The sequence below is a fragment of the Sporosarcina sp. P19 genome, assembly GCF_002743165.1.
Taxonomy (GTDB): Bacteria; Bacillota; Bacilli; order Bacillales_A; family Planococcaceae; genus Sporosarcina; species Sporosarcina ureae.
Window position 1 is genome coordinate 1 of sequence record NZ_PDYR01000012.1, and the last position, 57,671, is coordinate 57,671.

A 57,671-nucleotide genomic window follows, 5' to 3' on the forward strand; every position below is an offset into this window, starting at 1 on the left:
TACTTACAGATAACGTAAAGTCATATATTTTTTAGGGGATGCATACTACAGATACATCCGAAAAATAATTTTTAGTCTTATTCAAAACTCGATAAACCTTGTCACTATCGTATTTCCAAGAGGGAGTCGCCCCTCCTACGCGCCACTCCCTGAAATGCGAGTGGGTGATACTATTTGTTGTGCATTGAAGTTAGTGTTGTAATACTCTTTTGAACTTCTGTACTTGAATCTAAATAAGTTTAGATAATACTTCACACTCTACATACAGTAAGTGATCTAAGTACCCGTACTATAAAAGTAGGATGGAAGCGGAGGCTGGCGGCGAAGTGCAAAGATGTGCTCCTAACGCTTCGCTATTACTCGCAAAAGCCGTTCTTCGTTACGGCTCTTCCCGCGGGCCCATGGAAAGCGTCCGCCAGCCGGAGCTTCCATCCGATTGTACGCACTAGATAACTCCCACTCCCAACCCTTTTTAATTCAAATCTGCTCGGAAATAGGGCATGATAGAGATAGAGAGTCTGATTATTACTTTGAGAGGTGGATGTAAAGATGGAATATCGTATTGAGCATGACACGTTCGGAGAAATACAAGTACCAGCAGATAAGTTATGGGGCGCGCAGACGCAGCGCAGTAAGCACAACTTTAAAATCGGCGGGGAACGCATTCCGCTTGGTGTAATCCAAGCCTTTGCCCATTTGAAAAAATCAGCAGCGATCGCAAGTCATTCATTCGGCAATCTATCCGAAGTTAAAATGAAAGCTATTAAAGTAGCAGCAGAAGAGGTAATCGAAGGTAAATGGGACGAGCACTTCCCGTTAGTCGTTTGGCAAACAGGGAGCGGTACGCAGTCAAACATGAACATGAACGAAGTACTCGCTAACCGTGGTAACCAGTTGCTTGAGGAGTGGGGCGAGGAAGAACGTCTGCATCCGAATGATGATGTCAATAAATCACAAAGCTCCAACGATACATTCCCAACAGCTCTACACGTGGCGGGTGTTATTGCGGTAGAGCGCGAAGTATTGCCGGCAATTGATAAACTAGCAGCAACACTTCAAAAAAAATCCGAAGACTTCGCGGATATCATCAAAATTGGACGTACGCACTTGCAGGACGCGACGCCATTGACGTTAGGCCAAGAAATCAGCGGTTGGCACAAAATGCTAGAGAAAACACACAGCATGCTGGAAACTAGTGTCCAGACAATGAAAGAACTTGCAATCGGCGGTACAGCAGTTGGTACAGGACTTAACGCACCAGCTGGATTCGGCGAAAAAGTGGCGGAAGAGATTTCAAAATCTGTCGGCATTGAGTTTACATCTGCACAAAATAAATTCCACGCATTGACGAGTTATGATGAAGTCGTCTATACACACGGCGCACTGAAAGCATTGGCTGCGGACTTGATGAAAGTAGCAAATGACGTACGTTGGTTGGCAAGTGGTCCACGTTCAGGTATCGGCGAAATTACGATTCCAGAAAACGAACCGGGCAGCTCGATCATGCCAGGTAAAGTGAACCCGACACAGAGTGAAGCATTAACGATGGTTGTGGCACAAGTAATGGGTAACGACGCAACAATCGGATTTTCTGCAAGCCAAGGGAACTTTGAATTGAACGTCTTCAAACCAGTTATTATTTACAACTTCCTACAATCAGCGAAATTACTTGCTGACGGTATGATCAGCTTCAACGACAACTGTGCGGTAGGAATTGAACCGAACCGTGAAGAAATCGACAATAAAGTGAAGAATTCATTGATGCTAGTAACGGCTTTGAATCCGCATATCGGCTATGAAAATGCGGCGAAAATCGCGAAGAAGGCTCATACAGAAGGTACAACGCTGAAAGAAGCGGCACTTTCTACTGGTTTATTGACAGAAGCGCAATTTGACGAATATGTAGATCCAAGCAAGATGACGGGCAACTCATAATTGTCATGAATTTGTACGCTTGTTTTTCCCGCAAACCATGTATACTAAAGGCATAACCTCTATACGAAGGAGTCAGGAATATACATGAAAAAGAAGTTACTTGCAGGACTGGCTGCGTTGACAGTAGCGCTTGCGGCATGCGGAAACGGCGCTACAGAAAAACCTGCTGAAGTAGATCCACAAGATGTAAGGGCAGAAGCGGGACATGATCACGCAGAGCATTTGCCGAATGGCGACTTGCAGGAAGTAACCGCTTCAGCGGACATCTTGCCTTCATTCCTAGATGATAAGCCGGAAGATATGCGCATGGTTTATCAAGTGGCGGGCAACGCAACGGACATTTTAGAATACATGCCTTGCTATTGCGGTTGCGGAGATAGTGCCGGACACAAGAGCAATATGAATTGCTTCTTAGATGAAGTACGCGAAGACGGCTCCGTTGTCTGGGACGATCACGGCACACGTTGCCTAGTTTGCCTGGAGATCGCAGTGAAATCCGTACAAATGAAGCAAGACGGCATGTCCATGAAAGAAATTCGTGATGCAATTGACAGGGAATACGGTAACGGAGATTATGCGAAACCTACGGATACTCCAATGCCGGTTTGATTGGATAATTGATTAGGCTGCAGATTCACTCTTTTAATGAGGGTGGATCTGCAGTTTTTTTGTGTTTCGCTCAATGCGGATGCGTTTTCGCTCTTAGTTTGTGGTTGAGCGCTCTAAGTGGTTGTCCATCAGCTCCGCTCAATGCGGCTGTGTTTGCGCTCATAGTTTTGGGTTGAGCGCTCTATGTGGGTGTGTATCCGCTCAATGCTGACGTGTTTCCGCTCATAGTTTAGGGTCAAGCGCTCTAAGTATGTGCGTACGCGCTCAATACTGACGCGTATCCGCTCATACTTCAATGGTTAAACGCTCTAAGTGGTTGCCCCTCCGCTCTGCTCAATGCCGATGCGTTTGGGCTCAAAGCTGACGTGTTTCCGCTCATATTTCAAGGTTAAACGCTCTATGTAGTTGCGTATCCGCTCAATACCAACGCAACTCCGCTCATACTCCAAGTCTAACCGCTCAATGCCAACACACATCCGCTCATACTTCAAGCACAACCGCTCAATACCAGCAATCCATCCCCCAAAAAAACACACGACATCCATTCATTTTATTGGCAAGATAAATGGATGTGGTATAATTTAGTTAAATTAGGCAGGAGGGGATTCTGATGATTCATTTTGTACAATTTGAAGAGCAGTATATACCGAAGATGGCCTCGTTATTAGCGGCGAGACATGCAGATGAACGACAGCGTTTTCCGTTTTTGCAGGAGCGTTTTGAGGACATTGAACAAGCAGAGGATCGCTTGCGTGAAGAATTGGAAAAACCGTATACAGGGGGGCTCGTGACGTTGCGTGACGAAGATGTCATTGGCTATTTATTATATGAATATCGTCAAGATGCTACTCGCGGACGTACGGTGTATGTTGGGTATCCCTCATTTGTCATTCATGAAGACGAGCATCCAAGATTGGCGCGGTTGATGTACACGGAAGCTGGCGCGGAATGGGTTCGCAATGGCTACTTCGAACATGTCGTGGATATTCCGGTTGGTAATGATGAATTAATTCTTGAAATGCTGGAGCAGTCGTTTCATTTCGAACAGCGCTTTGCGGCGTTGTCACTTGAACACTATCGTGCACAGCCGGGAGAAAATAGTCTCGTGAAGATGAAGGAACTAGTAGGGGCAGAGCAAGAAATATTGCACAAGATGGCGCCTTGGAACAGTTTGCATCAAGCAAAAGCTCCAGCGTGGAAACCGATTACACAAGAAGCGTTGGATGCAGAGCGCGATGTATTTGCGGCGTATGAAGGCAAGGAAGGTACGCGCAGTTGGGTTGCTGAGCAAGATGGCGTACCTGTAGCCTTTCATCTATTTACACCGGCGGACGCGCGTCATGCGATGACGACGCCGGATGAGTCGGCAGTGCTTGTACAGGCGACGACGAATATTGAGATGCGTGGACAAGGTATTGGCAAGTCGATTGCGAACCACAGTTTCACGCAAATGAAAAATGCAGGCTATAAATATGTCATGACGGATTGGTTGACAGCGAATCATTTGGCGTCATATTTCTGGCCGAAGCTCGGATTCCGTTCGTATATGATTCGCATGGCGCGTACAGTGGATGCACGCATCTCATGGGCGGACGGACAATGACGGGCGTGAAGTTCGTCACATCGTGGAGTGGCGGCAAAGACTCTGCGCTCGCAGCGTATCGCGCAATCCGAGAAGGAAATACGCCGGCGATGCTATGGACGATGTTTGATAAAGATGAGCCGCATTCCAAGTCACATGCATTACCACTGGAGATCATTCAAGCGCAAGCGAAGCAAATAGATGTTCCGTTGATGATTCGAAAAGCAGATTGGGCTGGCTATGAAGTCCAATTCATGGATGCTATGCGCGTTGCGAAAGCACATGGTATTCACAAAGCAGTATTTGGTGACATCGATTTAGAAGATCATTTGTTATGGGTACAGTCGATGTGCGGCAAAGTCGGTATGGAAACCTATCATCCACTTTGGGAAGAACCGCGACGTAAGCTACTTGAAGAATTCATTGCGGAAGATTTTGAAGCGTATGTAATCGTGGTCAATACTAAGATGATGCCTGCAGAATTTCTCGGCAGACGTTTCACGATTGAATTGATGGATGAACTCGAAGCACTCGGCATTGATAGTTGCGGAGAGTCAGGAGAGTTTCATACGGTCGTCGTCGATGGACCGATTTTCAAGGAACGTATTCCTGTGAAAATGAGTGAAACTATTGAAAAAGATGGCTATGTATTTTTGAAGTGCGAGATAGAACAGGAGACTTCCACAGATTGAGAAATTGTCTGTGGAAGTTTCTTGTTTACTGAATAATAGTAGAACAAGGGAGTGCGTGTATGATGAACACTAAGAAAATAATTACAGAAGCAGATCTTCAAAAGTCTTTTGACATACGAAAAGCGGTATTCGTCCAAGAACAACAGGTACCGGAAGAGGACGAGTTTGATGAATTTGATGTACTGAATGAATTATGTGAACATATTTTAGTGGAACATGAAGGACTAGCGATCGCATCAGGTAGATTGAGAGTAGTAAATGGGGTTGGGAAGTTGGAACGCATTTGTGTGTTAGCCTCTCATCGAGGTTTAGGTGTTGGAAAGGTAATTGTTGAAGGTTTAGAAGATGTCGCGAAGGAGAAGGAAATCGCTTCGTTGAAATTGCATGGACAGACACATGCAGAAGAGTTTTATCGTAAACTTGGTTACAAAAATACGTCTGATATCTTTATGGAAGATGGTATACCGCATATTGTGATGGAGAAAAAGTTGGCTATGTAGTTTGAAATAAGACCAGTTCAGTAAAGAAATGCCCCTAAAGTGAGAAGGTTAAATCTCACTTTAGGGGCATGGTTTATTCTTTGTTCATCCACTTTGTAAGAAAGTCTGAATCCTCCAAAGCTTACTTACGTAATTGGATTTCGATAGTAATTTTAAATTCATTGCCTACTGTACTGTGTGCTGTGTCAACGTTCCATATGGCTTTTGTCATATAAATCTCATCCAGCAATGGTTGTTATTTTACATGTAGTAACTTCACTTCGGCTAAAACAAAACGTGCGTATTGTTTTTTATTACATAGATCGTGCTTAATTCAACCAATTTTTCGCTTGCATTGCGACTTCCTGTGTCAGGCTGTGTCCGTTCACCCAAGCTGTTGTTACATTTGCGCCTCTTTCTTTAAAGAGATTAATGACTCGCTTGCTTTCCGATTCTGGCACAATCGGATCACCTTCTCCTAGTGATAGGAATACTTCTACATCGCTGAAATCTTGTTTTTCTTCTACATCTGCAGGATACAGTGGTGCGAATAAAGCGGCTTTTTTGAACGTTTTGGGTTGTTTGAGCATCATTTGAATCGCAATGTTCGAACCGTTTGAGAATCCGACCAACACCGTATCTTCCATTTTGAATTCATACTCTTTTGCTTTTTCTTCAATGAACGCATACAGTTCATTGCCACGGAACTCAAGATCTTCCCAGTCGTACTGACCTTCCCCGTGACGTTTGAAGAATCTATTCATGCCGTTTTCCTGCACATTACCTCTAATACCTAACACGTTGTATTCCGGATTGAGTAGCTCGGCAAGAGACACTAAGTCTGTTTCTGTACCTCCCGTGCCGTGGAGCAATACGAATACGGGTGCACCTTTTTTATTTTCATGGTAAATATATTTCATTACATGACATCTCCTTTGATTATTTAACAGGGCGTTCTACCGTAAATAGCTTACCTATTTCAGCGTAATCACTACCGGCGAGTCTACTTACAGCGTTTAATTTCAACGGGTCAATATAGCCGTTATGATAAATGGTTTCGTCTATGTGATAGTGTTTTACTTTCAACAATAAAACATCCGTAGTGGCGATGTTTTCTTCATTGTAAATGACCAGTGAATCGTATAATTCTGTTTCAAATCTTATTTTGGTTTCATTTACTCCAGGAACTTGGATAGCTTTTGAGTCTACTGTTGTAAAACTCGATATATCCAGCTCGCTTTCGTCCGGTCCTAGCGGTGCGGAAGTTGCATTTGCCGCTTCTACGTTATCCGTATCGACAACCTGGACTACGGCTTCTTTGTTTTCGTAAATATTTCTAGCTGTGTCTTTCGATTTCCCCTCTACGCGCTGTACGGCGATCGATAGCATAGGAGGGTCATACGTGACGATATTGAAATAGCTGAATGGTGCAATATTGACAATACCCGAATCAGACTTCGTAGAAACCAATGCGATAGGTCTAGGAATAACGGAACCGATCAGGAATTTCTTCTTTTCCTTTGCTGTTAGTTCCTCTGGAGAGAAATGAAGCATGTTATTCATCTACTATACCTCCAATTTTGGCAGCAGGTTTTCGTATTCCTGTCTGTTATGTTCGTATTGTTCGGGTAATTTCAGCATGGAACCAAGTGATTCCATGTCTTCATCGACATCAAATCCTGGACCGTCTGTCGCGAACTCGAATACGACACGTCCTCTTTCTTTAATGTATATCGAGTTGAAGTAATTTCTGTCTTTCACTTCGGTGACTTTGAATTCTTCATCTGCCAGTGCAGACTGCCATTGTTTCAATGCATCCTTATGTGGCACGGACCACGCGATGTGGTGGACCGTTCCAATACCGAATCTACCAGCAGGCTGCGGGGGAGTGGCCGTAATGATATGTTGCTTTTCCTTGCCTACTGTTTCAAAGTGTTGATTTTGATCATCTATATCTAGTTCATCTAATCCCATCAGGCCAGTAAGTAAATCTTTTGTGCCTTCAGGGTTTCCAGACAATAAAACAGCTCCGTGGAAGTCGACTATGTCGTATTGATCCGAAGCTATTTCGCCTTCGACTATTGCGAGCTCGAGTCCGTGAACATCGTTGAACTCGAGTGTATCTTTACCGAAAAGCTGAGTCATTTCAGTGTGGATGTTTTGAGCAGTTATATGCTCTTTCCAATATTCCATGCTTCCTTTTGGTACTCTGAAAGCAATTCGTCCGACCTGACCGCTGCCTTTTCTGCCGCGATTATCATTTGTCCAAGGGAAGAATGTAATGACTGTACCAGGCGTCACATGTTGATCGCCGAAGTACAAGTGATAGACACCTGGATCTTCAAAATTGACCGTTTGCTTAATCAGACGAAGTCCCAAAACATCTCTGTAGAACTTCAGATTTTCATTAGGATCTCCTACAATAGCTGTAATATGGTGGATCTTTTTAATTGCTTCCATTTACAAAACTCCTTTCAAACGTTTATGACCGTGTAGTATCGAACGGGCGGATTTGTGATTCAATGTATTCGCGTTTCGGCTCAAGGAATGGTGGGAGTGATAGGTTTTCACCTAATGTTTCGTATGGTTCATCCGTCATGAAACCTGGACCGTCTGTTGATAGCTCGATCAGAATATGCCCGACACGTGTGTATAGTGCTTCAAAGTAGAATCGGTCTACATGACCAGAATGCTGCATGCCCATTTTGTCGTATTGAGCTTCCCAGTTCTTGATCGCTTCATGATCTTTCACTCGGAACGACACATGGTGAACTTGTCCATATCCTTGACGACTTTGTGTGGTATCATCATTTCGTAAAATGACTTGTCCTCCGTTGCCACCTTCGCCTACATCAAACAGTGTCACGTTTTCTTCTTCGAGAATTGGTTTCATACCGTACACATCTGTAAGCATCTTCTTGAAATCTTCGAAATAGCTCACTGTAATTTCAATCGGCCCTAAACCGTAAATCGCGTGCTCTTCAGGTACGGGTCCGTTTTTCCAAGGTGTACCGGGTGCTACACCTTCATTATTCTCATCAGAGAACAGTTGATACTTCTGTCCGTCCGCTTCTTGGAAAGGGAGTACCTTTTTGCCGAAAAGCTCTTGAATGCCGTCGTTTTCTACATCAAACTCCTTGAAGCGATCTAGATAATATTCAAGTGCTGCATCGGTAGGTACGCGCAGTCCTGTTCTGGAAATCGAGTTCGTTCCCGGCGTTCCTTTTGGGTTGTTCGGGAAGTCGAAGAATGTTATGTCAGTCCCTGGTGACCCGATATCATCCGCGAAAAATGTGTGATACGTATGGATATCATCCTGGTTCACCGTTTTCTTAACTAATCTCATTCCAAGTATGTTTGTGAAAAACTCATAGTTTCTCATGGCGTTATCTGTCATTGCGGTAACGTGGTGAATTCCTAATAATTCGTTTGTCATGTAATAAAACCCCTTTGTTATTTATAATTAATTGATATGTTACTAATTCGAGATATTAGATAAAAAACTAGAGTAAACATTACATATTTTGTGCATGTAAACCTAATTTTTTTAACTGTGCAATTAGTTGTTCTTTTTCTTGTATATCTAGTCCACTAAAAATTTCTTTTATTGCTTTCTTGTGTGGGGGAAAAATCTCATTCATCAGTTCCGTCCCATCTGTTGTAATAGACGCATATGTTACACGTCGATCTTTTGGACAAGGTTTTCGTTTTATTAAGTTTTTCTTTTCTAGTTTATCTACAACGTATGTGATGCTACTACTCGCAATCAATATTTGCTCGCCGATTTTTTGTATCGGTTGATCACCTTTACTATAAATTAACTCTAAAACAGCAAACTCTGTTGGGTTTAATCCTGAACGTTTGATATCTTCTTCCGCGCGTAATTTAATGGATTGCAATGCTCGAGTCAAAACAATGAATGCTTTTAGAGACAAATCTTCTTCATAAATTTCTTTAGTTTGACTGTCCATGACGTTCTCCTTTTATCTCGAATTCAAGGTAATCGTATAATATTCACAATCTGATGTCAACCCATACGTTTGTAAAAGACCTGCAATATTTAAAAAGTTTGCATCGTATCCAGTAGAAAAGGCAAGATGAAAGGGGAGGCTAACAGTACGTAAAAAAATAGCCTCCCTACACTAGCATCTAGTAATAGACTTTCATACATTGCGATTTTAAAGTGCAGCATCATTCTGGAAGTTCATGACAAAGTGAGAGGCGTCATTGTACACTCCGAAAATATATCCCTGGTCTTTGAAAAAGTTCAAAATGTCGGGTAGCGCTTCTAAAGTTTGTGATTTTTCATGCATCAATACGATTTCTTTATCTGAAGTAGTGTCTTGTTTGATATTTTGTATTATTTGAGAAGGGTTACCGGGAAGTTCCCAATCATGCGAATCGATCGTCCAATCCCAAATTTTAATATTGGCATCAGCTAGTTGTTTCCGTATGTGCTCGCCGTTCAATCCAGGTGCTGAGCCATAAGGAGGGCGAACTAAACGAGGAGTGGTTCCTGTTATTTCATGAATAAGATCCAGTGATTCAAGCATCTCGGGTAGAAATTGTTGATTAGAGTAAAGTGCTTGATAATTGTGCGTCATACTATGGCCGCCAATATAATGACCTTCTTGCGCTGCACGTTTTACACTTTCTTGGAGATGTTCTTTCTTTAAATTACTCCCTTGCATGAAAAACGTAGCTTTCACGTCATGTGCATCTAAGACATCTAAAAACTGCTCAGTCCATTTACTCGGACCATCATCGAATGTTATATACACTACTTTTTCTGGTTCTTTCTCTTCTACAGGCTGTTCGGAGTTTTCTTCCATAGGTATTTCCGTTTGCCCTTCAGAAGATATTTCTGTTTGTTCATCAGTAGGTGTTTCTGTTCCATCGGATTCAATTGTAGGAAATACTTCAGGTTCAGGACTAGATTCTTCAGGTGGTGTAAACGTTTCTTGCTGATCGTTTGATGCCGGCGTTTCGGTTATTTCTGGTTTGGTTACAAGTTGATCCGATGGACTAGGTACTTCCCGGAAAGAATAAGACGTTCCAACGAAAAGAACAGTACCCGATAGAACAAGAAGAATAAGGAGAAGTAGAAAATATCTTTTCTTCAGCTTTCTTCTTTTCTTCCCGACTTGTTGATGTAGCGTATTCATAAAAATTACATCTCCTATCATTTTGTGTTGAATAGACCGCTTATCATCTTATGTATGTATAAAATCGCCTGTATTCATAGGAAGAACAGCAGACGAAAACCATCATCTGCTGCTGTAAAATAACTTACTGAATATACGTATCCCCAACTAGGGCGTCTTGTAAAATGTCTGAAGGAATCTCAAATGTGACGACTCCCATATAACCTGGTGCTACTTCATACTGATCAAAAGAAATGACGAGTGTATGATCCGCCGTAATATAGAAATCTTGATTGGCTTGAATTGAACTGAACTCGACGTCCTCTCCTTCGACAGCTAAATACGCAGTGTTTTCATCCTCTTCCATTTGTCGTTTCATCTCTTGTTTAATATAGGTAGTAATGATCCCGATATAGGAATCATTTTTAAAGAGACTCGGTAAGGTAAGAAGAACATTATGTTGTTTATCAATCGTATCGTATTGCATCTCAGTGGAAGAAGATCCAGCCGTAGTGGTTTCGTAACGCGCAATAGATAAAATTTGTTCTGTGTCGGTTTTTACTTCATAACCCGAATCCATACCTAAATGACCGCTACCGGCCTCTTCCAGTCTGGCGATCTCTTCCTCAAATTTCGTAAAGAGCGCTTTGTTTTCTTCGATATATTTTTCATTCAGAGCAGTTTGTAATCCTTCGTTTTCCAAGCCATCGATTGCCGGTGTTTTCATATTTGCCTGATATGTTTCCTTTTCCATTGTTAAGGTTTCTATCGTGAAAACTTGCACGATGGAACCGAGAACGGGGATGTTCACTAGTGAATTAGCGAAAGTCGGACTAGCATTAATGCTACCTACAAATAAGGCAGCCGCAGCAGCGACTCCAATTGACCAGTTTCTCAGAGGCGAGCGTTTCTTTTTCGTGTTTTTTGCACGCTGGATTGAGTCCTTCACTAAATTGTCCAATTCGGGAGGAATTTCAATATCGTCATATTCTTTCTTTAGCTTGTTCAACCGTTTCATTCCAAATCCCCCTTTTCAATTTCTATACGCAGTTTCTTTAAAATCCGGTAAAGTCTGGTTTTCACTGTATTACTGTTTTCATCTAAGATGGCTGCTACTTCGTCAATCTTCAAGTCTTCAAAGAAGCGTAAAATAATTAACGACTTTTCATCCGGAGAAAGAGTATCTAGCGCATCTAGTAAATCTATATCAGTTGGTTCATCTTCAGTTTGTGGTAAATAGCCATCTAGAACTTCATCATCCATCACCATCATCCGCTGATGTTTGCGAATAAAATCAATGGATGTATTCACGAGTATCCGATAAAACCATGTCTTTAAATACTTGATTTCTTCCAAGCGATGAATGGATTTTAACGCTTTGAAAATCGAGTCTTGCACAATATCCAGCGCGTTTTCTTTGTTTTTTACATAGCTATAGGCGAGCCGATAATGAGCATTTTGGTTTTCAATTAAAAATTGCTCCACCTGCTCCATTTTTTTATTTTTTGTCATGACAAAAGGTTCACCTTCTTCAATTTTAAACATGTCGCGATCACGTCTTACTCTTTTGACGGACAGCTTCTGCAAAAAGTTTGGATTTTATTAAGAAAAGGAAAATAAGATGACAAGGATCAAATGTAGGGAGAAGCGTATCTATTTGCTTGGGATGCTATAAGCCTTAGAATAAGGTAGTTGCTTACGTTATATGGAGAGCAAGAATTATTTTTCTTGCATTGCAACTGCTATACTCATGACTATAACAATGGATAAAGGAGTAATGTATTTTATGAAGAAATTTATGAATGCGAATATATATGGGGACCCCAATTCCCATGAGTTTTTAGTGGAGAACGGTCAGTTTACAGCGATAGGTAATGATCTCGGCGACGCAGATGAAGTAATTGATCTGCAAGGACGTTTAGTATTGCCACCTTACGTAGATCCTCATTTACACTTGGATTATATCTTTTCGGGGCTAGGCGAAGGAAATGCGAATGTCTCCGGGACGTTATTTGAAGGTATTCAGCGGTGGAGTGATAATAAGAAATCATTGACTGAAGAAATGGTGCGTGAACGTGCGATAAAAGGAATTCAAAAAGAAGTGAGTAAAGGGGTTCAATTCATTCGTACACATGTAGACATTACCGACCCAAATTTAACGGGAATGAAAGCGTTAGTAACACTGCGTGAAGAATTGAAAGATCTCGTTACATTACAACTCGTAGCCTTTCCTCAAGAAGGATTCTTTAGATATGAAGGGGCAGAGCGTCTAATGGAAGAAGCACTTGAAATGGGTGCGGACGTAGTAGGGGGCATTCCTCACTTTGAAATTTCCTATGAGCATGGTGTGGAATCATTGCGACGTATTGTCGACATGGCCATCAAGCACAATGTGATGATTGATATTCACTGTGATGAAAACGATGATCCAAATAGTCGATTCTTAGAAGTGTTAAACGCACTCGTTATGGAAAAAGACTATGGTAAATATACAACGGCCAGTCATACATGTAGCTTCGGTTCAGTCGATAATAGCTATGCCAATAAAATGTTAGGTTTATTTAAAGAATCACAAATCAACTTTATTTCTTGTCCAACTGAAAACGCCCATTTACAAGGACGTGGCGACAGTTATCCTAAACGTCGAGGCTTAACCCGAGTAAAGGAGTTAGTCAATAACGGTAATAATGTGGCGTTTGCTCAAGATTCCATAGCGGATTACTGGTATCCTTTAGGCAATGGAAATATGATGAACATTTTAGACAATGGGATTCACTTAGCGCATTACACGCATATTGACGAGATCAATAAGGCGTTAGACTTGATCACGTACTACGGTGCCAACATTATGAGAGTAAATGATGCGTATGGTATTGAAGTGGGGAAACCCGCGAACTTTATCTTGTTGGATGCACAAGATCCTTATGAAGCCATTCGTGAGCGAGCAGAAGTGTTGATGTCCGTAAGAAACGGTGGCTATCTCTTTAAGCGTGAACCGCGGAAAAATGAAGTAGAAGTGGATTTCTTAAAGCAATCGTAAATGTTCTTGATCATACTTGAAAATCCTCTTCAACATGTGTTGGGGAGGATTTTTTATAGTTTATACTAGTGATTTGAAATTCTGATACTGAAAACTTATGTGTAAACTGAATTAAGCGATGATGGGGAGTGGTTGGAACCCGTTGATCTGCACTCGCCGGGTGTTTCACCTGTCAAAGCAAAGATGTGCTCCTTCTCGCTACGCTTCACTCGCAAAAGCCGTTCTTCGTTACGGCTCTCGCTGATCTTCCGGGAGTCGCCGGCTTCCACTCCAATCAACTAAGCGACTACGAATAAGCTTCTTCCACAATCGCCCACGTTAACGGGATAGTGGTCGCAACCCGTTGATCTGCGCTGCAGCCGGACGCGTTCCGGAGGGCGTGCGGTGAACCACACCCCTTCGCTTCGCTCGCCGGGTGTTTCACCTGTCCCGCTGATCCTCCCGGCTTCCGCTCCGATCAACTAGCCAACTACAGAGAAGCCTCTTCCATAAACGCACCCGATAGTTGATTAAGAATTATAGTATAGTTGACACAAAACGCGAGATGAAAAAGCAGAAATACAACTCAAAAATTATGCGGTTTATCAACCTTGATGGATGCGACTTCTCCACAATCTTTACAGAAAGTATAGATAAGTGCAGAGCCAGCGAAGAATGATTTATCAATTGGTCTTAATTTAACAACGTTATCCATTATCCCTTTAGTAAAAGAATCACTACCGCAGAATTTGCAAATAAATTTTTGTTCGTCCATTATTATCACCTCAAAAAGTAGTACTTATTATTGCACACGCACACTTACCGGAATATCCCTATAAGTAAGAAAAAATATTTTACAACACGAACACACTAGGCTTATTCAACTGAATGGTTTCGTAATTTAGCGGAAATGTCAAAAAAATCTTTTTATAACTTTGATCTCCTCCATGCAGGTATAAAAAACAATATATTTACGATAGTTAAAATTACAATACCAAAAAGTAATATAACAAATGTATTTATATTTTGTTCAAAAGGCAAAATTACATAAAACAAAAAGGAAAAGGCAAATAATAAATCAAACCATATAATTTTTTTTGATCCAGATTTTCTGTTGAAATAATCCCTTGATCCTATGAATGCTAGAACCAATCCGATTAAAAACAAAGCACCCCACCAAATATACGGATACCAATCAGGCATTGAACCGAATTCAGACTTGTCAATCCCCTTATAACCTATAAAACCGACCAGCATTAAAATTCGACCAAAAACAGCTGCCATTTGCATTTTTATATCCTTTTGACCTTGTTTAATCTGATTTTCTACATCTTTTCGTTCCCCTACATATTGCTCAGGAGAAACTAATTCTTTAATATCACTATCAAATATTTCTGCCAATTTTATTAGATTATCTGTTGACGGTTCTGATTGATTTGTTTCCCATTTTGATACTGCCTGCCGACTCACTCCTAACTTTTCAGCTACATATTCTTGCGATATCTTAAGAGATTTTCTTTTAATACTAATATTAGAACCTAACGACATAATGCAACACTCCTTTTCCAATATGATCACTGTAATCGTATTGCTTTTATAGGTTGCACACCACCAACCATACAGCAACTATTGGTTGCAACTGCTTGATTTAACACATTTATTCAATAAAATTGGCCCATTTGTGGAATACTGACAAGACAAAGATCATCAATTAAAATCCAGACCACGCGAATAAACTGTTGGCTAATTACTATATTGGTAGTGTACTTAATATATTTATGTTTTACTATAAAAAACAAAGCACTTTTACAGACTTGTTGCAGTCTGTAAAAGTGCTTTTAGATAAGCATCCATACTTTCAGTAGCACGGTAGGCGAGTGCTTTGACTATCGATATAGTTTTACCAGCGTATTCACATATAACACGAAACAATTACCAATTGCTGCTTAAATGTAGAGTAGTGCATCATGCGTTTCATTAATTAGCAAATCAGTTTTTGAATTGCGAATAAAACACTACCAAATATATTCAGTAGTGTTGATCCACTTTAAAAATATCTACTATACAAGTCGTGTCGTAGTTTCCCACTCAAGTGCGCATAAATTTGTGTAGTTTCACTTATTAGTCAGTATGTCCGCTTGGAAGAATTTTATTTATTGTGGGATAGATAGAGTGTGAATGTCTGAATGGGTTACCGTCCTGATCGTAAATAGTCATCATCCACAGGTGGTTTTCCTTCCGCGTCAACGAGGACTGTCATGCCAAGACCATAGCCTTTAGCTTGTGACATATAGAGAACGCCTGTCTGATTGTCTCGTATCACTTGGAACTGTTGCAGTTTTCCCTGTTTCTCGATAATTTCAAAACGTTTCGTATTCAAACTAGAACCCTCCTTTATATAAGTATTACTATACAGTCTATTGTTTGACTATTAAAAAAGTAATCGGTTTTCTCGTAAGTAGTGCATTTCTCCAGAAGGAAATTAATTCAAAAAACTTTGAAACTATTTCTGTAATTCTACGTCTGTACGGCATACTACTAGATTATAGAGAGGATGAAGTCGAATGAAGAATAAAATCATAGCGGTACTCGGTGCGATTTTGCTAGTATGCGGTTTTCCTTTATCAAGCGTAGCGGCAGACAAAGCGGGATTTCCGGACGTTCCAGATTCGAAGCATTTCGCGGAAGCGGTGAATGACTTGGCGTCACGCAATATAATTGGAGGCTATCCAGACGGAACATTCCGTCCGAGCGAATCGATTACGAGAGGGCAGGCGGCTGCTATTATCGTGAAGTTGACGAAACTTGAGACGACGAACGTAAAAGATCCGAAATTCAAAGACGTTTCGACTGCAAATGGTTACTATAAAGCGATTGCGGCATTAGCACAAAAAGGTGTCATCAACGGCTATGGTGACGGACGATTCGGACCGAACGATTCTATTACACGAGCGCAAATGGCATCGATCATCATCAAAGCGTTCGAATTGCCGCTATATCGTGATCCGGATTATGGATTTAAAGATGTTGTGCATAAAAACGGCCACAGAGATGGAATTTATAGTCTATATCAACTCGGGCTGACAACAGGTACGTCTCCCACAACATTTAGTCCGAATGCTTCCATTACAAGAGGTCAAGCAGCAAAACTACTGAAAGCAGCGGAAGATGTGAAGCCGGGGATTCTAACGATGCATGCGAAAGATTTTAAATGGAAGAGATTCAACGATGTCAGCAAAACGAACTCGGATGTATTCGATGTCGTGGCAGACAGTGAAATACCGAGTCAAGTCAATTTGAAGACGAAGATTCATATTGTGCCGAAGAAAGAAGGGACGGCGACACTGACATTTTCAGGAGCACCTTCATCCGATACAGATGATAAAAATTATAGAAAATACTATGTACATGTCAAAAAAGTGAAGGGTGCATGGGATATTTCATTGGAAGAGACAACCGATATCTATTCGACACCAGCAGAACTGTGGATGCATTATGAAAGAAGAGAAAACAACGAAGCGTTCATAGATGCAGAGTCTATTTCTCTTTCTACAGAGGAAGGGGAACTGGTGAATGAACGTGTGAAATTTGAACGTTGCGAAAATGACTCGCTTCAATATTGCCATGTGATTTATTTTGATCAGCCAGGAAAATTCATTGCGACGGTTAAGTATATGGACGGCAAGGAAATGCGCTATTACGTTACGTCTACTGAGCACAAAGATCAATTTTATTATTACACGCATATAACTCCGATCAAGCCGAATGAAGTGTTACAGATTTGGGATGGCGCTCTTCTTGGCAAGCATGTGCTGCCTAAGGGAAGTGAGGAAATTGCGACTGTGACGCGAGATCCGGGGACGAATGTGTTCCGTATTACGCCAAAGAAAACAGGAGAATTCTTTGTGGACTTCCCGGATAGTAAGGTAGCACCGGGTAGTCATAGGATTTACTACGGTATTACGGTCCGAGTGAGTAAATTGGGGCCTTATCTGCATGTGTATGCGGCTGTTAGTGAAGAAGATGATATGGTGTTTGATTAATTGGATAGTTAGTAGGAAAGCAGGCATGCGTCGCGTGTCTGCTTTTTTGGTGTAAATAAATAAAATGTCTCCAGCATGATCGTCATATGCTACACTACAGTCAACAACAAGCTCTAACTCAAACTACGGGAGGGCATGCAGATGAATGTAATTGAGATGAATCAAGTGACGAAGACTTTTGGTAAGCATCAGGCGTTAGATGGACTGGATTTGACAGTGAAGAACGGCGAAGTGTTTGGCTTCATCGGGCCAAATGGGGCAGGGAAGTCGACGGCGATTCGGGTTTTGCTCGGCATGCTTCGTGCTACGAACGGAACGGCAACGATTTTCGGCAAGGATGTATGGCGAGACGCGGTGGACATTCATCGACGTATTGCGTATGTGCCGGGAGACGTGAATTTGTGGCCGCAGCTAACGGGCGGCGAAGTGATTGATTTATTCGCGAGTCTGCAAGGGAATGTCCATGAACAAAGGCGTGAAGAGTTACTTGCACGCTATCAGCTAGATCCGACGAAGAAGTGCCGAACGTATTCGAAAGGAAATCGACAAAAAGTCGCTTTAGTGGCGGCATTTGCCTCCGATGCGGAATTATTTCTGTTAGATGAACCGACGTCTGGACTCGATCCTTTAATGGAAAAAGTGTTTCAGCAATGTGTGGCGGAAGTGAAGGCGCAAGGGAAGACAGTGTTGCTGTCGAGCCATATTTTATCGGAAGTAGAGAAGCTATGCGATCGCGTGGGCATCATCCGGCAAGGACGTCTGATCGAGTGCGGTACGTTGAATGAACTACGGCATTTGACGCGGATGCAGCTGACAGTGGAGACAAGAACTCCGATTGAGTCGCTCGCTTCGTGGCAAGGTGTGCATGATGTAGTACCGACAGAAACCGGCTGGACGTTTCATGCGGATGCAGAGGAAATGGAAGCGATTATGCACAAGCTAAGCGTGCACGGTATACGGAAGATCGAAAGTGCTCCGCCTACGCTTGAGGATCTATTCATGCGGCATTATGAAGAAACCGCGGAAGGTAGGGATGTGTGATGAAGGGGGCCCCATTTGCAGGTGTTCTTCGTCTATCCCAATTCATGATCCGGCAAGATCGCATGCGTTATATGTGGTGGCTCGTCGGAATCACGGTCATGACGCTTGTTGTACCGCCTGCTTTTAATGAATTATATCCGACTGAGCAGGATCGTAATCTAATGGCGGAAACGATGAAAAATCCCGCGATGGAGGCAATGGTAGGTCCTGGGGATCTGGCGAATTACACGCTTGGCGCCATGGTTTCCCATCAGATGCTGTTGATGACCGCTATCGCAGTCGCCATTATGAATATATTATTGATGGTGCGCCATACGCGGGCAGAGGAAGAGGAGGGGCAGGCGGAATTACTGCGTTCGTTGCCGATTGCCCGGCATTCACAACTGACGGCTTCGATACTTACGCTGTTCGGTGTCAACTTGTTACTGGCGTTGCTAATCGGCGTGGGTCTGTATAGTCTTTCATTCGATAGCATGGGGTTGTCTGGATCAGTTATTTACGGTGCGTCGCTTGGTGTGGTCGGCTTATTTTTTGCAGGGGTGACAGCAGTTTGCTCGCAACTCTCGGAAAGTTCGCGGGGGGCAGTCGGTCTGTCGTTTACGGTGATGATCGGCTGTTATGTATTACGGTCAGTTACCGAGTGGATTCCACCGTTTGGCTGGCTGACGCAAGTTCAGCCGTATAGCGACAATAACTGGTTGCCGGTAGTGGGATTAGTCATCACAAGTCTTGTATGGTTTGCGTTAGCTATCATTCTGCAGGGCAAACGCGATATGGGTTCAGGCTTTCTTCCGTCCAGAAGCGGTCGTGCACATGCTTCCATTCTGTTGCGTCATCCGATTGGACTCGCGTGGCGACTACAAAGAACCGCGTTCATTTCATGGTCGGTCGGCATGCTAGTACTCGGGTTGTCTTACGGTTCCGTTCTCGGAGATTTGGATTCGTTTTTTCAAGACAATGACATGCTCGCTGCGATGATTGTGGCGGATGAAAACAGTTCATTAACTACTCAATTCCTGCCGATGCTAATGGCGGTACTTGCTTTTATCAGTACGATTCCCGCATTGCTTTCCATTCATAAAGTAGTAGGCGAAGAGCGGAAATCACGCGTAGATCATTTGCTAGGTCGCGCGGTTTCAAGAAGAAAGTTACTAGTTTCTTATTTGGTGTTGGCGTTGTGCACTGGATTTCTGATGCTGAGCTTGTCGGCACTTGGTTTATGGTTAGCCGGCACCACATCGATGGAAGATCCCTTCACGTTCTTCACCGTATGGCAAGCTAGTATCGTTCATTTTCCAGCGGTGGTCGTGATGATTGCGATTAGCACGTGTTTGATTGGGATCGCACAAAAGGCGACGGGCTTCATTTGGCTCTATTTATTCTACGGATTCCTTACGCTGTATTTAGGCGGCTTGTTCCAGTTTCCTGAATGGATGGAAAAGCTTTCGCCATTCGGCTTTGTTTCCAAGTTGCCAATTGAGGACATGAACTGGCTGCATGCGGGTGGATTGGTGGCAGTGGCTGTGGTTTTGCTTCTCTTCGGTATCCATCGATTTACTAATCGAGATATAGAAGGATAGGGATTTATCTACTAATCATGAAATTTACTTCCAATTTTGACTAATTCAGCACAAATCGATAAAAGTACTAGTATTATTGAAAGGAATATCGGGAAAAGATTTCCTGAAATAACTATTAGTTCTATTATGAGTGAAGTTTGGTTGGATTTTCAGGAGGTTGTCATGAGTATAAATCAAGAAACAAAAATAGTTAACGCAGACCCTTCTGCAATAGGACTATTCGGTTTAGCGATGGTAACACTCGTCGCGTCGTCACAAAAACTGGGCATCACTACAGAAGTTTCATTTGTTATCCCTTGGGCAATACTTCTCGGTGGTTTCGCTCAATTATTTGCTTGCGTGATTGATACGAAACGCAATAACACATTCGGTGCTACCGCATTCGGCGCATACGGACTTTTCTGGCTTGCGGTTGCTGCTTCTTGGATGATGCAGCGGGGGATCTTCGGGGAAACACTGGCGGCAGGAGTGGATCCGCATCAATTAGGTTTCGCATTCGTCGGCTATCTGATTCTCACTCTATTTTTGACAATCGGTGCGATGGAAACACATAAGGTCTTGTTCTCTATATTTTTCTTCATCAACTTTCTGTTTATCGGCTTGGCGCTTGATAGCTTCGGCTTATTCGGTGCATTCCCTCAGCAATTGGCGGCCTACTCAGAAATGATTATTTCATTGCTGTCGTTCTACGGAGCAGGGGCGGCGGTTCTGAACGAACATTTCGGCAGGGAATTCATACCGGTCGGAAAGCCATTTGGCATCTTCAAGAAGTCGGATGAAGCGAAGGCAACACCTGTACGTCCTGTGAAAACAGGTAAAAACTTTAAAGTGAAAAACACGTTTAGTTAAATTAAAACCAACCAGACACGAGTAAATCAGTACATGATCCACACAAAAAGCATCTACGTTTACGCAGATGCTTTTTGTGTGGATTTTCTATATCAAACCGTTTCTTTACTTGTCTTACATTCAACTAGTAAACCACCGTCGTCCTTAAGGTAGTTAATCATACCTTCTGCAGCGCGGTAAGCAAATGCTCCAATTGTTTTAGTTAGATTTTTGATGCTTTTCCTTAATTAAATAAAAGTGTCTATGTTTTCAGGTAATTTATTGGTAATATGATAGTAGAAAGATTTTAAATCTACTAACTAACGGAGGAGTGGGAGAGTATGAAGAATACGTTACGAGTTCTAGTATGGACAGCATTCGCGTTGGCTCTATCGCTTGTTTTTGCAAATTTCAATGAAGCTTCAGCAAAAGAGTTCAAGGATGTATCGAAAAAGCATCCGAACTACACCGCAATTCAAGAAATGCAGAAAGCGGGTTATATCAATGGTTATCCTGACGGAACATTCCGTCCAGGTGAACCGGTCAGTCGTCAGCACGTAGCGTCTTTACTCGATCAAGTGTTGAAGTTTCCGCAGCCGCCTACCGATAAATTGGTCTTTGCTGACGTGCCGAAGAACCATATGTATTATAAACCGATCATGAAGTTATACAACAAGGGGATCATCAGTGGAGGACTGGATAAGAAATTTAATCCGAATGCATCCATTACAAGAATCCAGATGGCGAAGATGCTGGATTTGGCCTTTGACTTCCATATGAAGGAACCAGCACAGTTTGAAGATCTCAGCTTCTTGCATTGGGGATACGCACACGCTAGTGCGTTGTATTCTAATGGTGTAACGAAAGGAGATCGCGGAAAGTTTCTTCCGAATCAGTCCGTTACACGTGCGCATTATGCAGAGTTTTTGTATCGTGCGATGAAAGTCGGTAAAACTCCTTCTGGCAGTCTGGTCAGCAAAGAAAAAGCGGTCGATTTGACTATGCGTTTACCTATTGTGATTGAAGGAATTCGTATTCAAGGAAAAATAGATAATCAATCATACAGTCAACTTCGCTCAAAGCAGTTGCCCTACGCTACACAAGCGTTTGTGGATGGGTTGCTGAAAGAAGATTATCCGAGCGTTTGCACACATTGTGATTCGTTTTTATTCCCTGGTTTAACAATCGAACCTTCCATGCGGTTCGACTATACACAACCAGATGCCAACACACTTCACGTCCATACCGTTTCATTTAGTAATCTTTTAATAGGTGGCGGCTTTGTTGATTATGTGTTTAAGAAAGAATCGGGTAGTTGGAAGATGGATAATTTTTCTGGTGCAGCAGTCGGGAAAAAGAATTTTGAGCTGACAAGACAAGAGGCAGAGCGTGTAGTGAAATTGAATTACCCTAACTCTTCAAAAGTTCGAATCTCCTACGTGTCACAAACTAAAGAAACAGGAGAAGATCCTGTTACGAAAGAGAAGTATTCATTTACGCAATACAAATTTAGTGTAGACTCTGAAAATGGCCGTGAGACGGTTCGTGTAAATTCAGACGATGGTTATGCTTACTAGTAATTTATCTTAATATGAAACACACTAGCGTTCTGCCGATTTGGCAGAGCGCTTTTATGAGCGGTTGAAGATGGGGATAGAGCGGATACACGGATGCATAGAGCGATAGTGGGGCGTGATTGAGCGGTAACGCGACTAGATAGAGCGAATACGCAGCACCATAGAGCGTTTCCCAGTATTTAATGAGCGGATAATGAAATAGAATCTCTTACATACACGAAAAAAGCGTCCCACTTTAAAAGTGGAACGCTTTTTCTTATGCAACAATTCTTACAAGTACACTTGAACCGCATCCACTAAACTATAGCCACCTAGGAAAATCGCGATCAAGATGACGATAGCTCCAATGACATTGAGTAAAGTTGAGTTGCGCTGATCTCCGAGTAATTGTTTATTATTCATAATCATAAATAGGTAAATCGCTACAATTGGAAGCAGAATTCCATTCAGTGCCTGTGCTGCTAGCAATACATCAAGTGGACTGAAACCAATTGCCGATGTGATAATACCAATAATAATAACACCGGAGAATACCATTTTGAACTTTTTATTCTTCATTCCGCCTTCCCATTTTAACACACTGCTAATTGCGACTGCTGCGCCAAGGGGACTTGCGATAGCGGATGAGAAACCTGCGGCAAAGATACCGATTGCGATAAACACTTTCGCCCATGAACCGAATAATGGCTCTAATTGGATAGAAAGGTCGGCTACACTCGTTACTTCCATGCCCATCATAGTAGATGCAGCGGTGATTAAAACTGCAGCAGTTATTAATCCACCGATACAAATCGAGATGATTGTATCCCACCTTGCTTCCTTCAAGTCACCCACCTGCGTCCAGCGTTCCTGAACCATGGAGGAGTGGATGAAGAAATTATACGGAACGACCGTTGTTCCGACCAATGCGATAATCATAATGATCGAACCGGTCGGTATGCTTGGGATAAACGCTCCCGCAAATACCGCGCCAATATCAGGTTTTACGACAATCATTGTCGTAATGAACGTCACACTCATAACGATGACGAGGAAAATCATTAATTTTTCGATTAACTTATAACTGCCCGACAACCCCAAGAATAGAATCGCTACACCGATGAAAGGGCTTACAATATGTGCTGGAATATTCGTCAATGTAGAGATACCAAGGGACGTTCCCATCAAATCACCCGAAATATAGGCAGCACAGCCGACGCCAATAGATATAATGACGAGCCATATGGAAGCGAATTTCAGTAAGGGTTGTTTGAATTGGTCGTGTATCGCTTCGCCCAATCCCTTTTTCGAAACCACACCAAGTCGTGCAGACATTTCCTGAAGAACGATTGTTGCGATAATAGAGAAGACTACTGCCCATATTATGGCGTAACCAAATCCAGCACCTGCACGAGTGGCGGTAGTGACAGTACCCGGACCTATGAAAGAAGCAGTAATAATGGCTCCTGGTCCCATCGATTTTAACTTTGAAAGTAACCCATTTTTCTTAACTTGCTGTGTAGCGGGTACGTTAGCAACCATTTTCTTTTCCTCCCCTAGTTTTCCTCACCTAATTAAGAGAGGAAAAGAAAGGTCACTTTTCCTCGAGTGAGTTATAAATTGTTTGTTTGGAAACACCTAATAAATCCGCAATACGATCAGCCGATCCTTGAATTAGAAAGATCCCTTTACTTTCCAGCTGTCGCACAAAGGTAATACGGTCTTTACGTTTCAAGTTTTCGACATCGATCCCAAGCTCCACTATCGTGCTTTTCGTGATGTTGTCGAACACTTCATCAATATGGGTCGCATACGTTTCATTGAAATGCTGCCCATCATAGTTTGTATCAGGTCTGATCATTTCTTCGAGTACTTGGTGCAGACGATTGACTTCCGTGATATCCAAATTGATACCAAGGAAACCAATCACTTTGCCGTCCATGTCTCTAATGAATACAATGGAAGTCTTAATAATCTTTCCACGCATCGTATTCGTGATGATGCCATTCAGATCTTTAATATTCTCATGCTTCTTCTTCAATTCCTTCAAAATAACTTCCGTAGTAGGGGCCCCAACAGATCGGCCCGTAACATCACCTTTTAAATAAATTAAAGAGGACTCTACTTTCGTCACATCATGAATGACCACTTCGCAATTCACATTGAACACACTGTAGATAGCGTCAGCCATTCGTATATAAGAATCGAAAATCAATTTATTGTGTTTCATAACCTTTAACACTCCTCAGATTAAATACTCTTCCTTATTTTCCTATACCAAGAAGGAAAAATCGACTGTTTTCGATCGAAGTGTCTAGTAATCTGGGAAGTAGTAGCTTATTTTTCTTCTCTTTGCTGATTGTAAAGGATATTTCCTGCTAGTGCATATAGGATCAAAGTAGAAGCAAAATGAGCAGAAAACTGATTAGGATCTTGTTGTGGATAAATTTCCACGAAGTCCATACCGATTACGCCAAGTTTACAAATCTCATGTACTAATGTTAGTAATTCATAAGAAGTTAAGCCGTTTCCATCTACTGGACCGCCTGGATTGAATGCGAAATCCAAAACATCACTACAAATCGTCAAGTAGACGCAATCTACGTCTTTTGAAGCTTGTGCATAGATTTCCTTAGCCATCTCTTTCAAATCTTTATGACCACGGATTTCATTGATCGTAATTGTTACTGCGCCAGCAGCTTTCGCATTGCGACCGCTCTCGGGTTTATTACGAGGTCCGTGGATACCTGTATGAATGATGCTTTCGTTGCGCACGCCTTCTTGTTCATACAAACGAGCAAATGGGCTGCAGCGGGCGAATTGGTCACCATTGTGAGATGGGAGATTGTCATAGTGAGCATCCATATGAATGATTCCAACCTTTTTATCCTGCTCTGCAATCGCTTTCACGACAGGATATGTAATACCATGATCGCCGCCAAGACCAATGATGAACTTGCCTGACTTCCATAATTCTGAAGTAAAATCAGTGATTCGCTTCATCGTTTCGTCTACGTCAGCAGGCACGATGTCGATATCTCCCATGTCCCCCAGTGTGACGTGTTCGAAAATATCCATATCATTGATTTCAGGAAGGTAACCCGAGTAGCGTGAAGAACATAAGCGCATTACTTTTGGACCAAGTTCGCAGCCTGTATAATCACCCCACGTAACCGCACCTTCCCAAGGTATTCCGTATACTATCACGTCTACATCTGAAAAATCTTTTGTTGCTGATATATTTTTAGCCCCTAACATACAAGGAGTATTGCCGTAGATCATCTCTGTCATATTAATTACCACCTTTAATTTTTTTAAAGAACTTTTACTAATAGTAAATCAACATTTACTAATTGTCAAACAGTTTTAAATAAATTAAATAAAATGGGTTTGGTATGTGTGATTTTGAAAAAAGTTTGAAGTGGTATGAGCGGGTAACAAGGTATATAGAGCGGATACCGAGGTGAATAGAGCGATCAACAATCAACATAGAGCGGATGCTCGAATTTTTAGGCAACCGCGCCATTAAGTATATCTCAACACAAAAAAAGCGTCCCACTTTGTAAAGTGGAACGCTTTTTCTCATGCATTACGATGCATCTGCATCCGGTACTAGTCGTTTTTCTGTTTTCATGACAATGAAAATACTCGCTTCATATAAAGCAATCATTGGAATGAGGATGATCAACTGACTTAAGAAATCAGGAGGCGTGATCAATGCGGATACTACACCGAGCGTCACGTACGACCACTTTCTCACTTTTTTCATCGTTTCGGATGTCAGAATACCGATAGCAGACAGGAATAGTGCGACGATCGGAAGCTCAAACAGCAAGCCGATCGGCATCGTTGTCATTAATAGAAAACGTGCATATTCCTTTGCTGTAATCATAACATCGAAATTCATCTTACCGAGCTTCACTAAGAAGTTATAGCTCAGTGGATTGACTACGTAATAACCGAACGCGAGACCTCCGACGAACAAGAGCAGAATCGCAGGGGAGTAGAGGCTTAAAAAGCGTCCTTCTTTCTGCGTCAGACCTGGTTTGACGAACTGCCAGAGGAAATGACAGACGAACGGGACAGATAAACCAAACGCCATCGCAGCGGAAATCGTCGTATAGAATGATATAACTTCAAGCGGACTCAGGACGATCAGTGTATAGCCCCGTGTAACGTACGGGAACCACAGATTGATCGTACTGAAGACAGCGATGAAGAAAATGAAGAACACGACGACGCTTTTAATAAGCTGTTTCCGAAGGTCCGTGAGATGTTCGATTAACGCAGGATCTGCATCAGCCTTTTCATCTTTTGATTCTTCTGGCGGTGGCATTCTGGGTTCTTCCGGTTGTGGTTCGGGTTTCAATTTTTCAGGTACAGCCTGTTGTTCAGTGGAAGAAGTCTCCGCAGAGTGATCGGGTAGCGCAGCTTCTTCATCTTTTGCTTTTTTGTCTAACGGGTTTGAGTTTTTCCGGTTCTGATCACTATACGGATCCATCTTGTCACCTACTTACTTAATATCTTTTTTGTCAGTTTCAATTGTCTTGGAAGGCGTAACAGTTGTCTTTTCTTTCTCTTCATCATCGCCCATGATATCTTTTGTAGCTTTTTTGAACTCTGCCAAAGTTTTACCGACTGCTGAGCCGACTTCAGGCAATTTACGAGGTCCGAAAAGAATCAAGATAATTACAAGGATAATAATGAGTCCAGGTACACCGATTGCTGCTATATTCATCATACATCCATCCTTTCCTACTTAGTTTAGACGAGTAATCTACCTCGTTTACAGTATTTCTGAATGCCTTCCGTAGTACGGTAGGCACGTGCACCGACTGTTGCAGTAGGGTTGTATCCACTATTATGAGTGAATTTGCCCGCACTCACAACAAATAAGTTTTGCACATTAAATGAAGTTTAGACCACTATAGTCGAAATTATCCCTAGTGAAATCATTAATTGTTCTACCGAGAGACTGGGCGGCCATGATGTATTCATTGTAGTATACTAAATCCTTCGACATATCAATAAACATAATCGAAACTTGTCGAAAGGGTAACAATCTTTTCATGCTACCAAACTTCCTACGATAGGTCAAATGTCATTTCCATAAAAAGTATATTTGTAAAAAATGATGAATACAAAGCCTTTCATCACGAGAAAAAACCTTACATAAGGCATTACTAAAAATAACACCAAAGTATTTTAAATATTGCGAAAATAGATATATACGAATCATTTGAAACTTGGTAGAATATTAATAACAAGTAACCAACAGCCGACAAAATAATTCACTGAGGAGGAAAGATTATGAACAAGACTAGTCGGATTTTCGTTTGGACTGTATTGATCGTTCTGTTTTCATTTGTATCATTTGGTTCCACGCAAGCAGCAACAAAAGAATTCAAGGATGTGTCGAAGAATCACCCGAACTATGAAGCAATCCACTATTTACAGGATAAAGGCTTCATAGCTGGCTATACAGACGGCACATTTCGACCACAGGATATGATTTCACGTAAACACGTGGCGAAGTTACTAGACCAGGCGCTGAAGTTACCCCAAGCAAGCACTACCGTCACGTACCACGATGTACCGAAGAGTCACCCTTACTATGCCTCCATCATGAAATTGACCGCAGCTGCTATTTTCAGTGGCGGGTCAGATGGCTACTTCAATCCAGAGGCACCGATCACACGCATTCAGATGGCGAAAGTTCTCGATATCGCATTCGATCTGCATATGACTAAGCACGACGCATTCTATGATGTCTACAATGATCATTGGGGCTACACACATGCGAATGCATTGTTCGCAAGTGGAATTGCGAAAGGGTATCAAGGTGAATTCTTCCCGAATGAAGCCGTAACTCGCGCACACTATGCGCAATTCCTGTACGGTGCGATTCTCGTGAAAAATGCTCGTCCTGCTACTGGTCAAGTAACGAAAGGAAAAGCGTGGGATCTCGTCAACCGATTGCCTTTCCAACTGGAGAAGGTCATGAGGGAAGGCCAGATATACGGCCAATCCTATGCAGACATTGAGCCTTCCTTGCGCATGTATGCGACGAAATCATTTACGGGAAATGGTTTGCCGGCTTATTATGACAAGGCGTGCACAGAGTGTTATGCATCTGTCTTCCCGTTCATCCGTTTTGAGCCATACGTGCGGTTTGATTTCAATCAGCCGGATGCCAACACGCTCAACGTCAACACAGTTGAATTCCAAAACGGCTTCTCTGTCGGAGGCTTTGTAGCTTATCAATTCAAAATGCAAGACGGCAAATGGAAAATGAATGCTCTCAACTTCACACCAGTCGGCACGAAAAACTTCCAGCTGACGATCAAAGAAGCGGCGAAAGTCATTAAGGAAGAATATCTGTCATATGGCAATAAAAACCCGGTTGTTAAACACGTCACAACAACTCAACAAGTCGAGCTGGATCCCGTGACGGATGCGAAGTACACATTCGATCAGTACACATTCAATGTAGAAACGGAATACGGCCGTATGAAAGTGAGATTCAATTCGTCTGATGGGTATACCATTCAATAAATCACAAAGCCGCCAGGACCTGAATAGGTCGGGCGGCTTTTCGTTATAGAGGTTATAGAGCGCGCATAAAAGTGTACATTCTACAAAATCGATTTCCGCTTACTAGACGACAGGATGTGAAGTTCTTCCCGGTACTTACTAACCGTCCTGCGCGAAATAGTGATCCCTTGTTCTTTCAAGAGTAAATCCACAATCTTCTGATCAGATAAGGGCTTACGTTTATCCTCTTTCGCAATCAGTGACTGGATCGATGCTTTTACAGCGGATTGCGACACACTGTCGCCATCCTGTGCGGCCAGTTTGGATGTGAATAACGAGCGCATGTCGAACGTGCCGGCAGGTGTTTGGATTACTTTATTGGAAACGGTACGGCTAATGGTCGACTCATGCATCTCAATACTGTCCGCCACTTCTTTCATCGTCATCGGCTGCAAAGCTTTTCTTCCCTCGCGAAAAAACGCGTCCTGTTTTTCGAGAAGGTCCGTCACAATACGAATAATCGTTTGGCGTCGCTGTTCGATACTCGTTAGCAACCATTGCGCTTGCTTATGATAGTCGCGCAAATAGGAAGACAGTTCGGATGTACCTTTAAGAGAAGATACATACTCCTTGCGCAGTCCGATTTTCGGAAGATCTCGGTCATTTAAATGAAACGACAACTTCCCGTGCTTTTCCTCTACAATCACGTCAGGCATCATGAATCCCGTTTCTCTGTGACCGAGCTCTGGACAAGGTCTCGGATGCAGCGTCAGCAGGAATTCATGCAGTTCGTTTACGTGCGCCATCGTAATATTCATACCTTTCGCGATCTGTTGCCATTTACGTTCGGCCACATAAGGCAAATACTCTGATATGAACGTTTCCATTAATTCGGGACACGCTTCGCCACTTCTAACTTGCAGCAACAAACACTCCTTTAGTGTCCGAGAACCTATGCCAGGCGGACCGATGTGTTGCAGCAATTCGATACCGGTCTCTACATCTTCTACAGACTGCATATCTGCACATAAATAGCCGTTATCATCCAAACTATGAATCAACGTCTTCAGTAATTGTTTCGTCTTAGGATCTTTGAAATCGACCTCGACTTGTCGAAGCATTTGATCACGCATACTGACGTCTTGCTGCTTCACCCATTCTGTTGAATTCGGTTCCTGGCTTGAGTAGTTTAGGGACTGCCGTTCTTGGAATGAATCCGTTCTTTCAGCTTCCTGTATTTCAATCACTGGGTTTTCTAACTCTTTTTCTCGTATATATAGCTCCAAATCATAAGTCGATAATTGTAATAGCTTGATCGCTTGCCGGAGTTCAGTCGTCATCCGCAAACTGAGTTCTTGTTTTTGCTGGAGAGACATATTCAACGAAATCTCCTCCTTATAATAAAGTACATGATGAAAGTATATGAATACGCTTTCATTTCTATGTGCTTATCATATCATGCTCTATCGACTTGGACTATTGTTTGAAATAGTTTATTTTTCCTGAAGAACTTGCCGTAACCCTCTTGACTCCACTACCTCCTCGACACCTTCTTGGCAAAAACCGTACGAACGCCAAGAACACGTCTCGCACACTACGACAATATCCTCGGGCACGACATGTAGTCGAACCCTTCTCTCAACCTCGCGCCAAGGCAGCACATCGCTGACCTTCAATCCGAGCTTACGTAAAATGACCGTATCACGTTCATAAATCCCATCATCCTGACAATGATACGGTTGGCCTTCAGGAAATTTTGCGCATAAATAATCGGGGCCTTTCATGATCTGAATCAATGTATCGGGCCGCTCCCGCAATATATCATGGATCTTCGTCATATTTTCCGTGTACTCTTCTGAATAGCCCATCCCTCGGTATCCAAGCAAACAAAAGATATGGTGCCCGCGTAATTTAATCATAGAAATCCACCTTTTCTAAATCATAGATTAGTTAACTAGTTTTATTATTCAGTATACACATAATGGGGTGCGGGAAGGAAGTGCGAATTGTGGGACATTGACTTTAGGGGCATACCTTCTATAATTAGCCAATAAGAAAATATTTTGAAAAGAGGGCTAGTGGACTATGAAAGATCTAAAAGTAATCATTACATTGGTACTCGTCATGTTCACATGGGGAATTAACGTTTCTGCTCTCAAGTATCTTGTGACTTATTTCGATCCGATTACTATTACTTCATTGCGGATCATGGTCGCCGCATCATCAGTATTCATCATCTTATTCGTGCTGAAGAAAATCCGTTTGCCGAGAAATAAGGAATGGCTCTATATCCTTGGGGGCGCGACAACCAATGTTGTATTACACCATTATTTTCTAGCTGAAGGATTGTCGAAGACCAGCGCGGCCAACGGAGGATTGATATTAGGCCTCGGACCGTTGCTTACAGCTACGTTATCCGTCCTGATTCTGAGGGAACGTGTTACATTCGTGCGTTCACTCGGTTTCCTGTTTGGCGGTATCGGAGTAGGAGTCATCGTCCTGGCGGGTAGTGGGACAATTGGCAAAATATCGTTTGGCGATATTGAAATATTTCTGTCGATTGCGTCGCAGGCACTCAGCTTCATCCTGATAAAAAAAGCGTCCCAAACGATGGACGCGAAGTTACTCACGGGCTATATGTTTCTGTTCGGTTCAATGATTCTTTTCATCGTGTCGCTCGTAAAGGAACCAGGCAGCTTGGGTCGCCTGAATAGCGGAACACCATCCATCTGGGCAATTTTCTTCTTCTCAGCGCTACTAGCTACAGCTGTCGGTCACATGATGTACAACTCCGCTATCGAAAAAATTGGTGCTGCACGCTCATCGATTTTCTTAAACTTGAATACGTTCTTCTCGTTAATCGCAGCCAGTCTATTTCTTGGAGAAACAATCTACCTGGCCCACTATATAGGTCTAGCATTGATTGTGGCGGGTGTGCTATTCGGCTCTGGTTCTTTGGAGGCGATTATTAGGAATCGGAATAAACACGTCCCGCCTGTTGGGTAGCTATAGAATATTAGTCAAGTACACGAACACTAATAGTCTGATATCTTGCATAACAAGCTCCATAAACAGCGTTTTGGTTATGGAGCTTGTCTCTACAACGTGCATATAGAACAAAAAGAATGGAAGACTTCCGTATAGCATGTATATAGTAATACGGAATATGTGAAAGTGGTTCCATTAGAGAAAGTAGCACAAGATCCTGATGAGTATCATTAGATGGTTAAACCTATGATGGATGGAACCGTTAGAGTAGAGGAAGTGTGAAAAGTTTAAAAAGGAGAGTCATAGACGGAAAGTATAAAGTCATTTATCTTCAATTTTAGGTTTGTTAGCTTTAGCAGTTGGTTATACGGCATATAAATAATCAATCATAGATAAATAGGTACTGCGTGTTCTTCATTCTTTTTGAATTTAAACACTATTTATCATTGATGGGAGCGAATTTGTTCTTAAGGGAAGCAATTATCCAGCACATTTTATTGGATTAATACTTATTGTAGTTGTAGTACATGGTTCTGGATTCTTTGTAGTGTTATTAAGAAAATGCAATAAAATAACAGGTAGAAAAATCTTGTAATTCATCATGTGATGAAAAGTATGAATGTCTTAAAAGGTCAACTTTGAAGCCGTTCGTTTAGAAAAATTGAAAGACACTGGAGTTAATATTTAAGAGTCAAAGTTTTAAAAAGCATATATTTATATTAGCCAAAAGAAAATATGGAAAAATAAACCTTGATTTATCAGATAAGATTGAATATACTTTTAATGAATGTGAGGAGATGGAAATATTAAAGCTCTCAATGCTAAATAAAAACTTGAGTTATTTAACTACTAGAAAAGACAATATACTTACTTCAAGTTTTATTAATAGTATGATTTTAGCTAACTATCAAAACGACGTTCATTAATACTGAACGATAGACTGGTTTAAGAACGTTGTTCAGTAATAATGAAGATAACATAATGGGGAGTGAGAGCCTTGAAGATCGCTTTAATAGGTTTAGGAAAGATGGGAAGAAATCTGGCAGTTAATATTTTACGAAAAGGCTATTCTGTAATCGGTTATGATATTCTTCCGCAAGTAAAGGATGAATTGTTGCGTGAAGAAATATTTCAGACTGAAAGATTCAAGTTTATTAGTGAATGGGATTCATTAATACAGGAAATCAATCCTGAAGACATAATCTTTATACTCATTCCGCATGGTGAAGAAACAGAATTAATGTTAGAGCAACTTTTGAAAGCCCTTCCAAAAGGTTCTACAGTACTGGAATGCGGGAATTCTCATTATAAAGAAATTGAAAAATGGAATGTGGCATACCTAAAAGCTGGTCTGAATCTACTTGACGTTGGTACAAGTGGCGGGGTAGATGGTGCTAGAGAAGGACTTTGCGCAATGATAGGCGGAAACCATGACAGCTATAAACGAATAGAACCATTTTTAATCAAGATTTGCTGTGAAGGTGGACTTTTGTATACCGGTAAGACAGGTAGTGGACATTATTTAAAAATGATCCATAACGGAATTGAATACGGAATGATGCAAGCAATTGCCGAAGGGTTTGAAGTACTGAATGAAAGTCCATATCCATTTGATTATAAGGAAGTAGCGCGACTTTGGAATAATGGATCAGTCATTAGAAGTTGGCTTATGGAGCTTGTAGAGGAATCATTCAGGAAGGAACCCAGATTAGAATCCATTGTCGGAAAGATGAATGCGTCGGGAGAAGCACAGTGGATGGTAGAAGAAGCAATGGATTTGAAGGTGCCGGTTCCAGTTACAGCCTTATCGTTAATGGTACGGAACCGATCAATGCAGGAAGATACTTTCAGTGGAAAGGTCGTTGCTGCATTACGAAAAGAATTCGGTGGTCATGAGGTAGAGGGGAAGTGAAGTTATAGTGACGGATGTATTTACAATTGGTGAAACGATGGTGATATTTCAATCTCAAGCAATAGGTAACTTGGAAGATCTTCCACAGATATATCAGAAGATCGGAGGTGCAGAGTCCAACTTTGCTACTGGTCTAGCACGTCTAGGTCATCAAGTATCGTATATGAGCAAATTGGGCAATGATCCTTTTGGTCGTCGTATCTTAAAAAGTATTAAATCAGAAGGAATTGATACTACTCATCTCAAGATGACGGAAAGTGCTCAAACAGGTCTTTTATTTAAAGAACAAAAATTCAGCGATGTCATGAACGTATACTATTACCGAAAAGATTCTGCGGCAAGCCACATGCAAAAGGAAGAACTTCCTGAAGACATCTTTGAAGGACTAAAATATCTACATGTTACAGGAGTAACTCCAGCTCTTAGCAGCTCTTGTAAAGAGCTTGTATTTAAAGCGATAGAATTAGCACGCAAACATGAAGTTAAAATAATTTTTGATCCCAATATTCGATTTAAGCTTTGGGAAAAGGAAGAGGCATTTGAAGTCTTAAATGCGATAGCCGTAAGAGCAGATTATATTTTGGCAGGTATAGAAGAAGCGGCTTTTCTGACAAATCAAACCGAAGTCCGCGAGATTTGCCAAACGTTACAAAAAAATGCACAGCAAATCATAGTCATTAAGCGTGGAAAAGAGAGTACAGTGCTGTATGAACATGGACATTATAAAGAGATTCCTGTCGTGAATGTTGCTAATATAGTCGATCCGGTAGGTGCAGGTGATGCATTTGCGGCAGGATTCGTGCACGGCCTTTTATTAAACTGTCGTCATGAAGAAAGTGTACGATACGGAAATAGCCTTGGCGCAAGAGTGATCCAGCAGTATGGTGATATAGACGGTTTACCTACACTGGAAGAATTCAATGAAGGACTTAAAGGCGACTTCACATCAGACGTAAGGAGGTAGTTCGTTATATTGAGAAAATGGGATAAACTAAAAATTATTGAAGAAAACGGTGTGGCGGTGGTGTTGAGGAAAATTCATCCTGAACGGATTAACAAAGTGATCGAAACGTTGGTTAACAGTGGAATCAGGGTATTGGAAATCACAGCAGATAGTGAAAACAGTTACGATACTATACGTGACATGAAAAAGAAATATGGAGATCAAGTGCTAATCGGTGCTGGTACTGTGTTAGACAAAGAAACAGCGAAATTGGCGGCCGATGCACAAGCAGATTTCATTTTTTCTCCAAATTTAGACGTAGAAGTGATTCAGACAGCGAATCGATATGGCTGTATTTCCATCCCAGGTGTATATACCCCTACGGAAATCGTATCGGCATATACCGCAGGGGCAGATTTAGTTAAAGTTTTCCCTGCTACGACACTAGGGCCGAGCTACTTTAAAGATTTACAAGGTCCACTAGCTCATATTCCTATGATGCCAACAGGTGGAATAGGGCTGGAGAATATGGGTGAATTCCTAGCGAATGGAGCTATAGCTATTGGGGTAGGAAGCTCACTTTTGAACAAAAAGCTTATTGACACGGGGAACTACGAGGAGCTTGGTGAGAAAGCAAGAAGCTTTGTAAACCGATTTAATGAGGTGAAAGCATGCGAATCAAAGAAATAGAAACGTTTCGAGTCCCCCCAAGATGGCTCTTCTTGAAGATTACAACTGATGAAGGCTTAGTTGGTTGGGGTGAACCAATAGTAGAAGGACGCGCTTCAACCGTAGAGGCATGCGTTCATGAACTAAGTGAATATTTGATAGGAAATGACCCAATGCGAATTGAAGACATTTGGAACACGCTATATCGTTCGGGATTTTATCGTGGTGGTCCTATCCTGATGAGTGCGATAGCGGGAATCGATCAGGCGCTTTGGGATATTAAAGGGAAGTTCTATAATGCTCCTATATACGAACTTATGGGAGGTGCTTGTAGAGACAAGGTGAAAGTATATTCTTGGATCGGTGGAGATCGTCCTGCAGATGTACTGGAACAAGCAAATAAAGCGAAAGAAAATGGTTTCCAGGCAATCAAGATGAATGCGACAGAAGAGCTACAAATTATAGATAGTTATTCGAAAATTGACAATGTGCTGGAAAGAGTAGCCATGATTAGGGAAGGGTTAGGTGCAGACTTTGGAATCGGAATTGATTTCCATGGCCGTGTGCATAAACCAATGGCAAAGATTTTGGCGAAGGAACTTGAACAATTTCGTCCAATGTTCATAGAAGAACCTGTCTTGGCTGAAAATAATGAAGCGCTCAAGGAAGTTGCTAGACATAGTAACATCCCTATTGCAACAGGTGAGAGAATGTACTCTAGATGGGATTTTAAGAAAATATTGCAGGAAGGTTATGTAGATATTATCCAGCCAGATTTGTCACATGCGGGTGGAATTACCGAATGTAAAAAGATATTTTCGATGGCGGAAGCCTATGACGTAGCAGTAGCTCCTCATTGTCCTTTAGGTCCAATCGCTCTTGCAGCATGTTTACAGGTTGATACCACTAGCTATAATGTTTTTATTCAGGAACAAAGCCTGGGCATTCACTACAATAAGGGGAATGACGTGTTGGATTATCTGAATGATCAATCTGTCTTCAAATTCGAGAATGGATATGCCAAGAATCTTACAGCACCAGGACTAGGAATTAGTGTTAATGAGTCCTACGTAAGGGAGAAGCAAAAGGAAGGGCATAACTGGAAAAATCCGATTTGGCGGCATGAAGATGGGACGGTCGCGGAATGGTAAGCCCTTACGAAAAGAATATAAATAATGAAGAAAAAAATGCGCTGGCAAATTTGGCGGTTTCATTAGTTAAGAATAAAACTATTATAGGTTTAGGATCTGGCTCAACAATCGGTTTTTTTCTAGAGCATTTAGCAGTGCGAATGAAAGAAGAAAAGTTGCAACTGAAATTCATTGCTTCTTCTAATAAGATTGCAGAGCAAGCGGATAAACTGAACCTTCAACTTATTGGGATTGAGGATGTACCTTTTATTGATCAGGCATTTGATGGTGCAGATAGAGTAGATCTGAATAACAATCTAATTAAAGGAGGTGGAGGATCACTTTTTCGCGAACGACAAGTATTGCTGAAAGCTGAGCAACGGTATATTTTAGCAGATTCCTCAAAATTCACAAAAAGTCTTTTGGGTCAAATCATCCCTCTAGAGATTGTACCGTTTAATGCATCATTTACAATTAAAAGAATTGAAAGTTTGGGGTACAATATTGCATTAAGAAAAGATGGGGATAACAATTTTATTACCGACAATGGAAACTGGATTGCAGATGTATCGACTCAAAAAAGTGTATCACCAGCAGATATTTATGAGCAGCTAAAACTAATGTCGGGTGTAGTGGAAATAGGTTTATTCCTAAATGTAGACTATTATATACTGCAAACCTAACCAATCAAGTGAGTAATAACGCAATAACCGAACCTAATAACAGACATTACGAATCGAATGAAAGCGTTTACTTTAAGCGGTAGATCGGAATGCCATTCATGATTACAAAATGAGGAGGAGTTATATTGAAGAAGAATCTAATGATAATATTTACTTTATTGTTAATGAGCGTATTAGTAGCAGCTTGTGGAAATGGTGAGAGCGACAGTGTTGAAGGGGTTACAGAAGCATCAGCAGACACTGGAGAAACAAAGAAATTAAGAATAAGCCTTGGTCTAAATGATAAAACACCTCTATATAAAAGTTCTGAAAAGTTTAAGGAACTTGTAGAGGAAAAAACAGATTCACTGAACGTAGAAATTTATCATTCTGGTCAGCTTGCAGACGACCGTTCTGCGATTGAGATGTTGCAATTTGGTACGTTGGATATCACAATTCCTTCTACGGCTCCATTTACTTCGTTCGTTCCTGAATATGGTGTGTTCGACTTGCCGTTTACACTGAAGAACACAGATGTAGTAGATAAAGTATTACAAGGTAAAATTGGTGATGAACTTGCAGAAAAAGCTAGTGAACAAGGCGTTAAGCAACTGGCTTGGTGGGAAAATGGATTCCGTCAATTAACGAACAGTAAAAAATCGATTAAGAAATTGGATGATTTGAATGGGTTAAAGGTTCGTACTATGGAAAATGATATCCATCTAGGTGCTTGGAAAGCAATGGGTGCAAACCCGACTCCAATGGCATTTACAGAGTTGTTTACGGCAATGCAACAGAAAACAGTAGATGGTCAGGAAAACCCATATCCGACAATTTTATTAGAGAAATATCCTGAAGTCCAAAAGTATGTGACGGAAACTAATCATATTTATTCGCCATTTATTTTCTTGATCAGCCAAAAGACTTGGGATGGCTTGACGGAAGAACAGCAAGAAATTGTAGAAAGCGCAGCGTTGGAAGCCGGAGAGCACAACCGAAAACTTTCTCGTGAAACAGCAGCATCCGCACTAGAAGAACTAAAAGGGCAAATGGAATATAGCAAAGTCAGTGATGCTGAATTGGAAAAGTTCCGTGGCGCTGTAAAGCCTGTCATAGAAAAGTATAAAGAAAGTATTGGCCAAGATTTCGTAGAGAAGTATTTGAATGAAGTCAATAACGCCGAATAAATGACAAGTCCACAAAAGAAAAAAGCAAGTTAATCACTATTAGCTTGCTTTTTTTCAAAAGCAGGTGGGAGGAGCTATGATATGCCAGTCTTAAGATGGATCGATCATAACGTTGAACGAGTGATATTGTTCTTGTTGCTGTCAGTCATGACAATTGTAATTATACTGCAAGTCTTTATGAGATACGTTGTTGAAAGCTCTTTGACATGGTCTGAAGAGTTAGCACGATTTTGCTTCGTCTGGCTCATTTACATAGGAATTAGTTATGGGGTAAAACGAGCAAGACACATTCGTGTGGAAGCGCTATTGTCTGTATTTAAAAGGCGAGGTAAATATGTCATTAACATGATAGCGCATCTTATGTTCCTATTCTTTGCATTAATTGCAGTCTACTATGGCTTTACTATTTACCAAGCCATTAAAGATACAGGGCAGGTAGCACCATCAATCAGAATCTCCATGTCGATAATGTATTTAGGGATGCCTATAGGAATGCTTTTAACTTCAGTTCGTTTGATTCAAAGAATATATATAGAAACCAAGCTATATCGATCCAATGAAGAAATAATTGATAACGATATACCGAGATTATAAGGAGGGTGATAGAATGGGTGTCTTAATATTTGTATCTTTTGCAATCCTACTGATACTTACCGTACCTATTGGAATTGCCCTGGGTCTGTCTGCAGTAATTGCCCTTCTCATTGACGGATCTATTCCGGTAGAATTCATCATAAAAGAATTGACAACATCTACAAACTCTTTTCCTCTATTAGCCATCCCTTTCTTTATTTTAGCGGGTGAAATTATGGGGAAGGGCGGTATTTCTATCCGTCTGATTGCTGTAGCGGAATCCTTAGTAGGTTCTGTTACAGGTGGTTTAGCTATGACGGCTATTGTCACGTCCATGTTCTTCGCGGCAATTTCAGGTTCGGGACCTGCGACTGTAGCTGCTGTTGGTGGTCTGATGATACCGGCTATGGTTAAAAAGGGGTACGATATTAAATTCTCGACGGCCGTTATTGCATCAGCGGGTTCGATAGGTGTCATAATACCGCCTTCGATCCCAATGGTCATGTATGGCGTTTCCGGAAGCGTATCTATAGGCGACATGTTCATGGCGGGTATCGTACCGGGCATCATGGTTGGTCTAGGATTAATGGTTTACGCATACTACTATTCGAAAAAAGCAGGTTATAAAGGTAGTACGGATAAAATCTCCTTCAGCCGTATCTTGAAACAAGTCTGGCTGGCCAAATGGTCATTGTTGATTCCTGTTATTATTTTGGGCGGAATCTATGGGGGGATCTTTACGCCCACAGAAGCTGCTGCGATAGCGGTGTTTATTGGATTCATAATTGGCGCGTTCGTCTACAGAGAATTGAAGTTCAAGGACATCTCAGATATCTTCATCGATTCTGCGCTAATGACTGCTACCATCTTAGTTATTGTGGGTAGTGCAACAGGATTTGGGAAACTGTTAGCAATGGAGCAAATTCCAATAAAAATAGCGGATTATATGCTATCACTTTCTTCAGAACCATTTATCATTATATTACTTATTATTGTACTTTTGCTTATCGTAGGATGTTTTATGGACACGATTGCAGCAATTATAATTCTGACGCCGATCTTGTTACCTATAGCAACGCTCGTCGGCTTCGATCCGGTTCACTTTGGTATCATCATGATTGTTTCATTGGCAATCGGCTTCATTACGCCTCCTGTGGGAGTAAACTTATTCGTCGGTTCCAGTATTTCAGGAGTTAGTATGGAATCATTATCAAAAGCAATCGTTCCTTTTATCATCTCAATGATATTCATTTTATTGGTCATATCATTTATCCCAGGCTTATCGTTACTATTTCTAGACTAATATTAAATAGGAGTGAATAATATGTTGTTTCCTCAAATGCGTAGCAGAATAAATCCCTACAAAGAAAACGTACAAGGAAAAGCGAATGAACCAATAACAGTCGCAGGTCTTTTGGACAACGCCAAGAAAATCCTAGGTCCTCTTTATGAAGGAGGTACACCGGATTGGTCGTTAGAGAATGTCGTACTAAGATTGGAACAAGATGCTCCTCGAATCGCAATTATAGGGGGTTCTGCTGATCATCCAGCTCATATTATGGACTATATGACCTCCTCACGCGCGGCTATCAGGATCTGGCAAAACGGTGGTGTTCCATTTTACTTTTCAACCCCGGTCATGTGCGATGGTACTGCTCAATCCAATCAAGGTATGAGTTACTCATTGCAAAGTAGAAATGCTGTTGCTCAGATGATTGTTAATCAGCTCGAAGCGCATAGTTATCATGCAGCATTCGTCATCCAAGGATGCGATAAACAGCCTCTTGGCGTTGTTAGTGGCCTAGCCCATCTAGATCGACTTAGACAATTTAGAGGTGATGCGCCATTTTTTGCAACATTTGCACCTGCACACGTTCTACAAGGTGGTACTATTCCTGAAGATGTTCTTAAAAAGCTGAATGCTGTATATGACAAGGCAATTGAAATGAATCATGAGGAGATTGCCGAAGACTTACGGGACACCATGAACTATATTCTCCAATGCTCTTCCAACACTTCTTTCCAAGGAGTATTCGAGAGAGCGGTTGAAAGAGGAATCATTACAGAAAAAGAGCATAAATATCTCGAAATTCGTTTAGCCGCTGCCACTTGCGATACAAAAGGTGGAGTTTGTGCATTCAATGGTACAGGAAACAGTTCGCGCCACCTGGTTGCTGGTATGGGGCTTGTACATCCGGCATTGGAGTTATTGACACAACCGCCGAATCAGCAACAGGTCAATGAAGCAATCGATGCGATGGCTACCATGATTAATAAACCTGAATTTGGTGTGTCACGACTGGTGAAATCCAATATTAGAAATGCTGTACGCATTCATAGTGCATCCGGTGGTTCTACAAACTTAATGATGCATATGGTAGCTGCCATGATTTATGCAGGTTATGAGTTTACACTTTTTGATATCGAAAAGATCCTCAAGGAACAACCTATACCTGACCTCTTTAATTATTCATTAACAGAGGGAAGAGATATTTTCTCATTAGCGATGCAGTGCTGTGACGATACGAGCCGTGGCATGGAAACGTTATTTTATGAGTTATTGAATAACGGTGTGGATATGGATCAGGATACGTTGACTGTAACGGGTACATCGTGGAGAGACCGACTAGAATACAGTGAAAGTTTGCCAGCTGATAATATTAAAGAAAATGCTGTCATTGTTAGTAATCCTAAAAGACTATTCAGTGGGGTAGATGTACTCCGTGGGAATTTCTTCGAGAGCGCAGTTGTAAAAATTAGTGGAATGCCAACTCCTCAACTAAATCAGTTTGACGATAAGATGGCTTTCGTATTGTTCTTCGATAATGAAGATCATGCAAATCAAAGTCTCTTAGATTCCAAATTGATTGATAATATGAGAGATAATAAACTGTTCAGCTATGAAAAGTTATTGTCTGTAATTAAATACAATGCTTCAGACGAATATGAAGAGCTGAAAGAGCTTGATTATAATGCGCTATTCGAAGAGATGACAAAAAGAAGCATATTAAAGATTGCACTCGTCATTGCGGGACAAGGACCTCTCGCATTTGGTATGCCTGAAATGTTTACACCGATGCAACATATTAATGCAAGTCGCACGTTAAAGAGAATCTGTACTGTTATCAGTGATGGACGTTATTCAGGGGTCACGTACGGTGCTGCCATTGGACATATGACACCTGAAGCGATGGACGGCGGTGGAATTGGTTATCTACAAACTGGTGATATCTTGCATCTTCAATTGCGAAAACACTATATTGACTTAGTGAAAGAACTCGATTCTCAAGTTGTATATGAAGAGAATATCAAAGATAATGAGACTCGAAAGCAACTATTCGAAGAACGATTAACCAATATGAAACGACGTCAGAAGTTAGTGGCAGCGGTAAATCGAATGGTAGGACATACAGATGCTTCTAAAGGTGTAGTTCCAATCCAGGTCTATGAAGAAGCAGATGAAACCTACGTGTAATAGTTGCTAATAAGCAATGAAAAGGTGAGATAGATGAGTCTTGTTCAATCTGTAGTAAGGGCAATTAAAATTTTGGAAGTCTTTGATGAAGTGAATAAAGAACTTAGTATAAAGGAAATTAGCGCGAAACTGGAACTGAATAAAAGTACAGTACATGCTTTATTGAAGACCTTAAAGGAACATGGGTATATCACACAAAATGAACAAACTGCAGATTATTCGTTAGGGTGGAAACTATATGAGCGTGGAAACCTATTACTTAGTCAACTAAGTCTAAAGGAAGTTTCATCCCGTCATTTAGATGCGTTAAATAGAGCTACAAATGAAACAGTCCACTTGGTGAAGCGATTAGATCAAGAAGCTATCTATATCGATAAAATTAACGGTAACAATACGTTGGTCATTTATTCAAGAATCGGAAAGAAAGTTCCGCTACACTGTAGTGCGGTAGGCAAGGTATTGGTTGCGTATTTGCCGAAAGACACCCTTACAGAGCTATTAGAAGGTTATGAATTCATTCAAGCAACTGAAAATTCCATACAAAGCCACACAGATTATATGACAGAGCTAGCCAAGGTTAAGAAGCAAGGATATGCGGTGGATGATGAAGAAAATGAGTATGGAATCATTTGTTTCGCTATGCCAATTTATGATCATAAGTATGATGTAGTAGCAGCAGTAAGCGTATCTTCACCAAAAAGTAACTTTACAAAAGAAAAAGAAAATGAATATTTAAAGTTATTAAAAGTATGTGCGGATAGCATTTCAGAAGAATTAGGTGCAAATTTATCTACTAAGGAGAGCTAATATGAGATACATTAAATTTCGTCAAAATGGAGAGATTCATACAGCATTAGTTACATCACAAGAAGAGGTATATATAATCCAAGAAGAAAACTATACGGACTTCTATTATAAATTGCAAGAGTCGAATCGAACGGCGAATCAATATCTAAAGGATGGGAATATTCAAAAAACCGACTTGTCATTCGACGATTTAGAACTGACATTGCCTACTATACCCGACGAAGTATGGGCGGCAGGTGTAACTTATCAAAAGAGCAGAGAAGCAAGAAACTTTGAAACAAAGAAAGAAGATGAGAAGGATCTGACGTTCTATGATCTAGTGTACGACGCCAAACGTCCCGAAATCTTTTTTAAGTCCACAGCGCGCAGAATCATTGGACCGAATAGTGATGTCTATATCAGAAGTGATTCGAATTGGCAGATCCCTGAGCCTGAACTGACTCTGATTGTAGGCAAGAAAGAGGATATTATCGGTTATACATTGGGTAATGATATGAGTTGCAGAGATATTGAAGGGGAAAATCCTCTCTATTTACCCCAAGCTAAAGTGTGGAAGAATTCGGGTTCAATAGGTCCCGCGATTTTAATGCCTGAAGGAATCGAAGATCCTTATTCGATAGATATCACGTGTAAAATTTACAGGAATAATGAATTGAAATTCGAGGGTACTGCTTATGTCAATCAATTAAAGCGGAAGCTTGATGAACTGGTTCACTATTTAGTCTATGACAACGATATCTTGGAAGGAACAGCGTTGATGACAGGTACTTGTATTGTACCGCCAAACGATTTTACTTTACAGGATGGAGACACGATTGAAATCTCAAGTGAAAAGATTGGTATCTTACGGAACAGTGTCAAAGCTCAAGAGCAAATGATTTTGATTCATTACTAGGAGAGGTGGTAAGCCTATGAGGGGAATCATTCCTCCCGTTGTGACGTTACTGGACGAATTAGGTCAAATTGATATTGAGAAGAATAAAACAGCGATAGATAAATTAATTAGCCACGGAGTGCATGGTGTAGTGTTATTAGGAAGCTCTGGGGAATTTCCTCACTTTTCACTGGAGGAAAAGCAGCGTTATCTGAAGGAGATTATTCCATATATCGACAATCGTATTACTGTTTTAGTGGGGACAGGCGGAACAGTAATGGAAGAAACAATTGAATTGTCAAAACTCGTTCAAGAGTTAGGTGCTGACGGAGTGCTTGTTGTGAATCCATACTATTGGAATATGTCGGATGAGCAAATGTACACGTACTTTTATGAAGTTGCAGGCTCATTGTCCATAGACCTGTACTTATACAACATTCCACAACTGACAGGCCAAGAGATTCCGGTGGAAGTCGTAAAACAACTTGCGGAAAGTGTACAGAATATTCGAGGTATAAAGGAAACCGTAGCAAGCATGACTCGTATTCGGACTGTAATTGACGAAGTAGCCAAAAAAGTGAACAATTTCCATGTGTACAGTGCTTTTGATGAGCATCTATTAGATGCCCAACTGTATGGAGCCTCAGGAAGTATTAATGGATCTTCAGTCTTTCTGCCCGAAGTTTCATTGAATTTATATGAAGCTATACAAAAAGAAGACTTCTCTGAAGTAAAGAAACATCAAATACTAATCTGCAAGTTGATGGAAATTTATAGCTTGCACCCTTCCTTCTACCTAACGATGAAATTGGCTGTACATGAACGTTGGTTTGTGAATCAGCCAATTGGTTATCGAAAACCATTTATAAATAGTGAAGCTTATTTATCTGATACTATCAAGTCTATTATTTCAGAGTATGTTCGAAATGAGAATTAATATCGACTGGAGCGATTTTCAATCTGATAGATATTCACTATATGTTATGAAAGATATCCAATAAGGAGTGAAGATTATTATGGCTTTTAAAGTAGTAATAACTGATTATGAATTTGACAAATTGAATTATGAAGAAAAAGTATTTAAGGAAAGCGGTCTTGATATCAATTTTGTCAAAGCTCAGTGCCGCACAGAACAAGAGGTGATTGAAGCAGCTAAAGATGCAGATGCTATCATAAATCAATACGCTCCACTAAACGCTAAGGTTCTGAATGAGTTAACGAATTGTAAAGTCATATCGAGATACGGAGTGGGTGTGGATACGATTGATCTTGAGGTAGCTAAACAGAAGGGTATCGCAGTTTGCAATGTTCCGGACTATGGAATCGAAGAGGTTTCAAATCATGCGTTGGCACTTTTGATGTCTTGGTCAAGAAAGATCGTGGAATTAAATAATGCGGTAAAGAACGGGAATTGGGATTTCAGTATTAGTCCGCCTGTTTATCGATTCAAAAATCGCATATTTGCAGTGATCGGTTTCGGCAAGATTCCTAGGCGTGTAATTGAGAAAGTCCAACCTTTAGGCTTCACATTGGTAGGATATGATCCGTTTGTTTCAGCAGAGGAAATGGCGAAATATAATGTAAAGAAAGTAGAGCTTGATGAAGCGTTAACACAATCTGATGTTATTTCACTTCATGTTCCGCTTGTAAAAGACACACATCACTTGATTAATCTCGGTAATGTTAATGATTTAAAAGATGGTGTCTTCATACTAAATACAGCCAGAGGTCCGATTATTGAGACAGAGGCATTAATCCAAGGTTTGCGTAGCGGTAAAATTGCGGGAGCAGCACTTGACGTTGTAGAGATTGAACCTGTACCAGAGGGGCATGAATTATTGGGATTTTCCAATGTCTATATTACGCCGCATAGTGCTTTTTACTCAGTTGAGGCAGTGGAGGAGTTGCGTACTAAGACTGCTAGGAACATTGTCGAAGCCTTGGAAGGATCAGTACCCACATATCAAGTGGTGTGAAAAATATAAAAAGAGATATTTATTTTATCATAGATATCTCTTTTAATTTTGAAGAGGGGAGCTTTTTATGGCAACTTTAAAAATTAAGTCGGAACAATTGGAACAACTTATAGCTGAATGTTTAGTTGAGAGTGGCATATCACTTGAGCATGCAAGTATTGTTGCAGATGTGTTGGCTTTTGCTGATAAACGTGGTGTGAAATCCCATGGAATTATGAGGTTACAGCATTATATTGACAGAATACAAAAAGGCGGCATTAATAAGGATGCCCGAATTACTATAGAAGCAGTGAATGATGTAATCGTTAAAGTGGACGGTGATAATGGGTTAGGACATGCCGTCGCAAAAATAGCTATGAATGAAGCGATATCTATTTCTAAAGAAAAGGGCATTGGTGTATCTATAGCTTCTAATTCAAGTCATTCCGGAGCGCTCGGCTACTATGCAGATCAGGCAGCTAGGGAAGGAGTGATTGGTATCACTTTCGCACAGGCGGATGCTCTCGTAGCACCATATGGAGCTAGATCTGCATTTCTTGGGGCTAACCCGCTGGCGGTAGGTATTCCACATGAAGACCGTCCGATTGTACTAGATATGTCTACGAGTCACGTGGCATTCGGAAAAGTCATGATTGAAAAGGAACGAGGAAATAAGATTCCTATGGATTGGGGACTTGATGAACACGGTGTTCCAACAGATGATCCAGCCAAAGTTAAAGCTTTGCAGCCCATGGGCGGAGCAAAAGGCTACGGTCTTGCTATCCTTGTAGACGTTCTCTCTGGTATTTTATCAGGAGGGCAATTTGGTAAGCATATTAAGCCAATGTACGGGGATTTAAAGGAAAATAGAGGGTTAGGTCAGTTTTTCCTAGCAATCAATCCGGAATTCTTTGTTGGCCAAGAATACTTCCTCGGTATGATGAAGCAGTTTGTAGAAGAACTGCATGCATGTGAGCCAGCCCCTGGGCACACTAAAGTATACGTTCCTGGAGAAAGATCGATTGAGAATCAGATGAAGGCAAAAGTAGAAGGCATTGAAATTGAAGAAGATATGTATGAGTTTTTGACCGGAAAGAAAAGAGTGAATAACAATACTGCGTGTAAATAAATTCGATTCGCGTGGATTTATGAGGTATCTCGCTTCCCAAGATCATCCGTTATAACAACAATATAGTTGAATGAGTTAAATGTTCTGAATTTATAAAAAGTAATCATTGTAACTTTAGTTCGTTTATGATAAGGTTGTTTTAGGGTTTTATATAAAGAACTAGGTTCTCTATAAAAAACCAGAAAGGCGGTTATCAAATTGAGCAAGAAATACTGGGTACCTGCTATCGAAAGAGCAGATTTGATACTAAGAGAAATCAGTAAGCATCCAAACGAATTACGATTGATAGATTTATCGAAAAGGCTAGAGATAAATAAAAGTTCTCTTTATTCCTTACTGAACACGTTAGAAACGTTAGGCTGGATCATCAAGACTACTAAAGACAGTTATAATCTAGGTCCAACCCTTGGTACTTTTAATTCAATGTATTTGAGTCAGTTCAATTTGATACAGAGCTTCTATAAAGAAGCACAAGAGGCTGTGTCCAATATTCAAGAACATATTCAATTGGGTACGCTTGAAGGTAATGATGTTGTGTACTTAGGAAAGGTAGAGGCGAAGACAAGGGTTCAGCTTGTTACGGAGCCAGGTATGCGTTTCCCAGCTTATGCATCTGCCGTAGGAAAAGTTCAATTAATTAATCATACGGTAGAAGAAATAGAAGATCTTTTCCCTGTTAAGACGTGGGATAAAAAGACTGAATTTACAACGTCTAATATTGAAGAACTTTGTAGCAAGGTATCGTTAGCAAAAACGAAAGGCTATGCGGTTGAGAATCAAGAGTCTGCTTTAGGCTTTCACTGTGTTGCTGCGCCTATCTATAATTTTGAAAAACAAATTATTGCAGGTATTAGCTTTACGATGCCCACAAATAGCTGGGAAGATAAATTTGAGGCAGCAAAAGAAGAGATTATCAAACTTGCGGCCAATTTATCGAAACTAGCCGGATATCAAGAAGTATCAAAGGAAGCTGCAATACTATAACTATACAACTACTGGAGGAATAGAAATGGTTACTAAAAATAATAGTGCAACGTTCAAGAACTTTATCAACAATGAATGGGTTTCATCACAGTCGAATGAAGTACTAGAGAGTATTAGCCCTATGAATAAGAACGAGGTTGTAGGCTATGTACAGAAATCAACTCAAGAAGATTTGGACAAGGCATTCAAAGCTGCCGAGGATGCTAAGAGTGCATGGAGAAAAATTGGTCAACATGCAAGAGGGCAGTTTTTGTTTAAAGTAGCAGATATCATCGAGCAGAATATCGACGATATCGCAGAAACTGCTACTAGGGAGATGGGGAAAACACTTCCAGAAGCAAAAGGTGAAACAGCTCGTGGTGTTGCAATCCTAAGATACTATGCAGGAGAAGGTATGAGAAAGAATGGGGATGTCATTCCTGCTTCTGACAAAGATGCGTTAATGTTCACAAGGCGCGTACCAACTGGCGTAGTAGGGATCATTACTCCTTGGAATTTCCCAGTAGCTATTCCGATTTGGAAATTGGCACCTGCTCTTGTTTATGGAAATACTGTTGTGTTCAAACCAGCGACAGAAGCTTCAGTTACTGCTGCCAAGATTATCGAATGTTTTGCAAAAGCAGGACTACCTAAAGGTGTCTTAAACTTCATCGTAGGTTCTGGATCAGTTATTGGACAAGGGATGATTGAGCATTCATCTTTGAACGCGATTACTTTCACAGGATCAGAAAATATAGGGAAATCAGTAGCTAAATGGGCTGCAGAAAGTGGCGTGAAATACCAAATTGAAATGGGTGGAAAAAACCCCGTTATAGTTGCCAAAGATGCGGATCTTGATAATGCGGTAGAAGCAGTAATTAGCGGGGCTTTCCGTTCGACGGGGCAAAAATGCACTGCCACTAGTAAGGTCGTTGTAGAAAGCGCTATCTATGACGTATTCAAAAAGAAATTGCTAGCTGAAACAGAAAAAATTACAGTGGGAAATGGATTAAATGACGAAATCTGGATGGGACCATGTGCTAGTCAGAGCCAATTCGATACAGTAAAAGACTATATTGAAATCGGTAAGTCGGAAGGTGCGACATTGATTGCTGGCGGAGAAGTTCTAAGCGGTGATGAATTCGATAACGGATTCTATCTAACACCTGCAATTTTTGACAATGTCAAGGCAGATATGCGAATTGCACAAGAAGAAATTTTTGGTCCAGTTATCGCATTGATTGAGGCGAGCGACGTGGAGGAGGCAATCAAGATTGCAAATGATACGAAATTTGGGCTGAGCGCTTCCATCTTCACGTCCAATATAGGTTCACTCATGGAGTTCATCGATGAAATTGAAGTCGGTCTGGTTCGAATCAATGCTGAAAGTGCAGGCGTGGAACTACAAGCACCATTTGGTGGGATGAAAGGCTCGGGCTATGGGTCACGCGAACAAGGAGAAGCAGCACAAGAGTTTTACACGGAGATCAAGACAGTATTTATTAAGGCATAAAAGTAAAAGAACCTAAATTATCCATAAAGGAAGGTATATACTATGATGAATGAATCCCGGAAGTTATTAGAAAGTCTAGGTTATCCGTCCACTGATTCAAAGGAATTACCGACATCCACGAAGCGCTTCCCAGATGGGGCGCAGTATAGAATCGAACTACCAAGTACTGAAGGTCCTGTTGCCTTAAAAGAGACTTTAAAAGAACTCGACCGTCTTGGGATTACAGTTCATAGAATTTCTCAAGGAAGCGGTATAATGCTTCAAACAGATGAAGAAATCAAAGAGATGTGCGAACTTACTGCTGAGCGTGGAATTGAACTTAGCTTGTTTGTAGGTCCACGTGGCACATGGGATATCAGTGCGCAACCTTTCACTTCGGGGGGGAAATCGATAGGTAATCGCCATGAAGGTGCAGATCAGCTTGTTTATGCGATGGAAGATCTTAAGCGCGGTGCAGATTTAGGATTGCGCGGTGCACTTGTAGCAGATGAAGGACTAGTGCTTTTGACGAAGGAAATGAAAAAGGCAGGACAATTGCCAGAGGACTTCGTTGTAAAAGCTTCTGTTCAAATCGGCTCGGCAAATCCTGTATCCGTAAAATTAATGCAAGATATTGGAGCTGATACGTATAATGTACCAACGGCTTTGACTTTATCAAAGCTGGCGTCTATTCGTCAGGCAATTGATATTCCAATTGATCTGTACATCGAAGCACCGGATAATTTGGGAGGATTCCTTCGTTATTATGAGATTCCAGAAATCATTCGCGTTCTTGCACCTGTATATATTAAGTTTGGTCTACGTAATCATCCAGATGTGTATCCTTCTGGTCAGCAGTTTGAGGCTCTGAATAATTCATTGGTCAAAGAGCGTGTTAGAAGAGCCTCTATTGGTATTCAAATGATTAAGCGCTACTGCCCTGAAGCGAAGACTTCAGAATTAGGTGCTGAGGGACTTGGTATTGCCAAAGTGAATACTTCAAATGTTTCTAATTAACATCCAAAATAATCGATGCGGATGAAACAGTAAATACGGTAGATGATCCTGGTAACTATTTTCACCAGGATCATTTACTAATTCCTTCTATCTATTATAGCAGGAAGAAAGGTGAAGGTGGCTATGGGATATTCTTTTAAAGGTTATATGAGAAGCGATGGTTCAGCGGGAACTAGAAATAATATAGGGATTATCAGCTCCGTTATTTGCTCAAGTACTGTGACAAATGAAATTGCGAGTAAGGTTGATTGCGCGGTACCGATTGTTCACTCTAATGGTTGTGCACAATTAGGCGATGATTTCAACGTCACAAAAAGTATGTTATCAGGTGTTGCAGAAAATCCAAACTTCCACAGTAATCTATTAATAGGCTTAGGTTGTGAAACCAATCAAGTGACTGGTTTATTAGCAGCTATACCTAAAGTTAAGCCCATTGATGGATTTAGCATTCAGCAAATGGCGGGTGGGACTAATACAGTTGCTAAAGGTGTTGCAATTGCCAGCGAATGGTCTAAAGACATCACTAACGAGCAAAGAACGGAACTGCCAATTTCTAAGCTGAAAGTTGGGATCATTACAGCGGATATGGACGAACAGACATTAGCAATAACTACTCCTGTTGTAAGCGCTTTAATCGATAAACTATTAGAAAACGATTCGACGGTTATTTGCAGTCTGACCAGAACACTTGAACCGAGTGGAAATCTTCTTGCTGCAAAAACCAAAGATATGCGTACAGCGGAAATGCTGAAAACACTGAGTGAAGGTCTTAATCGCCGTCGATGGGAAAAAGACGAAAGTTATGCGCTTTCAGTATTTACTGATGAAGAGAAGAGCCTTGCTGCGCATGAAGCGAAACTATTTGAATCAAATAATTTGGTAGAACTTTTAGATATCAACGAAAAACCGTCCGATAGAGGATTATATCTCTTGAAATCATCTGACAATATCGTTGAAACTATTTCCAACTTCGTTTCGGTGGGATGCAATGTGGCGCTGATTATTTCAAAAGAAGGAATCCTAGCAACTTCCAACGTTATCCCTTGCATAAGCCTAGCACCCTGTAATGTGAGTCAGACTCATCGTGATCATGTGGACTTTTATATAACACAAGGCAATGAAGAGAAGCAAACAGTTACCCTCTTAGAAAAATTACTTCAAGTAAGCTCTGGGGAACTAACGGCACTAGAAGAATATGAATTAGGGGAATTTGCAATCCCACATATTGGCACAACGTTCTGATGAAGGGGAGAGATCAGCATGGAAGTTAGTTACAACGCTTTAAAATTGGACCCAAAAGATAATGTGGCCGTCGCGTTACAACGGATTAGGGAAGGTGAGGTGGTGTTAATTAGTAATTTCGAAAGTAATCTGGTTGCCTTGGAGGAAATTCCCTACGGTCATAAAATATCGTTACATGTTATAAACGAAAATGAGGAAATTAAAAAATATGGAGAGTGTATTGGCAAGGCAACAAATGAGATTCCTACAGCTTCTCATGTCCATGTACATAACGTTCGTGGTCTAAATGAAAACGAAAGATTGGAAATCATTAATCATGTAATGGGAGACTAGAATCATAATTTTTTGCATACGGGGGGATCAAACATGAAGACATTCGGCGGATATCGCAGACCTGACGGCAGTATTGGCGTCAGAAACCATGTGATCGTAATCAATACAGTAGGAGAATTGAGTGCACTTACCAGGAAAATAGCCAATTTGACTCCGGGTGTTATTCCAGTTATTCATCACGGAGGGGTAGCTCAATTCCCGGAAGATCATACACAGACATTACGAACGCTAGTAGGTACTGCTGGTCATTCTAATGTAAGCGCTACACTGGTAGTAGGCACAGAAAATGATCCAATAGCGCAAGAAATTTATAAGGTTTTAAAGAAAAAAGGGAAGCCGGTCCATACAGTTTGTTTAAATAAGAACCAGAAAATACCGGAAATCCTGCAGGAAGGAAGATCCTGGTTGTTGACGGCTTTAGAAAATAGTAAAAAAGAAGTTCGTGAGCAATGTGATATTACTGAACTAATTGTTGGATTAGAGTGCGGTGGATCAGATGCATGGTCCGGAATCACAGCTAATCCTTCTATAGGGGCATTTTCCGATATGATTGTCCGCGAGGGTGGTACGAGCGTCTTAGCAGAAACTACTGAAGCGATTGGAGCGGAGCACATTTTAGCAAGCAATGCGATAAATCGTGAAGTGGGAAGAGAGTTCTTGGATATTGTTCGAACTTACGAGCACCGAATAAAGCAGACCGGGGAAGATATCCGTTCCGCGAATCCAACACCAGGAAATATGGCAGGCGGGCTAACTACACTTGAAGAAAAGTCGCTTGGCTGTATAAAGAAAGGGGGCGGCACGCCTCTAAAAGAAGTCATTTCATATGCAGGAAAACCGACTGAGAAAGGTTTTGTGTTTATGGACACACCTGGATATGACGTCGAGTCTGTATGTGGATTAGCAGCAGGTGGTGCACAGGTAGTGCTGTTCTCTACTGGTAAAGGATCCCCGACAGGCTCGCCAATCGTTCCGGTTATTAAAATCGGTACCAATCCTAAAGTCTATGAGATCATGTCCGAACATATCGATATTAATGCAGGTAAAATCATAGACCAAAACAATAGCATAAATGATATTGGTAAAGAAATTTTTGAAAAAGTCATAACTGTATCAAATGGGGAAAAGACTGCAGCCGAGAATGAACTAAATCAAGAATTCGCCATTTGGAGACTTGCTGAAAGTATATAAGTAACCTTATTGCAGCTAAAAAAATTAAAGTTAGATATTAGAAGGTGGCGAAACTTATGATTAAAAAGAACTTGGAGAGAATTCCTGGAGGTATGATGGTCGTACCTCTTCTTCTGGCAGCAGTTATTAACACATTCTTCCCTAATCTTCTGCGTATTGGCGGCTTTACTCAAGCGTTGTTCGTAGATTCTGTCCCAGTATTAGCAGCGCTCTACCTATTGACGGCGGGGGCCCAATTAAACGTTAAAAGTTTTGGCGTGAGTGTTGCAAAAGGTGCTACACTTCTAGGAATAAAGTGGTTTGTTGCCGGGGTCTTTACATTCCTAGCATATTTCCTGGCTGGTCCAAATGGTTTGTGGCTCGGTTTAGCTCCACTTGCGATTATGGCAGCCATGTCTAATAGTAATGGAATTGTCTACATGGCAGTAGCTTCACAATATGGTAATAAAGAAGATAAAGCTGCTTATTCTGTACTTGTATTGAATGATGGACCTCTTCTAACTATGGTAGCTTTATCAATATTCGGAGCCATGGGATTCGTTGAAGGAATGTTTTCTGCGACTGCTTTCATTACAGTATTGCTACCGTTAGTTATTGGAATCATCATCGGTAATACAGATATGGAATTGCGGGATATGTTGGTGAAAGGATCAGATATCATTATCCCTTTCCTATCATTCGCATTGGGTATGGGCATCAACTTAACAGATGTTGTAAAAGGTGGCGCGAGCGGCATTCTTCTTGGCGTTGTTACAGTCGTATTCACTGGAGGAGCAGCCTACCTGGTATTTAAAGCGTTGGGGTGGAATCCCATCGTAGGAGCCGCTGAAGGAACTACTGCCGGAAACGCGGTCATGGTACCCGGTGTCATTGCCGCTGCCAATGCATCGTTTTTGAGCGTTGCACCACTAGCTACTGTTCAAGTTGCAGCTTCGGCTGTTACAACGGCAATTCTGATTCCGATTGTACTTGCATTATTAGTGAAATACACAAAGTTTGAAGATAAATCTATTGCTTCAGAAGATCAAGAAACTGTACATCAAATAAATAGTGCAGTAAGTGAGAGTCAGGAATTTGCATTTGCAGGGAAGGTTGCCGGTATTGATGTTAGTAAGGTTAAGACAGAGTCGTATGATACACGACCGCCTCTGCGAAAATAGAGATGGGCATTCTAATAATAATTTTTTGCATATTTTTTTGATGTGGAACAATTTTGACAGTTTATAATTATTCAAAAGGTGGCTCACAAAGAAACAAAGGTATTAACCTTGAAAACTCATTGTGAACCGTCTTTTTTTATGAAAAATAATATGACTAACGATTGAAATACAAACAAGAGAGAGACGAGTGGATTTAATAATTCAAAGCCTTGGTCTTAAATCTTCTCAAAGCATTAAAATGAAGTACCTCCACAAAACCTGTATAGTCATAGTCGATTAAACCATCTGTAATCGGCGTTAGATGTAAATTTATTACAATTTTGAACAAATTGATAAATACAAAAGAATACACGCTCGCAGCGGTGAACGGGGGGCATATATCGACTAGATTAAATCATACAGGAACTGATGTACAGTCATAAGAATTACGCTAGGACGCGACACAAAACGGCTCTTTAATAGAAGAATTATTCACATCGTTACAAAAGTGACTCCAACCTACCTTATAATCCAATAGATTAGCGACAAAACAATTTATAAAAAACTCTTTCCTTACAAAACATTTACACAGCCTTCTCCGTATATTAATAATCTTCTAGTAGAGTGGAAGTTGATTACAAATACAGGAGGTTGTTTATTGTTGAAGAAGACGAGAAAGACCATCGTGCCCGTAGTAGCGCTATCCGCTGCATTAATTGGTGGAGCCATCTGGACTAGTAATTATTCAGCGAGTTCAGCTGACGAAGTGGAACAGGACGACGCTCCGGAGATCAAGAACGTCATATTCTTGATTGGGGACGGCATGGGAAGTTCCTATACATCCGCTTATCGGTACTTCAAAGATGACCCGACTACCCCTGAGATAGAGTTAACAGCGTTCGATCAATATCTAGTAGGACAACAAATGACGTATCCTGATGATGACGAGGAATCGATTACAGATTCAGCGTCCGCAGCAACGGCTATGTCGTCAGGTATCAAGACATACAATAACGCAATTGCAGTAGATAAACAGAAAGAGCGCGTGGAAACCGTTCTCGAAGCGGCAAAAAAGGCAGGGAAATCCACTGGGCTCGTCGCGACATCTGAAATCACACATGCTACTCCTGCAGCATACGGTGCCCATAATGAAAGTAGAAAGAATATGGATGAGATTGCCGATGATTATTACAATGAACGCATCAATGGCGAGCATACAATCGATGTCCTTCTCGGTGGCGGGAAAAAACACTTTGTCAGAGAAGACTTGAGCCATGCGCATTCATTCGAACTGGATGGATACGGATATGTCACGACGAAAGAAGAATTATTGAAGAATAAGAACGATAAAATACTTGGATTGTTCGCGGATGGCGGCATGTCCAAAATGATCGACCGTCCAGCAGAAACGCCTTCGCTGGAAGAAATGACTGAAGCGGCAATTGAGCGATTGAAGAAAAACGAAGACGGATTTTTCCTCATGGTGGAAGGAAGCCAAATCGACTGGGCAGGACATGACAATGATATTGTCGGGGCGATGAGTGAAATGGAAGACTTCGAGAAAGCATTCAAGACAGCCATCGAATTTGCGGAACAAGATGAGCACACATTAGTCATTGCTACTGCGGATCATTCAACTGGAGGATTTTCCATAGGCGCGGATGGCGTATATGATTGGTCCGCTGACGCAATCAAAGCAGTGAAACGTACTCCGGCCTTCATTTCTCAAGAAATCGCAAACGGGAACAATGTAGAAGAGACATTGGTACGCTACATCGACCAAGAAAGTTTACCGTTAGAACAGAAAGAAATTGAAGCAGTCGAAACGGCAGGTACAGAGGCGAGTGATATTGAAACGGCTATTAAGCAGATTGTTGACACACGCTCCTATACGGGTTGGACAACCGGTGGACACACAGGTGAAGATGTACCTGTTTATGCATATGGACCGTCTAAAGAGCGCTTTACAGGTTTGTTAGATAATACCGATCATGCGAATATTATTTTTGAAATTATTGCGGGGAAGAAGTAAGTTTATGTATTACAGGATGAATGAAAAAAGCGCCTCCCTATCGTCAAGATGGGAAGGCGTTTACTTGTGATTAATCGAAATTCCAATACTTCGATTGCTGATGGATAACAGCCTGAACAGCCTCTTCTTCATGAGGGAATAGTGTCTCTACTGGAACACCGAAACCTTCCATGAACGGATCTTCTACATCGGTTTTTATTCCGCTTAGAGCCTCTACAATTGCTAATGAACAGAATGGAACGTAAGCTGCACTATATCCACCTTCATGACATAATACTAAACGACCGTCACAATGCTTATCGGCAAGGTCTTTCATGAAATTAGCAAATCGTCTGAAACCATCCGATGTCACCATCATGCGTGCCAACGGATCAAAGAAGTTTGGATCTTGTCCGGCAGATACGATGATCAGCTCTGGCTTAAATTGATCAACAATCGGTCTTACAATCTTTTCAAACGCGTTCATATAACCAGCATTTCCTGTACCGGCTGGCAACGGAATATTCACGTTATACCCTTCTCCTTTTCCTTCACCAGTATGCTCTACAAATCCGCGTTCAGCGGGAAATAAACGATCTTGATGGAGTGAAATGAACAATGTATTGTCATCTTCATAGAATGCTTGCTCGGTACCGTTACCATGATGCACGTCCCAATCGAGGACGAGTATGCGTTCCAAATTATACTTTCTTTTAGCATGTTTTGCAGCAATTGCCACATTATTAAATAAACAGAATCCCATACCTTCCTGCGCTTCCGCGTGGTGACCAGGGGGTCTAGTTAACGCATAAACATTTTGTACATCGCCATCCATAACAGAATCCACAGCCGTCATGGCCCCACCAGCAGATAAGAGGGCAATTTCATAGGAGCCTCTACCTACAATAGCGATCTGACCAGCATCGCCACCGTTTGC

Annotated in this window: 55 protein-coding genes (1 of these 55 running past the window's edge); 35 read left to right on the forward strand and 20 right to left on the reverse strand. The window is 41.3% G+C overall.

The features are described from left to right. Positions 1–549 precede the first annotated feature (549 nt). From fumC to CSV74_RS12440, 5 genes are all read left to right on the forward strand, one after another. Positions 550–1,935 carry a class II fumarate hydratase gene (gene fumC, locus CSV74_RS12420; RefSeq protein WP_099691895.1) on the forward strand — a complete coding sequence of 462 codons (1,386 nt, stop codon included), beginning with the start codon at positions 550–552 and terminating at the stop codon, positions 1,933–1,935. 84 nt (positions 1,936–2,019) lie between these two features. After that, entirely contained in the window at positions 2,020–2,544 is a 525-nt protein-coding gene (locus CSV74_RS12425) for a PCYCGC motif-containing (lipo)protein (RefSeq protein ID WP_099691896.1), read from the forward strand. Between the two features lie 610 nt (positions 2,545–3,154). After that, entirely contained in the window at positions 3,155–4,147 is a 993-nt protein-coding gene (locus CSV74_RS12430) for a GNAT family N-acetyltransferase (protein WP_233190913.1), read from the forward strand. Beyond that, positions 4,144–4,818, forward strand: coding sequence for a Dph6-related ATP pyrophosphatase (locus CSV74_RS12435; RefSeq protein WP_099691897.1), 675 nt, complete (start codon positions 4,144–4,146; stop codon positions 4,816–4,818). The genes CSV74_RS12430 and CSV74_RS12435 overlap by 4 nt, the downstream gene beginning before the upstream one ends. Positions 4,819–4,880: 62 nt before the next feature. After that, on the forward strand, positions 4,881–5,318 hold the full coding sequence (locus CSV74_RS12440; protein ID WP_099691988.1) for a GNAT family N-acetyltransferase: 438 nt from the start codon (positions 4,881–4,883) through the stop codon (positions 5,316–5,318). A gap of 308 nt (positions 5,319–5,626) precedes the next feature. Here CSV74_RS12440 and CSV74_RS12445 read toward each other — a convergent pair whose 3' ends face one another. The 8 genes from CSV74_RS12445 to CSV74_RS12480 form a co-directional block, all read right to left on the reverse strand. Next, positions 5,627–6,217 (reverse strand): alpha/beta hydrolase, encoded by a 591-nt coding sequence (locus CSV74_RS12445; RefSeq protein WP_099691898.1) that lies wholly within the window; start codon positions 6,215–6,217, stop codon positions 5,627–5,629. A 19-nt stretch (positions 6,218–6,236) separates the two neighbouring features. Continuing rightward, the gene (locus CSV74_RS12450; RefSeq protein ID WP_369823718.1) at positions 6,237–6,860 is read right to left on the reverse strand and encodes a flavin reductase family protein; all 624 of its coding nucleotides are present in this window, start codon (positions 6,858–6,860) and stop codon (positions 6,237–6,239) included. Between the two features lie 3 nt (positions 6,861–6,863). Further along, the gene (locus CSV74_RS12455; protein WP_099691899.1) at positions 6,864–7,757 is read right to left on the reverse strand and encodes a VOC family protein; all 894 of its coding nucleotides are present in this window, start codon (positions 7,755–7,757) and stop codon (positions 6,864–6,866) included. Positions 7,758–7,779: 22 nt separating this feature from the next. Next, positions 7,780–8,733, reverse strand: coding sequence for a ring-cleaving dioxygenase (locus CSV74_RS12460; protein ID WP_099691900.1), 954 nt, complete (start codon positions 8,731–8,733; stop codon positions 7,780–7,782). A gap of 79 nt (positions 8,734–8,812) precedes the next feature. Next, positions 8,813–9,268, reverse strand: a complete 456-nt coding sequence (locus tag CSV74_RS12465; RefSeq protein WP_029054835.1) for a MarR family winged helix-turn-helix transcriptional regulator — start codon at positions 9,266–9,268, stop codon at positions 8,813–8,815. 207 nt (positions 9,269–9,475) lie between these two features. Next, on the reverse strand, positions 9,476–10,204 hold the full coding sequence (locus tag CSV74_RS12470) for a polysaccharide deacetylase family protein (protein ID WP_369823722.1): 729 nt from the start codon (positions 10,202–10,204) through the stop codon (positions 9,476–9,478). 382 nt (positions 10,205–10,586) lie between these two features. Beyond that, positions 10,587–11,459, reverse strand: coding sequence for an anti-sigma-V factor RsiV (rsiV, locus tag CSV74_RS12475; RefSeq protein WP_099691901.1), 873 nt, complete (start codon positions 11,457–11,459; stop codon positions 10,587–10,589). Beyond that, entirely contained in the window at positions 11,456–11,953 is a 498-nt protein-coding gene (locus CSV74_RS12480; protein ID WP_233190915.1) for an RNA polymerase sigma factor SigV, read from the reverse strand. The genes rsiV and CSV74_RS12480 overlap by 4 nt, the downstream gene beginning before the upstream one ends. Before the next feature lie 274 nt (positions 11,954–12,227). Here CSV74_RS12480 and CSV74_RS12485 point away from each other — a divergent pair, with 274 nt between their 5' ends. Further along, positions 12,228–13,481: an amidohydrolase family protein gene (locus tag CSV74_RS12485; protein WP_099691903.1), complete on the forward strand. Its 1,254-nt coding sequence runs from the start codon at positions 12,228–12,230 to the stop codon at positions 13,479–13,481. A 565-nt stretch (positions 13,482–14,046) separates the two neighbouring features. Here CSV74_RS12485 and CSV74_RS12490 read toward each other — a convergent pair. From CSV74_RS12490 to CSV74_RS12505, 3 genes are all read right to left on the reverse strand, one after another. Continuing rightward, positions 14,047–14,235 carry a hypothetical protein gene (locus CSV74_RS12490; protein WP_099691904.1) on the reverse strand — a complete coding sequence of 63 codons (189 nt, stop codon included), beginning with the start codon at positions 14,233–14,235 and terminating at the stop codon, positions 14,047–14,049. 152 nt (positions 14,236–14,387) lie between these two features. Beyond that, positions 14,388–15,008, reverse strand: coding sequence for a helix-turn-helix domain-containing protein (locus CSV74_RS12495; protein WP_099691905.1), 621 nt, complete (start codon positions 15,006–15,008; stop codon positions 14,388–14,390). Positions 15,009–15,651: 643 nt separating this feature from the next. Beyond that, on the reverse strand, positions 15,652–15,840 hold the full coding sequence (locus CSV74_RS12505) for a DUF6440 family protein (RefSeq protein ID WP_099691906.1): 189 nt from the start codon (positions 15,838–15,840) through the stop codon (positions 15,652–15,654). Positions 15,841–16,024: 184 nt separating this feature from the next. Between CSV74_RS12505 and CSV74_RS12510 the strand changes: the two genes are divergently transcribed. From CSV74_RS12510 to CSV74_RS12530, 5 genes are all read left to right on the forward strand, one after another. After that, positions 16,025–17,503, forward strand: a complete 1,479-nt coding sequence (locus tag CSV74_RS12510) for an S-layer homology domain-containing protein (RefSeq protein WP_099691907.1) — start codon at positions 16,025–16,027, stop codon at positions 17,501–17,503. Between the two features lie 141 nt (positions 17,504–17,644). After that, a complete protein-coding gene (locus CSV74_RS12515) occupies positions 17,645–18,544 on the forward strand; it encodes an ABC transporter ATP-binding protein (protein WP_099691908.1) in 900 nt (299 codons plus the stop codon). Further along, positions 18,544–20,124: an ABC transporter permease gene (locus CSV74_RS12520; protein WP_099691909.1), complete on the forward strand. Its 1,581-nt coding sequence runs from the start codon at positions 18,544–18,546 to the stop codon at positions 20,122–20,124. The genes CSV74_RS12515 and CSV74_RS12520 overlap by 1 nt, the downstream gene beginning before the upstream one ends. Positions 20,125–20,286: 162 nt before the next feature. Then, a complete protein-coding gene (locus CSV74_RS12525; RefSeq protein WP_099691910.1) occupies positions 20,287–20,973 on the forward strand; it encodes an acetate uptake transporter in 687 nt (228 codons plus the stop codon). A gap of 320 nt (positions 20,974–21,293) precedes the next feature. Further along, positions 21,294–22,529, forward strand: coding sequence for an S-layer homology domain-containing protein (locus tag CSV74_RS12530; RefSeq protein WP_099691911.1), 1,236 nt, complete (start codon positions 21,294–21,296; stop codon positions 22,527–22,529). A gap of 270 nt (positions 22,530–22,799) precedes the next feature. On the opposite strand, the gene CSV74_RS12535 is transcribed toward CSV74_RS12530, so the two are convergent. From CSV74_RS12535 to CSV74_RS16660, 6 genes are all read right to left on the reverse strand, one after another. After that, positions 22,800–24,050 carry an Nramp family divalent metal transporter gene (locus CSV74_RS12535; protein WP_099691912.1) on the reverse strand — a complete coding sequence of 417 codons (1,251 nt, stop codon included), beginning with the start codon at positions 24,048–24,050 and terminating at the stop codon, positions 22,800–22,802. 52 nt (positions 24,051–24,102) lie between these two features. Further along, positions 24,103–24,738, reverse strand: a complete 636-nt coding sequence (locus tag CSV74_RS12540; protein ID WP_029054822.1) for a helix-turn-helix transcriptional regulator — start codon at positions 24,736–24,738, stop codon at positions 24,103–24,105. Between the two features lie 107 nt (positions 24,739–24,845). Beyond that, positions 24,846–25,799, reverse strand: coding sequence for an agmatinase family protein (locus CSV74_RS12545; RefSeq protein WP_029054821.1), 954 nt, complete (start codon positions 25,797–25,799; stop codon positions 24,846–24,848). A gap of 298 nt (positions 25,800–26,097) precedes the next feature. Further along, positions 26,098–27,009, reverse strand: coding sequence for a twin-arginine translocase subunit TatC (gene tatC, locus CSV74_RS12550; RefSeq protein ID WP_099691913.1), 912 nt, complete (start codon positions 27,007–27,009; stop codon positions 26,098–26,100). Between the two features lie 12 nt (positions 27,010–27,021). Further along, complete coding sequence (gene tatA / locus CSV74_RS12555; protein ID WP_029054819.1) at positions 27,022–27,249, reverse strand: twin-arginine translocase TatA/TatE family subunit; 228 nt, start codon at positions 27,247–27,249, stop codon at positions 27,022–27,024. Positions 27,250–27,414: 165 nt separating this feature from the next. After that, complete coding sequence (locus CSV74_RS16660) at positions 27,415–27,579, reverse strand: hypothetical protein (RefSeq protein ID WP_158231797.1); 165 nt, start codon at positions 27,577–27,579, stop codon at positions 27,415–27,417. Between the two features lie 239 nt (positions 27,580–27,818). On the opposite strand from CSV74_RS16660, the gene CSV74_RS12560 reads away from it, so the two are divergent. Continuing rightward, complete coding sequence (locus tag CSV74_RS12560; protein ID WP_099691914.1) at positions 27,819–29,063, forward strand: S-layer homology domain-containing protein; 1,245 nt, start codon at positions 27,819–27,821, stop codon at positions 29,061–29,063. Between the two features lie 80 nt (positions 29,064–29,143). Here CSV74_RS12560 and rpoN read toward each other — a convergent pair whose 3' ends face one another. Together rpoN and CSV74_RS12570 are read right to left on the reverse strand one after the other, a co-directional pair. Further along, the gene (rpoN, locus tag CSV74_RS12565; protein WP_099691991.1) at positions 29,144–30,418 is read right to left on the reverse strand and encodes an RNA polymerase factor sigma-54; all 1,275 of its coding nucleotides are present in this window, start codon (positions 30,416–30,418) and stop codon (positions 29,144–29,146) included. A 117-nt stretch (positions 30,419–30,535) separates the two neighbouring features. Continuing rightward, positions 30,536–30,961 (reverse strand): DUF1284 domain-containing protein, encoded by a 426-nt coding sequence (locus CSV74_RS12570; protein ID WP_099691915.1) that lies wholly within the window; start codon positions 30,959–30,961, stop codon positions 30,536–30,538. A gap of 166 nt (positions 30,962–31,127) precedes the next feature. On the opposite strand from CSV74_RS12570, the gene CSV74_RS12575 reads away from it, so the two are divergent. The 23 genes from CSV74_RS12575 (at position 31,128) to CSV74_RS12685 (ending at position 56,755) form a co-directional block, all read left to right on the forward strand. After that, the gene (locus tag CSV74_RS12575) at positions 31,128–32,048 is read left to right on the forward strand and encodes a DMT family transporter (RefSeq protein ID WP_099691916.1); all 921 of its coding nucleotides are present in this window, start codon (positions 31,128–31,130) and stop codon (positions 32,046–32,048) included. 970 nt (positions 32,049–33,018) lie between these two features. Continuing rightward, positions 33,019–33,942 carry a phosphogluconate dehydrogenase (NAD(+)-dependent, decarboxylating) gene (gene gnd, locus CSV74_RS12580; protein WP_369823719.1) on the forward strand — a complete coding sequence of 308 codons (924 nt, stop codon included), beginning with the start codon at positions 33,019–33,021 and terminating at the stop codon, positions 33,940–33,942. Positions 33,943–33,949: 7 nt separating this feature from the next. Continuing rightward, positions 33,950–34,906 carry a sugar kinase gene (locus CSV74_RS12585; RefSeq protein ID WP_233190917.1) on the forward strand — a complete coding sequence of 319 codons (957 nt, stop codon included), beginning with the start codon at positions 33,950–33,952 and terminating at the stop codon, positions 34,904–34,906. A 9-nt stretch (positions 34,907–34,915) separates the two neighbouring features. Continuing rightward, positions 34,916–35,575: a bifunctional 4-hydroxy-2-oxoglutarate aldolase/2-dehydro-3-deoxy-phosphogluconate aldolase gene (locus CSV74_RS12590; protein ID WP_099691918.1), complete on the forward strand. Its 660-nt coding sequence runs from the start codon at positions 34,916–34,918 to the stop codon at positions 35,573–35,575. Further along, on the forward strand, positions 35,557–36,705 hold the full coding sequence (dgoD, locus tag CSV74_RS12595; RefSeq protein WP_029054808.1) for a galactonate dehydratase: 1,149 nt from the start codon (positions 35,557–35,559) through the stop codon (positions 36,703–36,705). The genes CSV74_RS12590 and dgoD overlap by 19 nt, the downstream gene beginning before the upstream one ends. Next, the gene (gene rpiA / locus CSV74_RS12600) at positions 36,699–37,367 is read left to right on the forward strand and encodes a ribose 5-phosphate isomerase A (RefSeq protein WP_081657953.1); all 669 of its coding nucleotides are present in this window, start codon (positions 36,699–36,701) and stop codon (positions 37,365–37,367) included. The genes dgoD and rpiA overlap by 7 nt, the downstream gene beginning before the upstream one ends. 125 nt (positions 37,368–37,492) lie before the next feature. Continuing rightward, positions 37,493–38,533, forward strand: coding sequence for a TRAP transporter substrate-binding protein (locus tag CSV74_RS12605; protein ID WP_233190919.1), 1,041 nt, complete (start codon positions 37,493–37,495; stop codon positions 38,531–38,533). An 81-nt stretch (positions 38,534–38,614) separates the two neighbouring features. Next, positions 38,615–39,127 carry a TRAP transporter small permease gene (locus CSV74_RS12610; protein ID WP_029054805.1) on the forward strand — a complete coding sequence of 171 codons (513 nt, stop codon included), beginning with the start codon at positions 38,615–38,617 and terminating at the stop codon, positions 39,125–39,127. Between the two features lie 13 nt (positions 39,128–39,140). Continuing rightward, positions 39,141–40,409, forward strand: a complete 1,269-nt coding sequence (locus CSV74_RS12615; protein WP_099691919.1) for a TRAP transporter large permease — start codon at positions 39,141–39,143, stop codon at positions 40,407–40,409. Between the two features lie 21 nt (positions 40,410–40,430). Beyond that, complete coding sequence (locus tag CSV74_RS12620) at positions 40,431–42,581, forward strand: dihydroxy-acid dehydratase domain-containing protein (RefSeq protein WP_369823720.1); 2,151 nt, start codon at positions 40,431–40,433, stop codon at positions 42,579–42,581. A 33-nt stretch (positions 42,582–42,614) separates the two neighbouring features. Beyond that, positions 42,615–43,388, forward strand: a complete 774-nt coding sequence (locus tag CSV74_RS12625; protein WP_099691921.1) for an IclR family transcriptional regulator — start codon at positions 42,615–42,617, stop codon at positions 43,386–43,388. A 1-nt stretch (position 43,389) separates the two neighbouring features. Further along, on the forward strand, positions 43,390–44,283 hold the full coding sequence (locus CSV74_RS12630; RefSeq protein ID WP_099691922.1) for a fumarylacetoacetate hydrolase family protein: 894 nt from the start codon (positions 43,390–43,392) through the stop codon (positions 44,281–44,283). Between the two features lie 16 nt (positions 44,284–44,299). Then, positions 44,300–45,199 carry a dihydrodipicolinate synthase family protein gene (locus CSV74_RS12635; RefSeq protein ID WP_029054800.1) on the forward strand — a complete coding sequence of 300 codons (900 nt, stop codon included), beginning with the start codon at positions 44,300–44,302 and terminating at the stop codon, positions 45,197–45,199. 79 nt (positions 45,200–45,278) lie between these two features. Next, a complete protein-coding gene (locus CSV74_RS12640) occupies positions 45,279–46,238 on the forward strand; it encodes a C-terminal binding protein (RefSeq protein ID WP_029054799.1) in 960 nt (319 codons plus the stop codon). Between the two features lie 67 nt (positions 46,239–46,305). Beyond that, positions 46,306–47,346 (forward strand): ureidoglycolate dehydrogenase, encoded by a 1,041-nt coding sequence (gene allD / locus CSV74_RS12645; RefSeq protein ID WP_099691923.1) that lies wholly within the window; start codon positions 46,306–46,308, stop codon positions 47,344–47,346. A 198-nt stretch (positions 47,347–47,544) separates the two neighbouring features. Further along, on the forward strand, positions 47,545–48,330 hold the full coding sequence (locus CSV74_RS12650; protein ID WP_029054797.1) for an IclR family transcriptional regulator: 786 nt from the start codon (positions 47,545–47,547) through the stop codon (positions 48,328–48,330). A 19-nt stretch (positions 48,331–48,349) separates the two neighbouring features. After that, positions 48,350–49,822: an alpha-ketoglutaric semialdehyde dehydrogenase GucD gene (gene gucD, locus CSV74_RS12655; protein ID WP_233190927.1), complete on the forward strand. Its 1,473-nt coding sequence runs from the start codon at positions 48,350–48,352 to the stop codon at positions 49,820–49,822. 45 nt (positions 49,823–49,867) lie between these two features. After that, positions 49,868–50,818: a U32 family peptidase gene (locus CSV74_RS12660; protein WP_099691995.1), complete on the forward strand. Its 951-nt coding sequence runs from the start codon at positions 49,868–49,870 to the stop codon at positions 50,816–50,818. 123 nt (positions 50,819–50,941) lie between these two features. After that, positions 50,942–52,060 (forward strand): UxaA family hydrolase, encoded by a 1,119-nt coding sequence (locus CSV74_RS12665; RefSeq protein WP_099691925.1) that lies wholly within the window; start codon positions 50,942–50,944, stop codon positions 52,058–52,060. A gap of 18 nt (positions 52,061–52,078) precedes the next feature. Beyond that, a complete protein-coding gene (locus tag CSV74_RS12670) occupies positions 52,079–52,393 on the forward strand; it encodes a UxaA family hydrolase (RefSeq protein WP_029054793.1) in 315 nt (104 codons plus the stop codon). A gap of 33 nt (positions 52,394–52,426) precedes the next feature. Beyond that, positions 52,427–53,584, forward strand: a complete 1,158-nt coding sequence (locus CSV74_RS12675; protein ID WP_099691926.1) for a UxaA family hydrolase — start codon at positions 52,427–52,429, stop codon at positions 53,582–53,584. Positions 53,585–53,640: 56 nt separating this feature from the next. Further along, on the forward strand, positions 53,641–54,744 hold the full coding sequence (locus CSV74_RS12680; protein WP_081657952.1) for a 2-keto-3-deoxygluconate permease: 1,104 nt from the start codon (positions 53,641–53,643) through the stop codon (positions 54,742–54,744). A 637-nt stretch (positions 54,745–55,381) separates the two neighbouring features. After that, a complete protein-coding gene (locus CSV74_RS12685; RefSeq protein WP_369823721.1) occupies positions 55,382–56,755 on the forward strand; it encodes an alkaline phosphatase in 1,374 nt (457 codons plus the stop codon). Between the two features lie 70 nt (positions 56,756–56,825). Here the strand turns inward: CSV74_RS12685 and CSV74_RS12690 are convergent, their stop codons facing one another. Then, positions 56,826–57,671, reverse strand: the 3' portion of a protein-coding gene (locus tag CSV74_RS12690; protein ID WP_099691927.1) for a class II histone deacetylase. The gene runs 264 nt beyond the window's last position; 846 of the gene's 1,110 nt are visible here — the last part of the coding sequence; its start codon lies beyond the right edge, outside the window; the stop codon is at positions 56,826–56,828.

Bases quoted from the DNA above. Each gene is read 5' to 3' on its own strand.
- fumC (WP_099691895.1), top strand. From the start codon at position 550: ATGGAATATCGTATTGAGCATGACACGTTCGGAGAAATACAAGTACCA.
- CSV74_RS12425 (WP_099691896.1), top strand. From the start codon at position 2,020: ATGAAAAAGAAGTTACTTGCAGGACTGGCTGCGTTGACAGTAGCGCTT.
- CSV74_RS12430 (WP_233190913.1), top strand. From the start codon at position 3,155: ATGATTCATTTTGTACAATTTGAAGAGCAGTATATACCGAAGATGGCC.
- CSV74_RS12435 (WP_099691897.1), top strand. From the start codon at position 4,144: ATGACGGGCGTGAAGTTCGTCACATCGTGGAGTGGCGGCAAAGACTCT.
- CSV74_RS12440 (WP_099691988.1), top strand. From the start codon at position 4,881: ATGAACACTAAGAAAATAATTACAGAAGCAGATCTTCAAAAGTCTTTT.
- CSV74_RS12445 (WP_099691898.1), bottom strand. From the start codon at position 6,217: ATGAAATATATTTACCATGAAAATAAAAAAGGTGCACCCGTATTCGTA.
- CSV74_RS12450 (WP_369823718.1), bottom strand. From the start codon at position 6,860: ATGAATAACATGCTTCATTTCTCTCCAGAGGAACTAACAGCAAAGGAA.
- CSV74_RS12455 (WP_099691899.1), bottom strand. From the start codon at position 7,757: ATGGAAGCAATTAAAAAGATCCACCATATTACAGCTATTGTAGGAGAT.
- CSV74_RS12460 (WP_099691900.1), bottom strand. From the start codon at position 8,733: ATGACAAACGAATTATTAGGAATTCACCACGTTACCGCAATGACAGAT.
- CSV74_RS12465 (WP_029054835.1), bottom strand. From the start codon at position 9,268: ATGGACAGTCAAACTAAAGAAATTTATGAAGAAGATTTGTCTCTAAAA.
- rsiV (WP_099691901.1), bottom strand. From the start codon at position 11,459: ATGAAACGGTTGAACAAGCTAAAGAAAGAATATGACGATATTGAAATT.
- CSV74_RS12480 (WP_233190915.1), bottom strand. From the start codon at position 11,953: ATGACAAAAAATAAAAAAATGGAGCAGGTGGAGCAATTTTTAATTGAA.
- CSV74_RS12485 (WP_099691903.1), top strand. From the start codon at position 12,228: ATGAAGAAATTTATGAATGCGAATATATATGGGGACCCCAATTCCCAT.
- CSV74_RS12490 (WP_099691904.1), bottom strand. From the start codon at position 14,235: ATGGACGAACAAAAATTTATTTGCAAATTCTGCGGTAGTGATTCTTTT.
- CSV74_RS12495 (WP_099691905.1), bottom strand. From the start codon at position 15,008: ATGTCGTTAGGTTCTAATATTAGTATTAAAAGAAAATCTCTTAAGATA.
- CSV74_RS12510 (WP_099691907.1), top strand. From the start codon at position 16,025: ATGAAGAATAAAATCATAGCGGTACTCGGTGCGATTTTGCTAGTATGC.
- CSV74_RS12515 (WP_099691908.1), top strand. From the start codon at position 17,645: ATGAATGTAATTGAGATGAATCAAGTGACGAAGACTTTTGGTAAGCAT.
- CSV74_RS12520 (WP_099691909.1), top strand. From the start codon at position 18,544: ATGAAGGGGGCCCCATTTGCAGGTGTTCTTCGTCTATCCCAATTCATG.
- CSV74_RS12525 (WP_099691910.1), top strand. From the start codon at position 20,287: ATGAGTATAAATCAAGAAACAAAAATAGTTAACGCAGACCCTTCTGCA.
- CSV74_RS12530 (WP_099691911.1), top strand. From the start codon at position 21,294: ATGAAGAATACGTTACGAGTTCTAGTATGGACAGCATTCGCGTTGGCT.
- CSV74_RS12535 (WP_099691912.1), bottom strand. From the start codon at position 24,050: ATGGTTGCTAACGTACCCGCTACACAGCAAGTTAAGAAAAATGGGTTA.
- CSV74_RS12540 (WP_029054822.1), bottom strand. From the start codon at position 24,738: ATGAAACACAATAAATTGATTTTCGATTCTTATATACGAATGGCTGAC.
- CSV74_RS12545 (WP_029054821.1), bottom strand. From the start codon at position 25,799: ATGACAGAGATGATCTACGGCAATACTCCTTGTATGTTAGGGGCTAAA.
- tatC (WP_099691913.1), bottom strand. From the start codon at position 27,009: ATGGATCCGTATAGTGATCAGAACCGGAAAAACTCAAACCCGTTAGAC.
- tatA (WP_029054819.1), bottom strand. From the start codon at position 27,249: ATGATGAATATAGCAGCAATCGGTGTACCTGGACTCATTATTATCCTT.
- CSV74_RS16660 (WP_158231797.1), bottom strand. From the start codon at position 27,579: ATGAAAAGATTGTTACCCTTTCGACAAGTTTCGATTATGTTTATTGAT.
- CSV74_RS12560 (WP_099691914.1), top strand. From the start codon at position 27,819: ATGAACAAGACTAGTCGGATTTTCGTTTGGACTGTATTGATCGTTCTG.
- rpoN (WP_099691991.1), bottom strand. From the start codon at position 30,418: ATGTCTCTCCAGCAAAAACAAGAACTCAGTTTGCGGATGACGACTGAA.
- CSV74_RS12570 (WP_099691915.1), bottom strand. From the start codon at position 30,961: ATGATTAAATTACGCGGGCACCATATCTTTTGTTTGCTTGGATACCGA.
- CSV74_RS12575 (WP_099691916.1), top strand. From the start codon at position 31,128: ATGAAAGATCTAAAAGTAATCATTACATTGGTACTCGTCATGTTCACA.
- dgoD (WP_029054808.1), top strand. From the start codon at position 35,557: ATGCGAATCAAAGAAATAGAAACGTTTCGAGTCCCCCCAAGATGGCTC.
- rpiA (WP_081657953.1), top strand. From the start codon at position 36,699: ATGGTAAGCCCTTACGAAAAGAATATAAATAATGAAGAAAAAAATGCG.
- CSV74_RS12610 (WP_029054805.1), top strand. From the start codon at position 38,615: ATGCCAGTCTTAAGATGGATCGATCATAACGTTGAACGAGTGATATTG.
- CSV74_RS12615 (WP_099691919.1), top strand. From the start codon at position 39,141: ATGGGTGTCTTAATATTTGTATCTTTTGCAATCCTACTGATACTTACC.
- CSV74_RS12620 (WP_369823720.1), top strand. From the start codon at position 40,431: ATGTTGTTTCCTCAAATGCGTAGCAGAATAAATCCCTACAAAGAAAAC.
- CSV74_RS12625 (WP_099691921.1), top strand. From the start codon at position 42,615: ATGAGTCTTGTTCAATCTGTAGTAAGGGCAATTAAAATTTTGGAAGTC.
- CSV74_RS12630 (WP_099691922.1), top strand. From the start codon at position 43,390: ATGAGATACATTAAATTTCGTCAAAATGGAGAGATTCATACAGCATTA.
- CSV74_RS12635 (WP_029054800.1), top strand. From the start codon at position 44,300: ATGAGGGGAATCATTCCTCCCGTTGTGACGTTACTGGACGAATTAGGT.
- CSV74_RS12640 (WP_029054799.1), top strand. From the start codon at position 45,279: ATGGCTTTTAAAGTAGTAATAACTGATTATGAATTTGACAAATTGAAT.
- allD (WP_099691923.1), top strand. From the start codon at position 46,306: ATGGCAACTTTAAAAATTAAGTCGGAACAATTGGAACAACTTATAGCT.
- CSV74_RS12660 (WP_099691995.1), top strand. From the start codon at position 49,868: ATGAATGAATCCCGGAAGTTATTAGAAAGTCTAGGTTATCCGTCCACT.
- CSV74_RS12665 (WP_099691925.1), top strand. From the start codon at position 50,942: ATGGGATATTCTTTTAAAGGTTATATGAGAAGCGATGGTTCAGCGGGA.
- CSV74_RS12670 (WP_029054793.1), top strand. From the start codon at position 52,079: ATGGAAGTTAGTTACAACGCTTTAAAATTGGACCCAAAAGATAATGTG.
- CSV74_RS12675 (WP_099691926.1), top strand. From the start codon at position 52,427: ATGAAGACATTCGGCGGATATCGCAGACCTGACGGCAGTATTGGCGTC.
- CSV74_RS12680 (WP_081657952.1), top strand. From the start codon at position 53,641: ATGATTAAAAAGAACTTGGAGAGAATTCCTGGAGGTATGATGGTCGTA.